This window comes from Arthrobacter sp. 10T416 (assembly GCF_056394165.1).
The window spans coordinates 681386-739056 of the sequence record NZ_JBFTHI010000001.1 but is presented as its reverse complement, the minus strand read 5'-3'; the positions used below and the strand labels follow the sequence as shown (position 1 = coordinate 739056).

The window sequence follows — 57671 nt, the reverse complement described above, 5'->3', positions numbered from 1 at the left end:
GAAGCCTGCCACCCCGCTCGCCATGGTCTACGGAACCTTTGACCCGGCCAAGGTCCAGGAAGCAGCCGGCGACGTCAACCGCCTGCCCCTCGGCGGCTACGATCCGACGCCGATGACCCTGACCAAGGACGCCGACGGCAAGGACGTCGCGCACACCGCGCTCAAGCCCTCGCTGAGCGCCACCGGACTGGTCAGCCAGTCGGCCGGCGCCATCACCGACTACTACGGCCTGGCCGCCGCCCGCGGCTACGAGAAGAACGCCTCCGTCATCGACGCCGTGCGTGTCCGCGCCAATGTGGACGGCAGCTGGAAGCAGGCCCAGCCCGAGGTCGAAAAACTTGCCCAGCAGATCCGTGACATGGGCCTGGAAGCGACCGTCGTGGCCGGCTCCGCCCGTGAGGATGCCAGCATTTTTGTTCCCGGCTACTCCAAGGACGACGCCGGCAAGGAATCACCGCTGGGCACCGTCCAGCAGTCGTGGGTGCGGCAGAACGCCGCCGACGCAGTCTCCGGCTCGCTGACCGGCACCAACCTCACCCTGCTGTTCCTGACCCTGTGCGGTGCCGCTCTCCTGACCGGCGCGTCCACCGTCAGCTATGTCCGCAAGCGCCGGCGCGAAGCCGGAACCCTCCGGGCGATGGGCTGGACGCAGCGGAAGATCCGGTCCTGGGTCCTGGCCGAGTTCGGCGTCGGCGCGGCCCTGCTGGCTGTGGCCGGAATTGCCTTGAGCCTGATCAGCTGGAACCCCGCCACCGCGGTGGTGTCGGCCTCGGTCCTGGTCCTGTACTGCGGCGCAGCCTTCTTCGCCGCACAGCAGCTCCGCCACCGTGAGGTCATCGACCAGGAACCGCAGCACGACGAACGGCTCATCCCGGTGGACTCGCCGCTGACCTTCGCCAGCCGGCAGTTGAGCACCAACAAGTTCAACACCGGCTCGCTGGCGGTCGCCGTCGGCGTCTTCGGTGCCGCCGTGGGCGGCCTGGCCGCACTCCTGATCGACATCCCGCGCGCCGCCGGCGCCAGCGCACTGAGCGGACTGGCCGCGGCCAGCATCGCTATGCCGAGCATCATCCTGGGCGTCTCCGGGGTGGCCGTCGGGCTCCTGCTGACCATGGTCACCGGCCGGTTCGAGCTCGGTGCCAAGCGGGAGTACCTCGGCATCCTGCAGGCCATGGGCTGGAACCCGGACATGCTGGGCCAGGTCCGCTTCTTCGAAAACGCCATGGTGGGAGCCATCGCCGTGCCCCTGGGTGTCCTCGGCGCCCTCGCTATCGGCTTGCTCCTCGCCCCCTATGCCGCACTCTGGGCCGGAATCGCCGGACTCGTGGCTGTACTTTGCTGGATTCCGATTGCAACGAAAGTGGTCCAATGACTAACGAGCTGAACCTGACCAGGGCGGCCCGGAACCGGATGCCGGAGAGCACCGGGAACGGCAGCCACCAGACCCGCGCCAACACGATCGTGAAAGCCACAGACCACGCCACTCCGCTGGAACTGAGCAACATCACCATCCACTACGGCGGCGGCAAGGGCGGCGCTGAAGCCGTCAACGTCGTTGACGACTTCAACATGACCCTGCACGCCGGCGAAATGCACTGCGTCGCCGGCCGCTCCGGTTCGGGCAAGACCAGCATCCTGACCGTCGGCGCGGGCCTGACCCTGCCGACGTCGGGCCGGGTGTTCTGGGAGGGCGACTCGCTCGAAACCATGGGCGACGACGAGATCGCCGACCGCCGTCGCGCGCTGATCGGCTACGTCGACCAGGGCGGCGCCCTGATTGACGGCATGAGCGCGCTGGAGAACGTCCTGCTGCCCGCCGTGCCCGACGGCGAGGTCGAACAGCGGCGCGACCAGGCCAAGGACCTTCTTGACCTGGTTGGCCTGGGCCGGCGCATGCGCCACCGTCCCGCCCAGCTCTCCGGCGGTGAACGCCAGCGCGTCGCGATCGCCCGCGCCCTGATCCTCGGCACCCGCGTGCTGGTGGTCGACGAGCCCACGGCGAGCCTGGACCGCACCTCGGCCAACCGCATTATCAGCATCCTCAAGGACACGACGTCGGACGGTATCGCTGTGCTCGTGGCGTCACACGACCACGAACTCGTCCGCCAGAGCGATACCCTGACCGAACTGATCTAGGTTTATAACGTGACGCCTTCCGAAAAAACCCCGTTCTACATCACCACGGCCATCAGCTACCCCAACGGGGTGCCTCACATCGGCCACGCCTATGAGGTCATCGCCACGGACGCGATGGCCCGGTTCAAGCGGCTGGACGGCTACGACGTCTTCTTTATGACCGGCACTGACGAGCACGGCCTGAAGATGCAGCAGACCGCGGAAAAGGAAGGCATCCCGGTCAAGGAACTGGCCGACCGTAACTCCACGGCATTCCGCCGGATGAGCGACGACCTTGGAATTTCGCTGAACCGCTTTATCCGCACCACTGACCCGGACCACTACGAGGCGGCCAAGGCCCTGTGGCAGCGGATGGAGGCCAACGGCGACATCTACCTGTCCAAGTACGCCGGCTGGTACTCCGTCCGTGACGAGCGGTACTTCGTGGAGGACGAGACCGAGGTCCGCGAGGATGGCCTCCGCTACGCCTCCGAAACAGGCACCGAGGTGACCTGGACCGAAGAGGAGAGCTACTTCTTCAAGCTCTCCGCCTACCAGGACCGGCTGCTGGCCCTCTACGGGGACCAGCCGGACTTCGGTGCACCCCACGGCCGCTTTAACGAGGTCATTAGCTTCGTCAAGGGCGGCCTGGAGGACCTGTCCATTAGCCGTACCTCCTTCAACTGGGGTGTGCCGGTACCGGGCAACCCGGACCACGTGATGTACGTCTGGGTTGACGCGCTGACCAACTACCTGACCGGCGTCGGATTCCCGGATACCGAATCGGACAGCTTCCGGAAGTACTGGCCCGCCGATGTCCACGTGATCGGCAAGGACATTTCGCGGTTCCACGCGGTGTACTGGCCAGCGTTCCTGATGTCCGCCGGGCTGGAGCTGCCCAAGCGGGTCATGATCCACGGGCACCTGCACAACCAGGGCGTCAAGATGTCCAAGTCGCTGGGGAATGTCGTGGCTCCTGCCGACTGGGTGGCTCAGTACGGGCTGGACCAGGTCCGCTTCTTCCTGCTCCGCGAGGTGCCTTTCGGTGCCGATGGCAACTACAGCCACGACGCCATCGTCGGCCGGATGAATTCGGACCTGGCGAACAACTTTGGCAACCTCGCCCAGCGGTCCTTGTCCATGGTGGCCAAGAACTGCGAGGGCCGCGTTCCGGTTCCGGCCGGCTTCAGCGCGGAGGACGCCGCATTGCTGGGTCAGGCCAAGGGCCTCCTGGGCGTCGCCCGCGCCGCCTTCGAAAAGCAGGAATTCAGCCGCGCGCTGGAGGCAATCTGGAACGTCTTGGGTGACACGAACGCCTACTTCGCCGAGCAGGCCCCGTGGGTGCTGCGGAAGACCGACGTCGAACGGATGAACACGGTCCTGTACGTCACCCTTGAGGTGTTGCGGATCGTGGCGATCCTCGCCCAGCCGGTCATGCCGACGTCGGCCGGGGCCATCCTGGTTAGCCTGGGCCAGCCCGAGGGCGGCGCCCGGGACTTCTCGGCGCTCGACACACCGATCGCGGCGGGCGCAGAGTTGCCCGCACCGGCGCCGGTGTTCCCCAAGTACGAGGAGCCCGCAGAGGCCTGACTCGTCCCGCGCTTCACCGCTGCGCCGAGGCGGTACAGGGTGGCAATGCTCCGCAAGGACTGCGTTGCCACCCTGTACCGCCTCGCGGCTTTTAAGGTCCAAGTAGTTCCTGCGGAAGAACGGGTAATTTCGCACCCAAAAGGGGCAGTCGTTACTCGGGACTCCGCTTTCTACCCCGTCCTAGCCTGACAGCGTTAGCGGGCTGACAACGCTGCTGGGGAGTATCGGTCATCACTTCATTCTCGCTCTAGAAGGCCTCGAACCTTCGGTTCATTGGTCTCAGGTGGTTACTCCACGTAGTGCCGTCAGGTCGGAAATCGACTCTGAATGGAGCGACGAACGGTGAAACGACTAATCGCAACTATGGGGATCTTTGGCCTCGCCCTGCTGGGCAGCGCAGCCACTGCAAACGCGGCACCTCCGAGCAATCCCGCCGGGGTGCACACAGGCGGCTCGTCCGCCGATTCACACCCGGACAAGCCGACCGCGCCCGACAACTCGAACAAGCCGGACACTTCGAACAACTCGAACAAGCCGGACAATTCGAACAAGCCGGAAGCTCCGCCGGCGCCGGACAAGTCGAACAAGCCGGATAAGGGCGACAAGCCTGGCAACGGTAATGGCAGCGGCAATGGTGGCCAGTCGGGTGATCACAACGGTAATGGCAACGGCAATGGTGGCCAGTCGGGTGATCACAACGGCAACGGCAACGGAAACGGGAACGGTGGCGATCACAACGGTGACGGCAACGGCAACGGAAACGGAAGCGGGAACGGGAACGGAAACGGAAACGGGAACGGTGGCGATCACAACGGTGACGGGAACGGAAACGGAAACGGGAACGGTGGCGATCACAACGGTGACGGCAACGGAAACGGCAACGGAAACGGAAACGGAAACGGGAACGGTGGCGATCACAACGGTGACGGAAACGGCAACGGAAACGGAAACGGGAACGGCGATGGACATGGCCACGGCGGAGACCACAACGGTGACGGCGATGGACATGGCCACGGCGGAGACCACAACGGTGACGGCGACGGACATGGCCACGGCGGGGACCACAACGGTGACGGCGATCATTGCGGTTGCGATGAGCCGGCCAAGCCCGCGACTCCGCCGGCAGTGAAGCCGGTCAAGCCCGCGACGCCGCCAACCGGCGCAGCCACGGGAGCACCGGCTCCGGTGGTGGCCAACGTTGGGTTCAACGTCCAGACGGCGGTCGCCAGCACTCCTGCTGCGGGCATTCCGCTGTGGCTCTCGCTTCTCACTGGAGTACTCACCGCGGGGGCTGCCACGGCCCTCCTGCGGGGCATGCTCCGAAGCGGCAAAGCCACCAGTTAGGTAAGGTGCGGGCCGGCTGCCAGTGTGCAACCGGCCCGCACAGCCATTGCAACCCCGCACAGCCATTGCAACAAGGTACAGCTCACCAGGAGCACTCATGGCCCTCAGCAGCAAAGCCGACAGTTCCGCCACTGCGGCACCCCGCGTCCTGCTGATGCGCGGCCGCGACAAAGTGCTTCTGGCGGCCTGCCTCATTGGACTCCTGGCAGCGTGGATCCTCTACGCAGCTTTCGGCGTCACCGGCGGAGGGAACGGCTCGTCCGAACCCGTAGCGGCATCCCTGCCAACGGCCGCAGCCGCGGCAACCACTCCGGCAGCAGTCGCCCTACGGCCGAGCCCAGGTCCGTCCGCCGCGCGGCCTCCCGCCTCCCCGAAAGCGGCGCCCCAGCACACGGCACCGCCCTGGGCGCAGGGGCCCGTGGCCTCCGTTCCGCAGCGTATTTCCTACCCGGCAGCGCAGATGGACGTCGCCATTCATCCACTGCAGCCGACACCGGGTGAGGCTGCAAGCCAGAGCATCGTGCCCCCGGAGACAATGGACGGCTACTGGCTGGCGCCGTTCGGTACGCCGGGGGCCGGATCGACGAATACCACGTACGTCGTCGGACACAGCTGGCAGGGCGTCGAGGCGCCGTTCAATCGGCTAAGCACCTTGGCCAGGCCAGGGGACACGCTGACGGTGCAGACGGCGACCGGAGCCATTGCGTACAAAGTGGACTCCGTCACGACCTACGTGAAAGCGGGTTTGAAAGACAGCCCGATCTGGGCCGTGGTTCCGAACAGGCTGGTCCTGATCTCCTGTTACACCGGTGATCTGTGGGGCCAGAACGTCGCCGTTGTGGCGTCGCCGGTCACAGGGAGCTAGGCCCCTTTCCGCATAATGAGACGATTTGCCCAGCATGTGGATTGCGCAGCTACGCTGAATCCATGAGCGCATCCACGATTGACCTGGCAGTTATCCCCGGCGACGGCGTTGGCCCGGAAGTAACCGCCGAGGCGCTGAAAGTCCTCGAGAAGGCCGCCGCCGCAGAAGGCATCGTCCTGCAGCAAACCCATTATGAGCTGGGCGCCCAGCACTGGCTCGAGACGGGGGAGACCCTGCCGGCGGAAACCCTGGCGGACCTCCGCACCCGGGATGCGATCCTCTTCGGTGCCGTGGGCGCCGCTCCCGGCGACACCCGCATTCCCTCCGGGATCATTGAACGTGAACTGCTGCTTAAACTCCGGTTCAGCCTCGACCACTTTGTGAACCTGCGCCCCTCCCGGCTGTACGCCGGTGTCGGCAGCCCGCTGGCCAACCCCGGAGAGATCGACTTCATCGTGGTCCGGGAGGGAACCGAAGGGCCCTACGTCGGCAACGGCGGCACCCTGCGCGAGGGGACACCCCACGAGGTAGCCACGGAAGTCTCGCTCAACACCGCTCACGGCGTCGAACGGGTGGTCCGTGATGCGTTCCGCCGGGCCAACGCGCGCCCGCGCAAGAGGCTGACGCTGGTTCACAAACACAACGTGCTGGTCTTCGCCGGGCACCTGTGGAAGCGGACCGTCGAGGCCGTCGCGCAGGAGTTCCCGGAGGTTACCCATGACTACCTCCACGTTGATGCCGCAACGATCTTTATGGTCACCGATCCGGCGCGCTTTGATGTGATCGTCACGGACAACCTCTTTGGTGACATCCTCACCGACCTCGCCGCCGCCGTGACCGGCGGCATCGGCCTGGCCGCGTCCGGAAACATCAATATGGACCGCACAGCACCGTCGATGTTTGAGCCGGTGCACGGCTCGGCTCCGGACATCGCCGGCCAGCAGAAGGCCGACCCGAGCGCCGCCATCCTGTCCGCGGCCCTGTTGCTGGACCACCTGGGCTACACCGCAGCGGCCCGGAAGATCGAGGCGGCAGTGGCAGCCGACGTCGAAAGCCGCGACGGGAGCTTCCGCAGCACCGCCGCGATCGGCGACGCGATTGCCGCCTCTCTCTGACACCCGGCCCGCTCGCCGTCCGGGACGGGGACGACGACGCCCCGGAGGGCCGCTGCAACGGGCGTAAGCTTGTTTCGAATCACCAATATGCTGCCGTGGTCCGAGGATGAACCGCGTTCACACACCAGGCAGCCGACCGTGGAGGAACCATGACCCAGACTGCCCATGGCGTCGAATTCACCCAGCGGCTCTCGGCGACCCCGAAGTCCGCACAAGAACGCGCAGCTATCCTGGCCAACCCGGGGTTCGGCGACTACTTCACTGACCACACCGCAGTGGTCGACTACAGCGTTGATGCCGAGGGCAAGGGCGGCTGGCACGATGCCCGGATCGAACCCTATGGCCCCATCTCGCTTGACCCTTCGGCCGCGGTGCTGCACTACGGCCAGGAGATCTTCGAGGGGCTCAAGGCCTACCGCCACGCCGACGGTTCGGTCTGGACGTTCCGGCCCGAGGCCAACGCAGCGCGCCTGAACAAGTCCGCGCGCCGGCTGGCTCTGCCGGAGCTGCCCGAGGAATACTTCCTTGCCGCCATCCGTGAACTTGTCTCAGCGGACCGCGAATGGGTCCCGTCCGGCGACGGCGAAGCCCTGTACCTGCGTCCCTTTATGATCGCCACCGAAGCGTTCCTGGGGGTCCGCGCCGCCCGTGAGGTCTCCTTCCGCGTCATCGCCTCGCCCGCGGGCAACTACTTCGGCGGGGAGCTGAAGCCGGTGTCCATCTGGATCTCCCGCGAATACGCCCGCGCCGGCCGCGGCGGCACCGGGGCCGCCAAGTGCGGCGGCAACTACGCCGCCTCACTGATCGCCCAGCAGGAGGCCGAGGCCCACGGCTGCAAGCAGGTCCTGTTCCTCGACCAGTTCAACGACAACGCCGTTGAGGAACTCGGCGGCATGAACGTCTTCTTCGTGATGAAAGACGGTTCGCTGGTCACCCCCGCCCTCTCCGGCACCATCCTCGAAGGTGTCACCCGCTCCTCCGTTATCCAAGTGGCCCGTGACATGGGCCGCGACGTCACGGAGCGCAAGATCACCCTTGATGAGTGGCGCGAGGGCGTTGCGTCCGGCAAAATCGCCGAGGTCTTCGCCTGCGGTACCGCCGCCGTCATCACCCCGATCGGCGTCCTGAAGGACGACACCGAATTCATCGGCTCCGAGGACGCGACCGCGGGGGAGACCACCATGGCCATCCGCGCCCAGCTGCTCGGCATCCAGACCGGCACGGTCGAGGACACCCACGGCTGGCTGACCCGCCTGGCATAGCCTGTCCGGATAAGTACGACGGCGGCCCGCACCATTTGGTGCGGGCCGCCGTCGTGATTCTCCTGCTGCTGCTCGTTTGAACGCCGCGGTGGGAAGATGGAATGGTGATCCCCGATGATGACCGCGCCCTGGTCCGCAGCACCGAACTGACGAGGTTCCGGCTGGCCCCCAACCCCGGCCCCATGAGCCTGCACGGCACCAACTCCTACGTCGTGGCGGCGCCCGGTTCGAGCCGCGTGGTGGTGGTTGACCCGGGGCCGCTTGATGAGGACCACCTGCGGGAACTGATGCGCTACGGCGCCGTCGAACTCGTCCTCATCACGCACCGCCACGCCGACCACACCGCCGCCTCCGTGCGCTTTGCCGAACTCACCGGGGCGCCGGTCCGCGCCGCCGACCCCGCGCACTGCCACGGCGGAGAGCCGCTCCGGGCAGGAGAAGTCCTGCACGCCGCCGGGGTCGAAATCCGGGTCCTCGCGACGCCGGGCCACACCTCCGATTCAGTGTGCTTCCACCTGCCGGCCGACGGGCCCCACGGTGCGGTCCTTACGGGCGACACCATCCTCGGCGTCGGCACCACGGTCCTGGACTACCCGGACGGGAAGCTGGGAGACTACCTCGACTCTCTGGACCGGCTTGAAGATCTGGGCCCTGCCACCGTCCTCCCGGCTCACGGACCCCTGCTTCCGGCGCTCGACAGCATCGTCCGGGCCTACCGCGACCACCGGCAGGACCGGCTCGGCCAGATCCGGGCCGCGCTGGAGGAACTGGGTGCCGAGGCCGGGGTGCAGGAAGTGGCTGACGCGGTGTACGCCGCCGTCGACCCGGCCGTCCGTCCGGCGGCGGAACTCTCCGTCGCCGCACAGTTGGACTATCTGCGCTCCGTTCCGCCGAGACGGTAGGGTTGGAACCATGCGTATCGCCCGGTTTGTAGTCGATTCTGATCCCATGTACGGCATTGTTGAAGGCCAGCCCGGCAGTGAGGAAATCACTGTCATCAACGGTGACCCCTTCTTCCACGGTGTGGAGCGGACTGCCGTCAAGCACAAGTTGGAGGACGTCCGCCTCCTGGCCCCGATCATCCCGCGCAGTAAGGTGATCGGCGTCGGACGCAACTTCGTGGAACACGCCCACGAGCTGGGCAACGAGGTGCCGGCGCAGCCGCTGCTGTTCCTCAAGCCCAACACCTCAGTGATCGGGCCCAACGATCCGATTATCCTTCCCGAGTTTTCCGAGGAGATTTCCTTCGAAGCAGAGCTGTGCGTCGTGATCGGCCGCATCTGCAAGGACGTACCGGAGGAACGGGTCGACGACGTCGTCTTCGGCTACACGTGCGGCAACGACCTCACGGCGCGCGACGTCCAGAAAACGGATCTGCAGTGGGCCCGTGCGAAGGGCTTTGACACCTCGGCGCCGCTCGGCCCGTGGATCGAGACGGAACTGGACACTGAGGACCTGAAGATCCAGGGCCGGCTCAACGGCGACCTCCGGCAGGACGGCAGCACCAGCCAGATGATCCGCGGCGTCCGCGAACTGGTTTCCGTCGTCTCGCAGGCGTTCACCCTGCTCCCCGGCGACGTAATTATGACCGGCACCCCTGCCGGCGTCGGCCTGGTCGAAGCCGGCGACCGCTTCGAGGTCGAGATCGAAGGTATCGGCCGCCTCTCCAACCCAGTGGTCCGCCGCTAGCCGGTACCGCAACAAGGAAAGCCGCCAGGACGGCCGCACCGTGGATCCCGCACTGTGGATCCACGGTGCGGCCGTCCTTTTTCGAGCCGAAAGCGGCTCGGCGCACGCGGTAAAGTTGGTATCACTATGACTACTCCCACCGCACCCGACGCCGTCTCCAGCACTGCCAGCACGGAACTGACCCGTGAAGCCACCCGCGAAGTCACTGCCGAAACCCCTGTCCGGGTCCGGTTCTGCCCCTCGCCGACCGGCACCCCCCACGTCGGCTTGATCCGCACGGCCCTCTTCAACTGGGCCCACGCCAAGCACACCAAGGGCACCTTCGTGTTCCGCATCGAGGACACTGACGCCGCACGTGACTCGGAGGAGAGCTACCAGCAGCTGCTGGAGGCCCTCAAGTGGCTGGGCATCAGCTGGGAGGAAGGCGTCGAGGTGGGCGGCCCGCACGAGCCGTACCGCCAGTCGCAGCGCCTGGACCTCTACAAGGATGTCGTCGCGAAGCTGATGGAGGCCGGCTACGCCTACGAGTGCTACTCCTCGCCGGAGGAAGTTGAAGCCCGCCACCGGGCTGCCGGCCGCGACCCCAAGCTGGGTTACGACAACTTCGACCGCGACCTTTCCGAGGATCAGCTGGCCGCCTTCAAGGCCGAAGGCCGCAAGCCGGTGCTGCGCGTCCGGATGCCCGACGAGGACGTCACGTTCACCGACATGGTGCGCGGCGACATCACCTTCAAAGCCGGCAGCATCCCCGACTACGTGATCGTCCGGGCCGACGGCTCGCCGCTCTACACACTGGTCAACCCGGTCGATGACGCCCTTATGGGCATCACCCACGTGCTGCGCGGCGAGGACCTGCTGTCCTCTACGCCCCGCCAGGTGGTGCTCTTCCGTGCCCTGATGGAGATCGGCGTGGCCAGCTACCTGCCCGTGTTCGGCCACCTGCCGTACGTGATGGGCGAGGGCAACAAGAAGCTGTCCAAGCGCGACCCGCAGTCCAACCTCTTCCTGCTCCGCGACCGCGGCTTCATCCCCGAGGGCCTGCTGAACTACCTGTCGCTGCTGGGCTGGAGCCTGTCCGCCGACGAGGACATCTTCACCGTCGAGCAGCTGATCGAGCACTTCGACGTCAACGACGTGCTGGCCAACCCGGCCCGCTTCGACATCAAGAAGGCCGAAGCGATCAACGGCACCCACATCCGGATGCTCGCTCCCGAGGATTTCCGCGGCCGCCTGGTGCCGTACCTGCAGGCCGCAGGGCTGGTGGGCGAGACCCTGACCCCCCGCGAGGACGCCATCCTGGCCGAAGCCGCACCGCTCATCCAAGAACGCATCTCCCTGCTCGGCGAAGCCCCGGAGATGCTGGCCTTCCTCTTCAAGGCCGATGACGCGATCGACGTCGCCGACGACGCCCGCAAGGGCCTGCCTGCGAACCTCACCGAGGTCCTTGACGCCGCCCTCGCCGCCCTGGAACCGGTGACGGACTGGACGGCGGAGAACATCCAGGCAGCGCTGAAGGAGGCCCTCGTGGAGGGGCTCGGCGTCAAACCGCGTCTCGCGTTCGGCCCCGTCCGCACGGCAGTCTCCGGCCGGCGGATTTCCCCGCCGCTGTTCGAGTCCATGGTGATCCTCGGCAAGGACTCGTCCCTGGCGCGCCTGCGCGCCTTCCGCGGCTGATGAACGGCGGGGCCGGGACCGGCGTGCTTGCGGCCGGACTCGAGGGCATCCGCGGGGTGCTGTTCGACATCGACGACACCCTGGTGGACCTCGAGTTCGCCATGACAACGGCCCTGCGCGATGTCAGCGGCCACCTCCTGCCGGGCCTGGACGAGGCCGGCTGGGAGCGGTTCGGGCGGATCTTCACCCGGGAGACAACCCACTTCTACGACCGCTACCTGGCCGGGGAGCTGACGTTCAATGAACAACGCCTGCTCCGCGGCCGGGCGGCCCTGGGGCACTTCGGCGTCGAACTCGAAGACGGCGAACAGGCCCACCACTGGGTGAGCTCCTACGCCAGCCTCCAGCACAGCTACATCCGCGCGTTCGAGGACGTGGGACCGCTGCTGGACGCGCTCGACGCCGCCGAGGTTCCCTACGGCGCCGTGAGCAACAACGTGCATGATTACCAGCGGGTGAAGCTGGACGCCGCCGGGCTCGAGCGCATTGGGGTCCTTGTGGGGACGGACACTGTGGGTGTGCCGAAGCCCGATCCCGCGATCTACCTCGAGGGAGTCCGCAGGCTCGGCACGGGCGCCGGGGACACTTTGTACGTCGGCGACAACCGCCTCCTTGACGCGGAGGGCTCGACGGCGGCCGGCCTGGTGGGCGTATGGCTGAACCGCACCGGGGAGCCTGCACCGGGCTTCGCCGGGCGCGAGGTCGCATCCCTGACGGATCTGCTGGCCTGACCGGCAACAAAAACGGCCCGCCCGGAGGATCCATTCCTCCGGGCGGGCCGTTCTGCGTGCGGTCTAGGCCGTTTCCTGCGTAAGCCTCCGGTTGCGCAGTGCAAGGAAGACTCCGACGGCGGCCAGGCCCAGGAGAACCACCAGGCCCAGGGCCACGGCGACGTCAGCCTTGATCATGTTCGACGGCGACACTGCGGCCGCACTCGAGTAGAGCGTGCCCGTGCCCTCGGCGATCCGGGAGTTACCGTCGGCCAGCTTGCCGGCCCCGGTGGAGAGCAGGTTGGAGCCCGACGCCAGCTTCGTGTTGCCGTCCGAGAGCTGCGAAGCGCCGTTGGCGAGGGCCGTGGAGCCCTTGAGCAGGCCCGGGTTGGCCGGATCGGCGGGGTCTCCGGTGATGCCGGTGTTCAGCGACTGCGTACCGTCGGCCAGCCGTGATGTGCCGTCGGTCATCCGGGCAGTGGCCTTGAGCAGGCCGGGGTGTTCGGGGTCGCCGGGGACGCCGTCCATCCCAACGCGGATCTTTGCCGTTCCGGCTGCGAGGAGCTGGGTGCCGAGGACAACGCCGGGGGCGTTGGGGTCCTGGCTGTTGAGCTTCTGCGCGAGGGTGGCGAAACCTGCGGTCAGCTTTCCGGTCCCGGCGTGGAGCTGGCCCGCGCCGGCGTTGAGCTGGGACGCGCCGCCATTGAGCTGGGCTGCGCCGGCCTGGAGCTGGGAGGCCCCCGCATCCAGCCGCTGGGCTCCCGCGAGGATCTTGGCAATCTTGTCTTTGACCACGGCCAGCGGAGCAAGGCCCTGGATGGGGTCGTCTGCGGCGGCCTTGAGCAGTTCCAGCGCCTGGGCCAGTGCGGCGGTGCCGGTGCCGGCTTCGGGATTGTTGTTGGCGCCCCGGTAGCCCTTGAGCTGGTCGGTGCCGGCCTTCAGCTGGGTGGTGCCCGCGGCAAGGCGTCCGGTTCCGTCGGCCAGTTTGGCAGCCCCGGCGTCGAGCTGGGTGGCGCCGTCACCAAGGTTGTTCGGCGCGGTCCCGGAGGCCGTAGGGGTCAGGGCGGCGCAGAGCTGCACGGCGCCGGCGGCAAGTTTCTGCGCGCCGTCGTCCACCTTGTAGACGCCCGGGGCCAGCTTGTTGTTGACGTCCGCCTGGATTTTGACGGCTCCCGTCGCGAGGCTTTGCGCCCCGGCGTCGAGCTTTTGCGCGCCAGGGGCCAGCTTGCCCGCAATCCCTTCCTGGATCTTCGAGGCGCCGTCGGAGAGTTTCCCGGCACCGACGTCTGCCTGCCCTGCGCCGGTAGCCAGTTTCCCGGCTCCGTCCTTCAACTGCTGCGCCCCTGCGGCGGCCTGGCCCGCGCCGTCGTTGAGCCTGGCCGATCCATCCGTGATGCGGCCGGTGACCAGAGTGTAGAAGGCCAGCAGGGCGATCAGCAGCAGGGCCAGAATGGCGATGGCGATCTGTTGCGCCCGGGTGCGGGGCGGGGCGGTGGCGACACGGCTTTGTGGCACGGGTTGTTCCTCTCGACGATCTCGCCGGCAGCGGCTCTGCTGCCGACCCCCCGGAACTGTGATGCAGCTAACATCCAAAAATGGTCGTTGTTCTGCCCGCAGCCAGGTGGGGGAGGGGTTGTTACTCATTGGTAACTTACCGAGCGTAAACTTGCTGGCGTCGAATTGGCAAGGGTTTCGGCGGATGGATCCCAAAAAGGCGCCGCTGGGGGCGTCCCCAGGCCCTGCGGTGAGGAGTCGGTGCGCCGATTTGTGCAGGGCAAAACTCTCGGGTAAAGTAATTACTCGTGCTGAGGCGCTGGGAGCGCGGGTTTGGACCCGCAGGACCGGCCCGAAAGTTCCATTGGGATATGGTGTAATTGGCAACACTACGGTTTCTGGTACCGTCATTCTAGGTTCGAGTCCTGGTATCCCAGCTCTGAAAATTCCGCGGAATCACGCGGAAATCAGGGGTTCCACACCGGCCTCGCCGATTTGGAACGAAAGCCGAGTTTATGAAATACTAGCTTGGCTCGAACAGCAGAGATGCTGTTTGGAGAGTGCTTGGCCCCATCGTATAGCGGCCTAGTACGCTGCCCTCTCACGGCGGTAACGCGGGTTCGAATCCCGCTGGGGTCACCATCAGAACGGTCCCGGGCTTAGCGCCCGGGGCCGTTTTTGTTTGTCGGCACCATTGTTCCGACGCCCGAAACGCCCGGGCCGCCTCCAGCCAACTGGCATGATGTTGCTGTGAGCGCCAACGAAAGTACCGGGACGTCCGGGCAACCGACCGCCGCAGCACGCCAGGCGGCCGCCGTCGAGCTGCTTGAAGCGGTGCGCCAGGAGCTGTCCGCGGCGTCCCTGCCGCTGGCCCTGGCCGGCGCCGAGGCTGCCCGTCTGGACATCCGCCAGACCTTGTCGCAGCTGGACGACTACATCCTGCCCCGTTACCGCAGCCTGGATGCGCCCCTGCTCGCCGTCGTCGGCGGTTCCACCGGCGCCGGCAAGTCCACCCTGGTCAACGGACTCCTAGGCCACGCGGTCACCCGGGCCGGCGCGATCCGTCCCACCACCCGGCAGCCCATCCTGCTCCACCACCCCGACGACGCCGCCTGGTTCGAGGATCAGCGCGTGCTCCCGAGCCTGAGCCGGATCCGCGGCACCGTCGTCGCCACGCCGCTGCCCGCCAACCAGGCCGGGCCCACGCCAGACCCTGCCGCCATCACCTCGCTGGTCCTCGCTGCCGATCCGGCCGTACCGGAGGGCATTGCCCTGCTGGACGCCCCCGACGTCGATTCCATCTCGGATGAGAACCGCAGGCTCGCCGGACAACTGCTCGCCGCTGCCGACCTGTGGGTTTTTGTCACCACTGCCAATCGGTACGCCGACGCCGTCCCGTGGCGCCTCCTGCTGGACGCCGCCTCACGCGACATCATGGTGGCCGTGGTGCTGGACCGGGTACCGCAAGCCGCCGAGGAGGAAGTCGCCTCGGATCTCCGGTCCATGCTCAACCGCGAAGGACTCGGCTCTGCACGGCTCTTCGTTGTGCCCGAAGTGGCCCTTGACGGCATGGGAATGTTGCCGGCCGACGCCGTAGCGCCGCTGCGGTCCTGGCTCCAGGAGCTCGCCGCCGATGCCGCCGGCCGCTCAGCAATTGCCCGCCGGACCCTCAACGGCACCGTCAGGGCACTGGCCGGGCGGGTTGAGGCCGTAGCCGGCGCGGTGGCGGCCCAGCGCTGTGCGGCCGGTGTACTGGCCAGCGATGCCACGAGCGCCTACACGGACGCCGTCCGCAGGATCATGGAAGCCACCCGCGACGGTGCCCTGCTGCGCGGCGAGGTCCTGGCCCGCTGGCAGGACTTTGTCGGTACGGGAGAGTTCTTCCGGGTGATGGAGCAGAACATCGGACGGCTGCGGGACCGTATGGGGGCATTTTTTCGGGGTGAACCCACCCCGGCCGTGCGGGTGGAGACAGCGATCGAAACCGGCCTTCAGGCCGTAATCCTCGACGAGGCCGCCAACGCCGCCGAAGAGGCCGACCAGCGCTGGCGCTCGGATCCCGCCGGACGGCAACTGCTGGGCACCGATGACCTGTCCGGCACCAGTGCGGGGTTCGCCGACGCCGTGGCTGCCGAGATCCGGGGGTGGCAGGGGAGCCTGATGGAACTCATCCGGACCGAGGGCCAAGGCAAACGCAGCCAGGCCCGCTGGCTGTCGTTCGGCATCAACGGCCTGGGTGCGGCGCTGATGATCGTCGTCTTTTCCATGACGGCGGGCCTGACGGGACTGGAGATCGGCGTAGCCGGCGGCACCGCCGTCGTTGGCCAGCGAGTCCTCGAAGCCATCTTCGGCGAGGACGCCGTGCGCCGGCTCGCCAAAACGGCCCGCGAGGATCTGCAGGCCAGGTGCGAGCGTCTGCTGGAGGCCGAGCAGGAACGCTTCCTGGTCCGGCTCGAGCTGCCCGACGCGGCGCCACCTGCTGTACTCTCTGACCACGCCGCGGCGCTCGGCCGGCTGGCGGCGGCATGATCCGCCACGCCGCCGCTAAAGAGGCGTCAACATTGGACCGGCGGCTCGATGCCCTCAACGAAGCTCGGGAACTCGCCGACGGCGCCCTCCCGGACGAAACCCTGGATGAGGTGCTCGACATCCTGGAGCGGGCGAGCTCCCGCCGGTCGCTATCGGCGGACCACACCGTCGTCGGGTTCTTCGGCGCGACCGGCAGCGGAAAGTCCTCCTTGTTCAACGCCGTGAGCGGCGCGGAGATTGCGACGGCGGCCGCGCGGCGTCCCACCACGTCCGAGCCGCTCGCCGGTATCTGGGGCGCCGAAGGCAGCGACGGGCTCCTTGACTGGCTGGAGGTCAGCAACCGGCACCACGCCGCCCCGGTGATCGGTTTTGCCGACGACTCCACCGGACTCATCCTGCTGGACCTGCCGGACTTTGACTCGACCCGGGCGGCGAACCGCGAGATTGTGCAGCGCATGGTGGGGCTGGTGGACGTCCTGGTGTGGGTGCTGGACCCGCAGAAATACGCCGACGCCGCCGTCCACAATGATTTCCTTGCGCCCCTCGCCTCGCATGCCGCCGTCACCCTGGTGGTCCTCAACCAGATCGACAGGCTACCCGAGCACGAAATCCGCCCCGTACTGGAGTCCCTGAAGGGCATCCTGGCGCGCGACGGACTGGGCAAAGTCCAGGTCCTCGGCGCCTCTGCCGTGGTCGGGACCGGTGTCGACAAAGTCCGGGCCGCCATCCGGCACGTCGTGATGCAACGGCTGGCCCTCTCACAGCGCCTGGCCGCAGATGTTGACCGGGCTGCAGTCCGGCTGGCCGAGGCTTCCGGGACGGGCGACGCAGCCGGGGTCCGGTCCGGTAGCCGCGACCGGCTGGCCGGCGAACTGGCGGTGGCCGCGAATGTCCCGTTGGTGGTGGATGCAGTGGCCCGCTCCTACCGGCAGGAGGCCACCCGCCGGACCGGCTGGCCGGTAACCCGCTGGCTGGTCCGGTTCCGGCCGGACCCGCTGCGCCGGCTGAACCTGCGCCGGACCGGGGAGCGGCCCGAGTTGAACCGGACCTCGTTGCCCCCTGCCGGGGCACCGGAGCGGGCGCGCACCGACGCGGCCGTGCGGGAATTTGCCGACGCGGCGTCCGACGGCGCGCCCGGCCCCTGGCGCGCCGTTATCCGTGGTGCCGCCAGGGAGGGCCGTGAGCGGCTCCCGGACGCGCTGGACCAGGCAGTCGCGGGAACGGACCTCAAGGCGGGGCGTAGCTCGTGGTGGTGGACGGCTTTCAACGTGGTCCAGTGGCTGGGCTTGCTCGTGGCGCTCGGCGGCCTGGGCTGGCTTGGAGTGCTGGCGGCCTTGGGGTACTTCCAACTTCCCGTGCCGGAGGTGCCCCGGGTGGAGGGCTGGCCGGTTCCTACGGTGATGGTGGCCGGGGGAGTGCTGCTGGGATTGGTCCTGGCCCTGGCCGCGAAGTTCATTGCAGGTGCGGCAGCCCGTGGACGCGCCAGGCTGGCCAGGAAACGGCTGCAGGCGGCGGTCGCCGTCGTCGCGGAAGAGTACGTGGTGGAGCCGGTGGAGCTCGAGGTCAGCCGCCTCAAGTCCTTCAACGCCGCGCTGAAAGCCGCGGCCGGGCCGTCGGGGCTGCCTGGCCGCTGACCGGTTTGACTGCTGCGGGAGCTGCCCGGCGGCTAACCCGAGGCCTGTTCTGCGGCGTCTCGAACCTTAATCATGGTGCGCAGGTTCCGGGTGGTGGTGCTGGCCTTGTATTTTGCCTTGGCGGAGAGCTTACTGAACGGGCTCTCCAGGGTGCCGCCCGTTGGGGCCAGCCACGCGACGGCTTCGGGGCCCAGCCGCGTCAGCTCGACGCCCTCGAGCGCACATCCCGCATCGAAGAGTTCCGTCAGGATTCCGGTATCGGAGGAGAGGGTCACGTAGCTGTGGGTTGCGGCGTCGTCGGCGGGGTAGGGGCAGGCGTCCACCAGGGCGGCGACCCGGTCGGCGGTCAACACCACCACCCAGGCGTCGTAGCCGAAGGTCTCCCGCAGGCATGCCTCAAACTCGGCCTTCACCCGGCTGGCCGAGAGCTTGCTGGCAAGGACAACGTTTCCGCTGGCCAGGAGGGTCTTTACCGCCTCGAAGGGCCGTGATTTGAGGGCCTCTTTGAGCTCGGCCATCTTGATGTTGATGCCGCCCACGTTGACCCCGCGCAGGAAGACCGCATAGCTGTTCATGGCCACAGCCTAGCGGTGCCCGCCGGTTGGGGTCCTAGTCGTTGGTCTTGCGCAGGGCTTCGGTCAGGACGCGGGCCGCGTTGCAGACCACCTCGGCGTGCAGGCGGCCGGGCTGGCGGGTCAGGCGTTCGATGGGTCCGGAGATGGACACAGCGGCAATCACGCGTCCGGAAGGCCCGCGGACCGGCGCCGAAACGGAGGCGACGCCCGGCTCACGTTCCCCGAGGCTCTGCGCCCAGCCCCGGCGTCGTACTCCCGCCAGAACAGTAGGCGTGAAGCGGGCGGCCTGGAGGCCCTCCAGGAGCCGGTCGTGATCTTCCCAGGCCAGCAGCACCTGGGCGGCGGAGCCGGCCTTCATGGACAGCTGGGTGCCCACCGGGATGGTGTCGCGGAGACCGATGGGCCGTTCCGCCGAGGCCACACAAACGCGCCAGTCGCCCTGGCGCCGGAAGATCTGGGCACTTTCACCGGTGGCGTCACGAAGCTGCATTAAGACCGGACCGGCGGAGGCGATCAGCCGGTCTTCACCGGCGGCCGATGCAAGTTCAACCAGACGGCTGCCGAGTACAAACCGGCCCTGGATGTCCCGGCTCACCAGGCGGTGATGGACCAGCGCGAGGGCCAGGCGGTGCACCGTGGGGCGCGCGAGTCCGGTAGCCGCAACGAGCTGCGCCAGGGTGGTGGGGCCGGCCTCAAGTGCATCGAGCACATGGGCCGCTTTATCGATGACGCCGACGCCACTAGAATTGTCCATGTAATGATATTGCCGTCTCAATATCTGAGATGCAAATCATTGCGCTGGCGTATTTGGTAACAGTCCTGCTTCAGTGGAACTCATCAACCCGCCGAAAAGGGATCTGTCGCGGAGCAGCGCAGGCAATCCAGTGGTGAAAACAGCAGTGAAGGGAGCAGGCCGTGGCAAAGACATTGGCCGAGAAAGTCTGGGACGCGCACGTGGTGCGCAAGGGGGACGGCGAAGGCGCCAGTGCCCAGCCGGACCTCCTCTTCATCGACCTTCACCTCGTGCACGAAGTGACCTCCCCGCAGGCCTTCGAAGGGCTGCGGCTCGCCGGCCGCAAGCTGCGCCGGCCGGACCTCACCATCGCCACCGAGGACCACAACACTCCCACGCTGGCCATCGACAAGCCAATCGCGGACCTCACCAGCCGGACCCAGATCGAAACGCTGCGCAATAACTGCAAGGAGTTCGGGGTCCGCCTGCATTCCCTCGGCGACGCCGAGCAGGGGATCGTGCACGTGGTGGGACCCCAGTTGGGTCTCACGCAGCCGGGCATGACGGTGGTCTGCGGCGACTCGCACACGTCCACCCACGGCGCTTTTGGGGCGCTCGCGATGGGCATCGGGACCTCCGAGGTGGAGCACGTGATGGCCACGCAGACGCTCTCCCTGAAGCCGTTCAAAACCATGGCTATCAACGTCGAGGGCACCCTCCGTCCCGGGGTCAGCGCCAAGGACATCATCCTGGCCGTGATTGCCAAGATCGGTACCGGCGGCGGCCAGGGGTACGTCCTGGAGTACCGCGGATCTGCCATCCGGGCGCTGTCCATGGAAGCCCGCATGACCATCTGCAACATGTCCATCGAGGCCGGTGCCCGCGCCGGGCTGGTCGCCCCTGACCAGACGACCTATGACTACATGCACGGCCGCCCGCATGCACCCGAGGGTGCGGACTGGGACGCCGCCGTCGAATACTGGAACACGCTGCGCACCGACGATGACGCTGCGTTCGACGTCGAGGTGGACCTCGACGCCGACACGCTGGAACCGTTCGTGACGTGGGGCACCAACCCCGGCCAGGGTGTTTCCCTGTCCGCCAAGGTCCCGGCCCCCGCGGACTTCGGCGATGAAAACGCCAAGGCGGCCGCCGAGCGGGCGCTGCAATACATGGGCCTCGAGGCGGGCACGCCCATGAAGGACATCCGCGTTGACACTGTCTTCCTGGGCTCCTGCACCAACTCCCGGATGGAGGACCTCCGGGCTGCGGCGGACATCATCCGCGGCCGCACCAAGGACCCGGCTGTCCGCATGCTGGTGGTCCCGGGGTCTGCCCGCGTCCGGCTCGAGGCCGAGGCCGAGGGGCTGGACAAGGTCTTCACCGACTTCGGCGCGGAGTGGCGCTTTGCCGGGTGCTCGATGTGCCTGGGAATGAACCCGGACCAGCTGGAGGTGGGGGAGCGCTGCGCCTCCACGTCCAACCGCAACTTTGAAGGACGCCAGGGCAAGGGCGGCCGCACCCACCTGGTCTCGCCGGTCGTGGCGGCCGCGACGGCGGTGCGCGGCACCCTGAGCTCACCCTCGGACCTCGACCCGGCGCCCGAAGCCTCCGCCCGCCACGCCGCAGCGGTCTAGCCTCCCGTCAGGCCTGCCCCGGTCCCCACAGCCCCGAAGGATCCGCCATGGAAAAGTTCACCACCCACACCGGCATCGGTGTCCCGCTGCGCCAGAGCAACGTCGACACCGACCAGATCATCCCTGCCGTCTACCTCAAGCGCATCACGCGGACGGGCTTCGAAGATGCCCTGTTCTCGGCCTGGCGCAAGGACCCGGCCTTCATTTTGAATCAGGAACCCTTCAGCGCCGGCTCAGTTCTGGTGGCCGGTCCGGACTTCGGCACGGGCTCATCACGCGAGCATGCTGTCTGGGCGCTGAAGGATTACGGATTCAAAGCCGTCCTGTCCTCACGGTTCGCCGACATCTTCCGCGGTAATTCCGGCAAACAGGGACTGCTGGCTGCCGAGGTGGCCCAGGATGACATCGAGCTGATCTGGAAGGTACTGGAGAACGCGCCAGGCACCGAGGTTCGGGTGGACCTCGTGTCCAAGACGGTGGAGTGCGGCAACGTCGTGGCACCGTTTGAGATTGACGATTACACCCGCTGGCGCCTCCTCGAGGGCCTGGACGACATTGGCCTGACTCTGCAGCATGAAGAGGACATCACCGCTTACGAGGCCACGAGGCCCGCGTTCAAGCCCACCACGCTGCCGGCCAGGCTTTCCTAGGGCTTTCCTGCTGCCTTCTTTGGCGAGGCGTGCCGAAGTGCCGCCGTTGGGTCAGGGACCCGACGGCGGCACTTTCGTTGAAGCGGTCACTACTCGGCTAATTGACGGCTACTCGGCGAGATCCTGGACTGTCCGGGACAGCAGGCAGAACTCGTTGCCCTCCGGGTCGGCCAGGACCACCCAACTCACATCGGGTCCCTGGCCCACGTCTGTCCGCCGGGCACCTAGGGCTAGGAGTCGCTCCAGTTCGGCGCTCGTGGATACCCCGTCGGCCCGCAAGTCCAAGTGCAGCCGGTTCTTGGCTGCTTTCGCCGCGGGGACGGCGATCACGTCGATGGACGGCCAGGAGTTGTCCTTCGGGGCGATGCTGACGATCCCGGTGTCCTCGTCGACTACTTGCCAGTCAAGGACCGCGCACCAGAAGTCGGCTACAACGCGTGGCTGGACGGCATCGATGGTAATGGTCGCAATTTTGCTTGGCATGGCCCCACGATAGCCCACGATCCGAAGCCCAGGTTCGTTCCTACGTGTCGCGTCCCGATCCCAGCTTGGACGGGCACGCCGTCAGGGCTGAACCGCTTTTTAGGGTCGGAAGTGGCGGTTGCGTCGGGGTTGTTGGGTGGGGTCGAGGTGTGGTGGTGGGGTGTACCAGGGTGTGCCGTTGTGGTTGTGGATGGTCCATTGTTCTTTGTGGATGAGGTGGTGGTGGTGGGAGCAGAGGAGGGTTCCGTTGTCGGTGCTGGTGGTGCCGCCGTGGGACCAGTAGGTGATGTGGTGGGCTTCGCACCAGGGGGCGGGGATGGTGCAGCCGGGGAAGGTGCAGCCGTGGTCGCGGGCGGTGATGGCTTTGCGGATGTGGGGTGGGAAGATGCGGCTGGTGCGGCCGATGTCGAGGATCCGGCCGGTGGTGCCGAGGAGGACGGGGATGATGTCGGCGTCGCAGGCGATTTTGCGGATGGTGGAGGCGGTGACGGGTCCGGTGAACACCATCGCCCCCGTACCGGACGCGCCAATACCCGCGCCGTTGGTGGTGAGGTGGTTGTAGAGGTCCTGATAGTTGATGGTGACCATGATTTGGGGTCGGTGGCCGCCGGTGGCGGGCAGTCCGCCGTTGGCGAGGGCTAGTTTGCAGCCGGTGATGAGGCCGTCGAGGAGTTTCTGCGGGCGGGAGCGCCGGTCCAGCCCAGCACCCGCCACACCGTCCGCGATGTCGTCACTGTTAGGTCGACCGAGGTCGTGGGCCGCCGCGCTGTCCGCGGTGCCCGCACTGTTCGTGGCGTCGGCACTGTCCTGGGGCTCCGCGCCCTGGGCGGTTCCGTCGGGTGTGCCGGTGTGTGGGGTGCGGGGGTTGGTGGCGGTGTTCATGAGGGTGAGGAGGTGTTCGAACTGGTCGGTGGTGGCGAAGATTTCKAKGTGGTGGAGGCCGTGGCGGGGGCGGCGGATGAAGGCGCCCTGGAGTTGGCGGAGGACTTCTTCGGAGGGTTCGGTGCCGTCCTGGTCGAGGGCGTCGRTCCAGCGGCGGGCGATGCGGGTGAGGAAGTCCGGGTCGTACTCGGTGGCGGTGGCGGTCAGGGCGTGTTCCATCCGGGTGCTGGTCCCGGGGTCGGTGAAGGGCCGGACCCGGTCCAGGGCCTGGCTGATGATCGTGGCGGACCGGGAGTTCAGGGTTCCGGTGGCGAGGGCGGCGCCGAGTTCCTCGTGCCGGGGTGCCAGGGGCTGGCCGGTGGTCCCGGTGCGGGGCAGCACGGTCCCGGCCAGGGCGAGCCGGCGGTGGGCTTCGGCGGCACTGATGTGCAGGCGGGCGCGGAGGAAATCCCCGGCCCGCCGGTACCCGTCATCAAGGACCGGGTCGTTGGTGGTGGCGGCTTGGGTGCGGGTGCGTTCAACCGCGGCCGCACCGATGAGCTGCAGATACTCCACGGTCCGGGAGATTTCCTCGACCCTGGCCGCGAACTCCGCGGCCTCACCGACCCCGAACAACGCCGCGTCCGCGGCCGCCGTCGCACTCACCCCCCGCAACCCGGCCAGCACCCGACCCAACGAAGCACCATCCAACACAGCGCCGTCCGGCTGCGCGCCGCGCTGATCACCGCCCGGCCCACCAGCCGGACGAAACGCGAGAGCTGCACCGCTTCCCATAAACCAAGTCTCCCAAGGGGGTACGACAAAATAGCGACCACCAGCAACGCGCCATCGATCCAACCTCACCGCCCCGCCGTGTGACGTCGCACCAGCCCAGCCGCAGCAATCGCGCACCCGCCCGCCGCCTCCATCGCCGTCGGCGTCGCGACGGAAGCCGACAAACCCCGCCCCGAAGACACGCGCCGTGCCCGGCGCCGTCAGGGATTTCCACCGCGGCCCACCAGTGGAATCGGTCGCCTAGGACCGTGCCGTATTTCAGATCGGTAACGCTAGCTCCTATGCTTAGCTGGAGCCTTTGTAAGGATTTGGGGGCGAGTAGTCGTGAGGAAACTGGTAAATGAGTAGTGTTCTGACAATCCGCGGAGGCGTCCCGCTGACCGGCCGCGTCACCGTTCGTGGGGCCAAGAATCTTGTCCCCAAGGCGATGGTCGCTGCCCTGCTGGGCAACGAGCCCTCCGTGCTGCGCAACGTGCCGGAGATCAAGGACGTTGAAGTTGTCACCAGCCTGCTCCAGCTCCACGGCGTCACGGTGGACAAGGACCCCGTCACGGGCGACCTGACCCTGGAYCCGACCAACGCCAAGACGGCCTCGCACACGGCCATCGACGCGCATGCCGGCGACTCCCGCATCCCGATCCTGCTGTGTGGTCCGCTGATCCACGCCATTGGTGAGGCTTTTATCCCGGACCTTGGCGGCTGCAAGATCGGCGACCGCCCCATCGATTACCACCTCAACGTCCTGCGCCAGTTCGGTGCCGTCGTTGAGAAGCGCCCGGGCGGCATCCACATCTCCGCTCCGCATGGCCTCAAGGGCGCCAAAATCGCCCTGCCGTACCCGTCCGTCGGAGCCACCGAGCAGGTCCTGCTCAGCGCCACCCGCGCCGAGGGAATCACCGAGCTTTCCGGTGCCGCCACGGAACCGGAAATCGTCGACCTCATCGCCGTGCTGCAGAAGATGGGCGCCATCATCAGCGTCCAGACTGACCGCACCATCCGGATCGAAGGCGTGCAGGCCCTGGGCGGCTACAACCACCGCGCCCTGTCCGACCGCAACGAATCGGCGTCGTGGGCCTCGGCAGCGCTGGTGACCCGCGGCGACATCTTCGTCGAAGGCGCCACGCAGCGCGACATGATGACCTTCCTGAACACCTACCGCAAAGTGGGCGGCGGCATGGACATCGGCGAGGACGGCATCCGCTTCTACCACCCGGGCGGCAAGCTGAACCCGCTGGTGCTCGAAACCGATGTACACCCCGGGTTCATGACTGACTGGCAGCAGCCGCTGGTGGTCGCCCTGACACAGGCCGAAGGCGTGTCGATCGTGCACGAGACCGTGTACGAAAACCGGTTCGGTTTCACTGACGCCCTCATCCGGATGGGCGCCAACATCCAGGTGCACCGCGAATGCCTAGGCAGCGTTCCTTGCCGGTTCGGCCAGCGCAACTTCCTGCACTCCGCCGTCATCTCAGGGCCCACGCAGCTCAAGGGCGCCGACATTGATGTGCCTGACCTGCGCGGCGGCTTCAGCCACCTCATCGCAGCCCTCGCCGCCACCGGCACCTCAAAGGTCACCGGAATCGACATCATAAACCGCGGCTACGAGCGCTTCACCGAAAAGCTCGCCGGCCTCGGCGCCGACTTCGACATCACGTCGGCCCGGTAGCGGGGACCACCGTGAAGGAAACCGCCAAGAGCCACATCACCTTTGTCATCACGGCCGGAATTGTCCGGCCGGTGATGAACCTGCTGATGAACAAGAAGTGGGAGGGCCTTGAAAAGCTCCCCGCGGGCGGCTTCATCGCCGTGCCCAACCACTGCACGGAGATCGACCCCCTGGTGATCGGGCACATGCTCTACAACCAGAACCGGATGCCGCACTTCCTCGCCAAGGGCAGCCTGTTCAAGGTCCCGGTGCTGGCTTCGGTGCTGCGCAACACCAAGCAGGTCCCGGTGGAACGTTCGACGGCGGGTGCCAACCGTTCGCTTCAGGTCGCCAGGGAAGTCGTGGACGAGGGCGGAGCCATCATCATTTATCCGGAGGGTACGCTGACGCGTGACCCGGACCTGTGGCCGATGAAAGGCCACACCGGGGCGGCCCGGATGGCGCTGGAAAGCGGTATCCCCGTGGTCCCGATGGCCCACTGGGGGGCGCACGAGGTCTTCCCCCGCTACGCCAAGCGTTTCCACATCTTCCCCCGGAAGACGTCCCGTGTGCTGGTCGGCGACCCCGTGGACCTGAGCGCCTTTGCCGGCCGCCCGCTGGACAAAGCGACCCTCACCGAGGCCACCAACGTGATCATGGACGCCATCACTGAACTGCTGGCCACCCTGCGTGGCGGACAGCCCCCGCTGGTCCGCTGGGATCCGTCGGCCCACAACCAGTCAGCCCACGGGCGCTTCGTGGAACGTGGCGGCAGCACCTCGAATAGCGCGGGCGCCAGCGCCCCAGCCACTGCCCCTGAGTCTGGTACCGCGCCCGAGACCGGCGCCGCGCCTGTCACCAACACTGCAACGGACGCCGACGCCGGTAGCGCCGCGGACGGTACCAAGTGACGGCCGGACACCACACAGACGCCACCGGTTCTGCCCTGAACGTCGCGGTCCTCGGCGCTGGTTCTTGGGGGACCACGTTCGCGAAAGTCCTCGCCGACGCCGCTGCGGCCTCCGGCGTCGATCGCCGGATCCGCCTCTGGGGCCGGCGCGCCGCCGTCGTCGACCAAATCAACACCGCGCACCGCAACGAGCAGTACCTCAAGGACATTGCGCTACCCTCCAGCATCACGGCCTCCACCGACGTCGCCGAAGTCCTGGACGGAGCCGACCTCGTCGTTCTGGCCGTTCCCGCCCAGACGCTCCGGCTTCAGCTGCGCGAATGGTCGTCCCTCATCGGACCGGACGCCATGGTGGTGTCCTTGATGAAGGGCCTGGAACTGCACACCGACGCCCGCATGAGCGAGGTCATCAGCGAAGAGTTGTCCATCCCCGCCGAGCGCGTCGCCGTCGTGTCCGGACCCAATCTCGCCATGGAGATCGCTCGGGAAGAACCGACAGCCTCAGTAGTGGCCTGCACCGATGACGCGGCCGCCGGCTGGATCGCCCGTACCTGCACGGCACCCTACTTCCGGCCGTATACGACGTCGGACGTGGTCGGCGTCGAAATCGGCGGGATCGTCAAGAACATCATTGCCCTGGCGGTCGGCATCTGCGAAGGCAAACGCATGGGGGACAACACCAAAGCCTCCGTCATTACCCGCGGCCTCGCCGAGACGTCCAGGCTGACGCTGGCGCTGGGCGGCGAAGCGCGGACCATGGCGGGGCTGGCAGGACTTGGCGACCTCGTCGCGACCTGCTCCTCGCCGCTGTCGAGGAACCACACAGCCGGGCGCCTGCTCGGTACCGGCCTGACCCTCGACCAGGTCACCGCCGAGATGACGCAGACCGCAGAAGGCATCAAATCGGCCCAGGCCGTGCACGAACTGGCCGGCAAGTCCGGCGTCGAAATGCCCATCACGGCCGCCGTCGTCGCCGTGCTGGCCGGAAAACTGTCCGTTGACGAACTGGGACCGCTCCTGTTGTCCCGGGACCTGAAATCCGAAGGCGATTACTAAGAGTGTCTGAGATCAACGCATCAACAGAAGCTTCCGCGAGCCGGCCGCGTCCCCGGGTGGCTGTGCTCTTTGGCGGCCGTTCCAGCGAACACGCGGTCAGCTGCGTCACGGCGGCCGGCGTCCTCGGCGCCATTGACCAGGCCAAGTATGAGGTGATTCCGATTGGAATCGCCAAGACCGGCCAGTGGGTCCTCGCCTCCGGCGACACCGCCCAATGGTCGCTGTCCGCGACCTCCCTGCCGGAAGTGGCCCCGTCGGACCAGACCGTGACCCTCGCAGAGATCGGCGGGGAGCACCAGCTGATTGTGGCCGCCCCGAACCAGGTGCCGCAAGAACTGGGCTCCGTGGACGTCGTTTTCCCGCTACTACACGGACCCTTTGGCGAAGACGGCACGGTCCAGGGTCTCCTGGAACTGTCCGACACGCGCTACGTCGGCGCTGGCGTCCTGGCCTCGGCCGTCGGCATGGACAAGCACTTTATGAAGGTTGTTTTCGAGTCCGCCGGGCTGCGGGTGGGGCCCTACATTGCGGTCACGGACCGGCAGTGGCTCACCGATCCCGAGCTGGTCCGCAAGCGCGTGGACGCCCTCGGCTTCCCGGTCTTCGTCAAACCGGCGCGGGCCGGTTCCTCGATGGGCATCTCCAAGGTGGATTCACTCGAGGGCCTGGACGCCGCGATCGAAGCGGCACGGGAGCACGATCCCAAACTGGTGATCGAAGCCGGCATCGTCGGCCGCGAGATCGAGTGCGCCGTGCTGGAAGGCCGCGGGACCGACGCCCCGCGGACCTCCATGCCGGGCGAAATCTCGGTGGCCGGCGGCGGCCACGACTTCTACGACTTCAACGCCAAGTACGTGGAGGACGACGCCGCCGCGCTCAGCTGCCCGGCCGACCTCCCCGACGAGGCCATCGCCCGGGTCCGCGAACTAGCTGTGGTCGCTTTCGACGCCGTCGGCGCCGAGGGCCTCAGCCGGGTGGACTTCTTCTACACGCCCGAGGGCGAACTGATCATCAATGAGATCAACACCATGCCCGGCTTCACGCCGAAGAGCATGTACCCGCAGATGTGGAAGGCCTCGGGCCTGGGTTATGCGGAACTGATCGACGAACTGATCCATCTGGCCCTGCACCGCCGGACCGGACTGCGGTAGGCCCCACCGGCACCCTAACCTCGCTCCGCTTCGGCCAGGGAACCCTGCTTTACTTGCCGGTCGGCAGGTTCGGCAGGTCTTCCTGGCCAACGCACTTGCGCGCGGCCTTGATCTTCGACGCCGGCGAGGCGAGCTCCGCCAGGACCGTCGCCGAGCTGATCTTGTTCGGGTCCATGAGGATTTCGGTGGCGGGTTCGCGCCCGAACGTGGTCAGTGTCCACACCGGGTTTCCCTCTTTGATGACCCAATCGACGCCGTTGACGCTTACACAGCGGTCAGTGGTGGGGCCGGGGACATTGACGCCGCAACGCAGGACGACGACGGACGGGTCACCCCACGCCGCGGTGGCCTGGCTGTTGGTCTTGCGCAGCTTCGCGTCGCCGAGGCTGTCCGGCAGCGCCAGCATCATGGGCGCGCACGCGGCGTTCGCCGCGTCCTTGGCCGGAGTGACGTCGACGACGGGGGAGCAGGCACTCAGGACGAGCCCGGCAGCGGCCGCCGTGGCCAGGAAACGAAGCGGACGAAGGAAGCCGGACGGGCGGAACTGCTGCATCCATCCAGCCTATCCCGGCCGGGGGAGCCGTTTGGCCGCCGCGGAGCTGCAGCCCGCCGTCGTTGTCGCCCCCTCGCGGTAGCGTAGGGCTGTGCCCGAACCACTGACGCAAAAGTCCCCAAAGCCCGAAGAGTCCGGGTCCCTCACCGTGGCCCAGCTCTCCGAGTCGGACCTCCTCGCCCGGATCTTCCCGCGGCTGCACGGCGGAGACACCAGCGCCCTGTTGCTGGGTCCCGGCGACGACGCCGCCATAGTCGCGGCGCCGGACGGCCGGACTGTGGTCAGCATCGACACTCAGGTGGCCGACCAGGACTTCCGGCTCAAATGGAACAACGGCTACCGCACGTCCGGCTACGACGTCGGCTGGAAGGCCGCTGCCCAGAACCTCAGCGACATCAACGCCATGGGCGCCCGCGCCACCTCCATGGTGGTCAGCCTCACCATGCCCCCCGAAACACTCGTGTCCTGGGTCGAGGACTTCGCGGACGGCCTCAGCGCGGGCATCCGCGAACTCGGCGCGCCCGGCTGTGCCGTGGCCGGCGGAGACCTGGGCCGTGGCCGCGAACTGGCCGTCAGTGTCGCCATCCTGGGCACCCTCGACGGGGCCGCCCCTGTGCTGCGCTCCGGTGCCGCCGCAGGGGACACCTTGGCACTCGCAGGTACCGTGGGGCGCGCCGCCGCCGGCCTGGCCCTGCTGGAATCCGCCACCCCGGTGGCCGAGCTGACCGCAGAACAGCGCGGCCTGATGGACAGCCAGTGCCGCCCGGCGCCTCCGCTCGCGGCCGGTCCGCTGGCCCGCGAGGCCGGCGCCACTGCCCTGATGGACATCTCCGACGGACTGGTCCGCGACGGCCAGCGGATGGCAGCAGCCAGCCACGCCGTCCTGGACCTGGATCCGGCCGCACTAAAAGAACTCGGCGACGACCTGCTGCCCGCGGCCGCACTGCTGGGCGCGGACCCGATGGCATGGGTGCTCGGCGGAGGAGAGGACCATGGCCTGCTTGCAGCCTTTCCAGCCGGCATTCAGCTGCCTCAAGGTTTCACTGCGATAGGCTCGGTAGTGGCCTCTGCACCGACGGACAGCACGGGCGTCACGATAGCGGGCCGGCCCGCGGACACCGTGGGATGGGATCACTTTGCAGACTAAAATTGCCGCCAACGCGCAAGCGATGAAGCGGTGGTTGGGCAAGGCGGAGACAACGCTTGGAAACCACAGCGACCGCCTGAACGCCATCAATATCTTTCCCGTCGCCGACGGTGACACCGGCACCAACCTCTACCTGACGGTGCGCGCCGCTGCCCGGGCCCTGCAGGACGTCCCTACTGAGACTGCCACGCTGCCGCAACTGAACCCGGGCACCCCGGTCCACGTGGCCGGTCCGCCGGACGCGGTCCAGAACGACGTCGGCGCCGTCCTGGCCAAGGCGGGCCAGGCAGCCATTGAGCAGGCACGCGGTAACTCCGGCACCCTCTTCGCCGTTTTCCTGTGTGCCGCGGCGGAGCCCCTGGCCGGGCACCCGCGGCTCAGCTCGCCCCTGCTGGCAGCCGCTCTCAACCGCGCCCAAATCAGGGCCTGGTCGGCGCTAAGTGACCCGGTACCGGGCACCATGCTTTCCGTGATGGAGGCAGCGGCCCGGGCGGCCGCCGCTGTGGACGCGGAGCACGACGGCGACGACAGTAACCACACGCTGGGGCTGGCGCTCGACGCCGCGGTCGAGGCCGCCCTGGCCGCCGTCGTCCGCACCGAGGATCAGCTCGAGGCCCTGCACTCCGCCCGCGTGGTGGACGCCGGCGGCGTCGGGATGCTGCTGGTGCTGGACTGCCTGCGCTCCGCCGTGCTGGGCGAGGAACTGCAGGACCAGCTGCTGGACGGACTGCACGGGTACGACGTCCAGGACCCCCACATCCACACGGACATGCCCCGGGACGACGGCGTGGAAGTCATGTGCACCATCACCCTCTCACCCCTGGACGCCGCCACCATGCGGCAGCGGCTCGATGAAATGGGGGAGTCCGTCATCATGAGCCAGGTGGGTGGCGAGGCCGACGCCAACGGCGCCTACCGGTGGCGGGTCCACGTCCACGTGCCCGACCCGGCGCCCGCCGTCGCCCTCATCCGCTCGCTGGGTGAACCCTCGGACTTCAACGTCAGCGACCTCGCGTTGCCCCGGGACCCCTCGGAGAGTTCCTCGGCGGGAATCCCGGACCAGGGTCCTGATACCGGGCCCGGCACCACGGACCTCGACGGACATGAACGCTGAACTTGAGCTGGGCCTGGAGCGCCGGATCGGCAAGCGCTCCGCAGCCGTCATCGAAAAGCACCTTGGCATCAGCACCGTCGGCGGCCTGCTGAACTACTTCCCCCGGCGCTACCTGAGCCGCGGCGAACTGACCCCCATCAGCGAGGTCCCGCTGGACGAGGAAGTGACGCTCATTGCGCGGGTGGTCTCCAACAGCACCCGCGCCATGCGCGCCCGCCGCGGTTCGCTAACCGACGTCGTGATTTCCGACGACGCCGGCACCGGCGTTCCCGGAACCCTCAAGGTCAGCTTCTTCAACGGCTTCCGGGCCAAAGCGGAACTCCAGCCGGGCCGGCGCGCGATGTTCTCCGGCAAGGTCACCCGCTATGCAGGATCGCTGGGCCTGACCAACCCGGACTTCCTGCTGCTCGACGAGGACCCCGACACTCCCGGGATGGACCCGGAAAAGCTCGCCGCCATGCCCATTCCTGTGTATCCCGCGACGGCGAAACTAACCAGCTGGTCCATCCAAAAGGTGATCACCACGCTGCTGGACACCGTGGAGCTCGGGGATCTGGATGACCCCCTCCCTGCGGACATCGCGGCCCGCGAGAAGTTCCTGCCGGTGGCCGACGCCTACCGACTCATCCACGCCCCGCAGTCGCCCGCCGACTGGCAGCGCGCCCGCGACCGCTTCCGGTACCAGGAAGCCCTCGTCCTGCAGTCCGCCCTGGCCCGGCGCCGGGCCCAGCTGGCGGCCGAGGAGGCGACGGCCCGCCGGCCGGCCACCGACGGCCTGCTCACGGCTTTCGACCGGCAGCTGCCCTTCACCCTGACCGCCGGCCAGGCCGCCGTCGGCAAGACCCTGGCCGGGGAACTGGCACAGGACTCGCCGATGAACCGGCTGCTCCAAGGCGAGGTGGGTTCGGGAAAGACGATTGTTGCCCTGCGCGCCATGCTGCAGGTGGTCGACGCCGGGGGACAGGCCGCACTGCTGGCGCCCACCGAAGTGCTCGCGGCCCAGCATTATGAATCCATCCGCCGCACTTTGGGCCCGCTCTCCCGGGACGGGCTGCTGGGCGGATTCGGCCCCGACGCCGTCCAGGTCACGCTGCTGACCGGCTCGATGCCCACGGCCGCCCGGAAACAGGCCATGCTCGACGCCGCCGCCGGGACCGCCGGGATCGTGATCGGCACGCACGCCCTGCTGAGCGACAACGTCTCTTTCTACGACCTCGGGCTCATCGTGGTGGACGAACAGCACCGCTTCGGAGTCGAACAGCGCGACGCGCTCCGCGCCAAGGCCAGCAAACCGCCGCACCTGCTGGTCATGACGGCCACGCCCATCCCGCGCACCGTGGCCATGACCGTGTTCGGTGACCTCGAAACCTCAATCCTCGACGAACTGCCGGCAGGCCGTGCGCCCATCTCCACCCACGTGGTGGGCCTGGCCGAGCATCCGGCCTGGGCCACCCGGATCTGGTCACGTTCGCGCGAGGAGATCGACGCCGGACACCAGGTCTACGTGGTCTGCCCCAAGATCGGAGCGGACGACGACGGTGACTTCAGCCCGGGGGAGGCCGAACCCACCGATGCCGACCTCGCGGAGACCGGAGGCCGGGAGCTCGCGTCGGTTACCGGCGTCGTCGAACTGCTTGGCGACGAACCGGCCCTCGCCGGGGTGCCCGTCGCGCCGCTGCACGGCCGCCAGGACCCGGTCCTCAAATCCGAAACCATGGCCTCATTCACGGCAAACCAGACCAAACTGCTGGTCTCCACCACCGTGATCGAGGTAGGTGTGGACGTGCACAACGCCACACTGATGGTGATCCTCGACGCGGACCGCTTCGGTATTTCCCAGCTGCACCAGCTCCGAGGCCGTGTGGGCCGCGGCGGCTTGCCGGGAACGTGCCTGCTGGTCACCACCCTGGAACCGGAGCATCCCAGCCGGCGCCGCCTGGACGCGGTGGCGGCGACCACGGACGGCTTCGAGCTCTCGCAGGAGGACCTCAAGCTCCGCCGCGAAGGTGACATCCTCGGCGCTTCGCAGTCCGGCGGCAGGTCGACGCTGAAGCTGCTGCGGGTCCTGGAGCACGAGGACGTCATCGCCCGGGCGCGGCAGGACGCCCAGGCCATTGTGTCCGCCGACCCGAACCTGGCCCGGCACAGTGTGCTCGCCGCGGCAATCGACGACTACCTCAATCCGGAGAAGGAGGCGTTCCTTGAACGCGGCTAGAACACAAACCATGGGCGGCGCTGCCCCGGCCCGGCGGGACGTACTGGCATGAGCCGTATCATCGCGGGGGCCGCCGGCGGCACACCGTTGGTCAGCGTCCCGGGTTCCCTAACGCGCCCCACCACGGACCGGGTCAAGGAAGCACTCTTCTCCCGGCTGGACGCCTTCGAGGTCATCGCCGACGCTCGGGTGCTGGATCTGTATGCAGGTTCCGGCTCCCTCGGCGTGGAGAGTGCCAGCCGTGGCGCGGCCGCCGTGGACCTGGTGGAGTTCGACGGGAAAGCTAGCGAGGTCTGCCAGCGCAACGCCGACCTCGTCAACACCGTCGCGCGGCGCAAGGTGGTGTCCGTGCACCGCTCCAAGGTCGAATCCTTCCTGGACCGGGCCGCCGACGCGACGCTCTGGGACCTGGCGTTCCTGGACCCGCCGTACCCGCTTGATGACGTGGCGCTGGCGGCCGTGCTCACCAAGCTGCTCCCGCACCTGGCCCCGGGCGGCGTCGTCGTGGTGGAACGGTCCGCCCGGACGCCGGAGCCTTCATGGCCGGAGGGTATGGAGCGTTTCGCGGAGAAGAAATACGGCGAGACCCGGCTGTGGTTCGCCGAACCCGGCGTTGATGAACCCCAGGCCGTGTCGGCACCGGACCCGGCGGGGGACAAGGACTAGTCCGACAGCACGTCCAGTTCGACACCGGCCAGCACTCTGGCAGGGTGCGGACCCCGAGCCGTGAGGGCCGCAGTCCACGCGGCGGGCCAGGGGACCTGCGTGCCGGTCAGGATGATGTTGCCGGGATGCCGGCCGGCGAACATACCGGTCTCGGCGAAGGCAGCCACATCCGCCATCGCTCGGCGCAGCGCGGCCACCTGGCTGCGCACCAGCGTCAGCCCCGGTTCGTCGCCGACGTTGACGATCAGCACCCCGCACGGGGTCAACCGGGCGGCCGCCTCCCGGTAGAAGTCAGTGCAGGCGATGTGCTCCGGCGCTTCCGGTCCGGAAAAGATATCCAGGATCACGACGTCGAAGCGCAGCCCCGCAGGCAGCTCGGCCAGGGACTCCCGGGCGTCGCCGATCAGGGTGTGCAGCTCGGTGCCCTCCGGCATCGGCAGCTGCTGCAGGACAAAGTCCAGCAGCTCCCGTTCAAGCTCCACCGCGTACTGGACGGAGCCCGGCCGGGTCGCCTGGATGTACCGGGCAAGCGTGAGGGCACCGGCACCGAGGTGCAGGGCCGTAATGGGTTCACCCCACGGCGCAGCAAGATCCACCACGTGGCCGATCCGCCGCAGGTACTCGTAGAAGATGTCATCCGGCTCGGCCAGATTCACGTGGGATTGCTCGGCCCCGCCGATGCTGAGGACGAATCCGCCGTCGGTGAATTCATCCCGCTCGATCACGGCGTGCTGACCGGTGGTGCGCAGGAACCGGGTGGCCGCGGGGCCGCCCGCCGGAGCTCCAGCGTTCCCGGCCGGACTGGCCGCCGCGTCCCCGGCGCTCACAGCCTGTCCCGGAGGGTGGAGAGCCGTTCGGCGGCTTCTTCGAGCACGTGGGTCTTTTTGCAGAAAGCGAAGCGGAGCAGGCTGCGGGTGCGCTCGGCGCCCTCCGCGTGGCAAAAGACCGGTACCGGAATGGCGGCAACGCCCACCAGTTCGGGCAGCCGGCGGGCCAGGTCCACCGAGTCGGAGATGCCTAGAGGCGCGGTATCAACGTTGACGAAGTAGGTCCCTTGCGGCGTGTAGACCTCCAGCCCCGCCGCGCGGAGCCCCTCGCTGAGGATGTCCCGCTTGAGGCGCAGCGTGTCGGCAATCCCGGTGTAGAACTCCTCCGGCAGGCCCAGGCCCACCGCGATGGCGCTCTGGAACGGGGTACCGGAACTGTAGCTAAGGAACTGCTTGACCGTCCGGGCTGCCGACACGAGGTGCTCGGGGCCGCTGAGCCAGCCGATCTTCCAGCCGGTGAAGGAGAAGGTCTTTCCGGCCGAGGAGATCGTCAGGGTCCGTTCCGCCGCGCCCGGCAGGGTGGCGATGGGCACGTGCTCGGCGCCAAAAGTGAGGTGCTCGTACACCTCGTCGGTGATGATGACGGCGTCGTGCCGGGCGGCGAGCTCCACCACGCGTTCCAACACCTCACGGGGGAAGACCGCGCCGGTGGGGTTGTGCGGATTGTTTACCAGCACCACCTTGGTGCGGTCGCTGAACGCCGCAGCCAGCGCGTCGAGGTCCGGCATAAAGTCAGGGGCCAGCAGCGGCGCTGTCACGTGCCGGGCGCCGGACAGCCCAATGATGGCGCCGTACGAGTCGTAGAACGGCTCGAAGGTCAGCACCTCATCCCCGGGCCCCACCAGCGCCAGGAGGGCGGCCGCGATCGCCTCCGTCGCGCCCGTGGTGACGACGATTTCCGTCTGCGGATCGGGAGTGAGGCCGTAGAACCGCTGCTGGTGCAGGGCGATGGCTTCCCGGAGCTCAAGAATCCCCTTGCCCGGGGCGTACTGGTTGGCGCCGGCGGCGATCGCAGCCTGGGCGGCATCCTTGATCTCCGCCGGGCCGTCCTCATCCGGGAAGCCCTGGCCAAGGTTGATGGCACCGGTCGTGTGCGCCAGGGTGGTCATTTCCTCGAAAATGGTCACACCGAGATCGCCCGAGGGCGAGAGCAGGTTCGCGCCGGTGGCTGCGCGCTGCCAGGGCGACAGCGGCTGCCCGCTCACAGGGTTTCCGCCTTACCGGTCCGTCCGGTGAATTTGTCCATGGTGGTGTAGATGCCGAAGACCTTTCCGCCGACGAAGTCCCAGGCCCGGACCGGCAACAGCCCGCGCAGTACCTTCCCGAGTTGAGCCATCGCCGGTGCGATCAGCTGCGGCCGGCCGGCCACCATGGCACCCCAGGCGCGCTCGACGGCGTCGTCGGGGTTCATCAGCGGAGTCAGCAGCGGACCCCGAGCCCCGGCGAACATGCCGGTGGAGATGTAGCTGGGGCAGAACGTGGTGACCTTCAGATGGTCATGGCCCTGCTGTTCCAGTTCCAGCCGCAGGGAGTCGCTCCAGCCGATCACCGCCCACTTGGAGGCGGCATAAACGCTCATCCGCGGATTGGAGACCGTACCGGCGGCAGAGGCGATGTTCAGGATCCGGCGCGGCCGGCCGCCGTCGGCCATCATGGCCGGAAGGAAGGCGTGGGTGACGTACATCGGGGCGAGCGCGTTGATGTCCATGGTCAGGGCGATGTCACGCTCTGGGTCGTGCTCCCAGAAGAGGGCGCCCCGCACAATCCCGGCGTTGTTGACCAGCAGCGTCAGCGGACCCTCGGACGCTGCCTCGGCGGCGGCCTCCATAATGGACTCCCGGCTGGCCAGATCCACACGACGGACGACGGCGCGCGCCCCCAACGCGGTGACCTCGCCGGCCGTGCTGGCCAAGCCGTCGGCGTCGACGTCCCAGAGAACCACGACGGCGGCCCCCTCCCGGGCGGCGCGCAGGGCGTACAGGCGGCCCATGCCCATGGCGGCGCCGGTCACGAGGACCACGCCTCCAGAGACGGTGAAGGGCGCGGAAGGAGAATTCCCGGAAGCTGACATTCCGCCATGCTATCCCGGCCCGCAAGGCCCATGCGGTAGGTTCGGAGCATGAGACGCGCTGTATGCCCTGGCTCCTTTGACCCTATTCACAACGGCCACCTGGAAGTCATCGCCCGGGCGGCCAGCCTCTTTGACGAGGTCATTGTGGCCGTGTCCACGAACTACGCCAAGAAGTACCGGTTCGGGCTTGAAGAGCGCCTCGACATGGCGCGGGAGACCCTGGCGTCCCTGCGCGGAATCGTGGTCGAACCCGTGGGGGAGGGCCTCCTTGCGGAGTACTGCCGGCAGCGCGGGGCATCGGCGATCGTCAAGGGCCTTCGCTCGTCCTCGGACTTCGACTACGAACTGCCGATGGCCACCATGAACCGGCAGCTCACCGGCGTTGAGACCGTGTTCATCCCGGCCGAGGGCCACTACCTGCACCTGTCCTCCACGCTGATCAAGGAAGTCTTCACCCTTGGCGGTGATGTCTCGGAGTTCGTGCCGAAGTCAGTACTGAAACGCCTCCGGACCGGCGAGCCGGGCCAGGATCCGTCCCGCAGAGGGTAAGCTTGATCGGTACTCGGCGGCCTGCTGCCGGGAACGCGGCCCCCGCCGGGCCGGATCGTGGCGCCGAAACGCGCCCTGCCGCCCGGTTTGAGTCCGTCCGGAAGTTCAGGCTAAGATGGTACGTCGGTCATATGTTCAACAGGAGTTCTCATTAAACGAGATGCTAGTTCGCCCCTGGCGTTCGACGTCAAGGACCTCGGACGCAGTCCGGGAAGCATGCGGACACTGACGGAACATGTACCCGCACCAAGTGACCTTGGTGTGGCGCTCATTGGTGTGCAGGAAGGCTCGGATGTCGAGCTGGATCTGCGCCTGGAGGCCGTACACGAAGGAATTCTGGTATCAGGTACCGCGAACGTCGAAGTAACCGGCGAATGCGGTCGATGCCTGGATCCCCTTGCGTATGACCTTGAGGTCAATGTGCAAGAACTTTTCTTCTACGGGGATGCTGAATTCCCGGATGAGGAAGACGAACAAGAGCAACGTCGAGTCGAGCACGATCTGATCGATCTTGAGCCGGTGTTGCGGGACGCAGTTGTTACCATGCTGCCGTTCCAGCCGGTGTGCCGGGAAGACTGCCAGGGCCTTTGCTCCGAATGCGGAGTACGCCTGGAAGACGAGCCGGGGCACCACCACGAGGTCGTAGATCCTCGCTGGGCTGCCCTAGCTGATCTGGCTAAGCCTGACCGGCAAAACTGATTTGTAAGTGTTGGACTAGAGAGAAATGAGTTAGCCGTGGCTGTTCCCAAGCGGAAAATGTCTCGCTCGAATACCCGCGCCCGCCGCTCCCAGTGGAAGGCAACCGCCCCCCACCTGGTGAAGACCGTGGAAAACGGACAGGTTGTTTACAGCCTGCCGCACCAGGCAAAGGTCGTTACCGACTCGGCTGGCACCGCGCTGTTCCTTGAGTACAAGGGCCGCAAGGTCGCAGACGTCTAATCCGCCAACAGGCTGACTAAGATGTCTTCAACTGAAGAGCTTCTGAAGCGTCTCGGTGTCACTATTGACGCCGGGACGCTTCGTCTTGCTCTGACACACCGTTCCTACGCCTACGAAAACGGCGGCATCCCCACCAACGAACGGCTTGAGTTCCTGGGTGACTCCATCCTGGGCTTCTCCGTCACCGACGCCCTGTACCGCGACAACCCTGATCTGCCGGAGGGGGAACTGGCCAAGCGCCGGTCCGCCGTCGTCAGCACCAAGGCGCTTGCCGGCGTCGGCCGCAGCATCGGCCTGGGGGAGTACATCTACCTGGGCCAGGGCGAGAAGCTGACCGAGGGCAAGAACAAGGCCTCCATCCTCGCGGACACCATGGAAGCGCTCATCGGCGCGACCTACCTGTCCAACGGACTGGAGACCGCACGCCAGCTCGTCATGCGGCTTGTTGGGCCGCTGCTCAAGGACGCCGCTGCCCTCGGTGCCGGCACCGACTGGAAGACCAGCATCCAGGAGCTCGCGGCCAGCCGTCAGCTCGGCACGATCAACTACGCGGTGGAGGGCTCCGGCCCGGACCACGCGCGGTCGTTCGAAGCCATCCTGCGGATCGGCGGCAACGACTACGGCACCGGCTCGGGTAACTCCAAAAAGGAAGCCGAGCAGGAAGCCGCGGCCGACGCCTGGCGCCGTCTCTCGGCACCCGAGCCCGCCGCGCAGTCCCAGACCGGCACCTAGGTCCTTCAGTGCCTGAACTGCCTGAGGTGGAGGTGGTCCGGCGCGGCCTGGTCAACTGGGTGCGCGGCCGGACCATCACTTCCGTCGAGGTGCTGGATCCCCGCTCCATCCGCCGGCACGCCCTCGGCACCGAGGACTTCGCCGGCAACCTCGAAGGGGCACGGGTGCTGGACGTCGTCCGGCGCGGCAAATTCCTGTGGCTCCCGCTCTCCGACAAGCCCGACGCTGCCGGCAGCACTGAGCCCGCGCCGTCGGTGGCCCTGATGGCCCACCTCGGTATGTCCGGGCAGCTCCTGATGCAGGACGCGGCCGTCGCGGACGAGAAGCACCTGAAGGTACGGCTGCGGCTGAGCCCGACGACGGGCATGCCCGAACAACTCCGGTTCGTCGACCAGCGGATCTTCGGCGGCCTGTTCCTCACCACCCTCATCCCCACCGCGGACGGCGGCCCGGGTGGCCTCGCGGAGACGCCCCTGCCGCTGATCGCCGAAGAGGCCTCACATATCGCCCGGGACCCGCTGGACCCGCACTTCTCCTTCGACGAGTTCTTCCTGCGCCTCCGGGGCCGCCGCACCGGCCTCAAGCGGGCCCTGCTGGACCAGGGGCTCGTCTCCGGCATCGGCAACATCTACGCGGACGAGGCCCTCTGGCTCGCAAAACTCCACTATGCGCGGCCCACCGACACCCTCCGGCGTTCCGAAGCGCACCGGGTGCTCGACGCCGCCCGCCAGGTCATGACTGATGCCCTCGCCGCCGGGGGCACCAGCTTCGACTCCCTGTATGTCAACGTCAATGGCGCCTCCGGCTACTTTGAACGCTCACTCAACGCCTACGGGCGCGAAGGACAGGAATGCCAGCGCTGCGCCGGGAACGGAATCGTCAGCGTGATGAAGCGGGAACAATTTATGAACCGTTCCTCCTACACCTGCCCCGTCTGCCAGCCGCGGCCACGGAACGGCCGCTGGTAGCGCGCACGTCCGCGAACCAGGGCACCGCACTCCTCCCACCCCGTCGATTGCTCCTTAAGTCCCGTGTGAGGCCTCAAATGGGCAGTTACGGAGCAGCGGATGCCGGAACGGGGCACCGGGAGCCCAAATCCGCGGGATTCCGCCAAGCCACAGTAGATTTAGGGTAGGAAACCCCGCCATGCCGCCATCCAGGAGACCCGGAACACTTTGCACCTCAAAAGCCTGACCGTCCGCGGATTCAAGTCGTTCGCCTCCGCGACGACGTTTGAATTCGAACCCGGCGTCACCGCCGTGGTGGGTCCCAACGGCTCGGGCAAGTCCAACGTGGTGGACGCACTGTCCTGGGTGATGGGCGAACAGGGCGCCAAGACACTGCGCGGCGGCAAGATGGAGGACGTCATCTTCGCCGGCACCTCGGGGCGGCCCCCGCTGGGCAGGGCGCACGTCTCGCTGACCATCGACAACAGCGACGGCGCCCTGCCGATCGACTACAGCGAAGTCACCATTTCCCGCACCCTTTTCCGCACCGGCGGCTCGGAATACGCCATCAACGGGGCCGGTTGCCGGCTGCTGGACATCCAGGAGCTGCTCTCTGATTCCGGGCTGGGCCGGGAAATGCACGTGATCGTCGGGCAGGGACAGCTGGACAAGGTCCTGCACGCCACTCCCGAGGACCGCCGCGGCTTCATCGAGGAAGCCGCCGGCATCCTCAAGCACCGGCGCCGCAAGGAAAAGACGGTCCGCAAGCTCGAAGCCATGCAGGCCAACCTCGCCCGGCTTAGCGACCTCACCGGGGAAATCCGCCGCCAGCTCACGCCGCTGGGCAAGCAGGCCGAGGTGGCCCGCCGGGCCCAGACCGTCCAGTTTGAGGTCCGGGACGCCCGGTCCCGGCTTCTCGCCGACGAACTCGTCCAGCTTCAGGAGGTCCTTGACCAGGACGTCGCGGACGAGACTGCGCTCAAAGCCCGACGCGGCGTTGCCGAAAAGGAACTCGACAGCGGACGCCAGCGGCAGGCGGCCCTCGAACAGCTCGCGGCCGAGGCTACCCCTAAGCTCAATGCCGCCCGCGACAACTGGTACCGGCTCTCCTCCGGCCGCGAACGGCTGCGATCCCTCGGATCTCTCGCAGAGGAACGCCGCAGGCTCCTCGGGGCCTCCGACGAGGCGCCGGACACGGGCCGCGATCCCGAGCAACTCGACAAGCAAGCCGCAAGGGTCAGGGCGGAACAGGCCGTGCTGGAGCAACAGATCGAGCAGAAGGGCCACGCCCTGGAGGCCGCCACTGCCGCCAAGCAGGAGGCTGAAAGCGCCTCCGCGGCGGAAGACAAGCGCCTCGCCACACTGCTCCGGGCCGCAGCGGACCGGCGCGAGGGCCTGGCCCGGCTGGCCGGGCAGGTGGGAGCCGCGCGGTCCAGGGTGGAGTCGGCGCAGGCGGAACTCGGCCGGCTCCGGGAGTCCCAAAGCGCCGGCGAGGAACGGCGCAGGGTTGCCCAGAGCGAATTCATCGCCCTCGAATCGCAGGTTGCCGGGGTCGAGGACGGCGAGGAAACGCTTGACGCCGAATACGAAGCAGCCAGCGAGGCCCTCGACGCCGTCATCGCCGACATCGACGCCCTCAAAGCGGCCGAACGCGACGGCGAACGGGAACGCGACGCGCTGGTTGCCCGGCGGGACGCCCTCCAACTTGGCTTGAACCGAAAAGACGGCTCCGGACACGTGCTGGCCGCCGGGCTGCCGGGGGTGCTGGGCGCTCTCGCCGGCATGCTGACGGTGGAGCCGGGCTACGAGGCCGCCGTCGCGGCGGCGCTGGGCGGCTGCTCGGACGCTGTGGTGGTCGACGACCCCTCCGCGGCCTCAGCGGCCGTGCAGCTGCTGAAGGACGACGACGCGGGGCGCGCCTCGCTGCTGCTCGCCGTCACGGACCTCCAGCCGGCCGTGGAGCCCGACGGCGATCTTCCCGCCGGTGCCCGCTGGGCGGCCTCACTCGTCACCCCGGTCGGTGACGCGCAGCCGGGTGCCGCCGGTCTTCCGCTGGGGCTCCTGCTGAAAGGCGCCGTCGTCGTCGAGGACCTCGACGCGGCCGCCCGCCTGGTCGCCGCCCGGCCGGAACTGACCGCGGTGACCCGGAGGACCGGAGATGTCTTTACGTCCCTGAGCGTCACCGGCGGCTCGGCCACGGCGCCGTCGCTGCTGGAAGTCCAGGCCGCAGTCGACGAGGCCTCGGCACGGCTCGCCGACGTCACGGCAGGGCTGGAACGGAACCGCTTCGCCCTGTCCGCCGCCGAGTCGCGACGCGCCGCAGCGCAGGAGCGGGCCGACACCGCGCTGGACAAGCTGCATGACTCGGACGCCCGGCTTGCCGCCGTGGCCGAACGGCTTGGCCACCTGAACTCGGTGTTGCGCAGTGCCGTCGGCGAAAGTGACCGCCTCGCCGCGTCCCTCGCGCGCGCCGAGGCGAACATCCTCAGCGAGCAGGAGACGCTGGCCGCTGTTGCCGCGAGGCTGGCTGCCGCCCAGGAAGCACCCACGGAGGACGAACCGTCGTCGGAACACCGCGACGCCTTGGCCCTGGCCGCCTCGGCAGCGCGCTCGGCCGAGATGGAGGCCCGGCTCACCCTGCGCAGCGCCGAGGAACAGCTGACCGCAACCCGGAACCGCGCGATGTCGCTGGAACGCGCGGCCGCCACCGAACGTCGTGCCCGCGAGGAGGCCGCCGAACGCGCCCGCCGCCGCCGGCTCCAGGCCGCCCGCGCCGCCGCCGTAGCCGCCGCCGTCGGGCAGGTGACCGGCTTCGTGGACGTATCGGTGGAACTGGCCCGCCGCGAACGGGACAGCGCCGAGGAGCGCCGCGAGCAGATGGAACGCGAACTCGCCGAGGTCCGTACCGGCAACGACGCCCTGGCCCGTGAACTGGCCGAGCTGACCGACTCGGTGCACCGGGACGAACTGGCCCGCGCGCAGCAGCGCCTCCGCATCGAGGCCCTCGAACTGCGCAGCGTCGAGGAATTGGGCCTGACCGCGGACCAGCTCGTGGCCGACTTCGGCCCGGACAAGCCGGTCCCCGTGCAGGCAGGGGAGACCGGTGACAAGTGGGCCGCGCTCCGGGCCCCCGTGGACGAGGACGGACAGGAGATCGTCGAGGGCAAGCCCTTTGTCCGCGAGGAGCAGGAGAAACGGCTCCGCAAGGCCGAGCGCGACCTCTCCGCCCTGGGCCGGGTGAATCCGCTCGCGCTCGAGGAATTCGCGGCCCTGGAAGAACGGCACCAGTTCCTCAGCACGCAACTGGAGGACCTCAAGTCCAGCCGCAAGGACCTGCTGGACATCATCAAGGAAGTCGACGACCGGGTGCAGAAGGTGTTCGCCGAGGCGTTCGAAGACACCGCGGCGCAGTTCGTCCGGGTCTTCGCCCGGCTCTTCCCAGGCGGCGAAGGGCGGCTGGTCCTGACCGACCCGACGGACATGCTGACCAGCGGCATTGAAGTGGAGGCCCGTCCCGCGGGCAAGAAGATCAAGCGACTTTCGCTGCTCTCCGGCGGTGAACGCTCCCTGACGGCGGTTGCGCTGCTGGTGGCGATTTTCAAGGCCCGGCCCTCGCCGTTCTACGTGATGGACGAGGTGGAAGCAGCCCTGGACGACACCAACCTCGGCCGGCTGATCACCATCTTCGAGGAACTGCGCGAGTCCAGCCAGCTAATTGTCATCACGCACCAAAAGCGCACCATGGAGGTCGCGGACGCCCTGTATGGGGTCACCATGCGCGGCGATGGTGTGTCCACGGTCATCAGCCAGCGCCTCGGGGCCGACGTCTGAGCTCCTCCCGCGGCCGCGTTACTGGTGCGGCAGCGCTGCCCGCGGGGCATTTGGGGATTGTGAGAAGCTAGGGGAGTGAACGACATTCTCCCCATTGTCCTGCCCATCCTCGTTGCCCTGGTGGTCCTCGGCGCGCTGATTCCGGTGCTCATGAAGACCCGGAAGAACACCACGAACTACCCGTCGCAGCGCGACGCGAACGACCCCGTGCAGGGTGGCGGCGGCACGCTGCTGGAGGACCGCCCGGCGCCGTCCAGCGGAACAACAGTCCAGGATGACGTCGACGGCCTCGGGACCGTCGAGGTGCCTGACGACGTCGCGGGCCTTGAAACGGTCCCGGTCGAGACCCCGCTGCCGGTGGCGGGCCGCCTGACCCGGCTGCGTGAGCGGCTGGTCAAGTCCAACAACATCCTGGGCAAGGGACTGCTGGCCCTGCTGTCGGCAGACAAGATCGATGAGAACGTCTGGGATGAGGTCGAGGAAACCCTCCTGCTGGCCGATCTCGGCACCGAACCGACCATGCAGCTCGTGGATGCGCTGCGGGAACGCGTCAAGGTCCTCGGCACCCGCTCACCCGAGCACGTCAAGGAGCTCCTGCGGGAGGAACTGGTCAAGCTCGTGGACCCGACCATGGACCGCAGCCTGAACGTCGAACGCCACGCTGACAAGCCGGCCGTGATGATGGTGGTGGGCGTCAACGGCGTCGGCAAGACCACCACGGTGGGCAAGCTGGCCCGCGTGCTCGTCGCCGAGGACAAGGACGTTATGCTCGGTGCCGCCGACACCTTCCGCGCCGCCGCGGCCGAACAGCTCGCCACCTGGGGCCAGCGCGTCGGCGTCCCCACGGTCAAGTCCGACGTCGACGGCGCGGACCCGGCCTCCGTCGCCTACGAGGCCGTCAAGGCGGGCATCGACCAGGAAGTCGACGTCGTAATGATCGACACCGCCGGCCGGCTGCAGAACAAGGTCGGCCTGATGGACGAGCTCGGCAAGGTCAAGCGCGTCATCGAAAAGCTCGCCGAGGTGGACGAGGTGCTCCTGGTCCTGGACGCCACCACCGGGCAGAACGGGCTGAACCAGGCCCGCGTCTTCGCCGAGGTGGTCAACATCACCGGCATCGTCCTGACCAAGCTGGACGGCACCGCCAAGGGCGGCATCGTCGTCGCGATCCAGAAGTCCCTCGGGGTGCCGGTCAAGCTGATCGGTCTGGGCGAGGGCGCGGACGACCTCGCGCCGTTCGAAGCCGAGAGCTTCGTCGACGCGCTGCTGAACTAGGCAGGCGCCTCCGCCGGGGTGCTCCTGAACGTTTCGCGGGCGAACATCCAGCCCACGGCCGCAGCCAGGAGCACCCCGCCGGTCACGCCAAACGCCCAGCCGTAGCCCAGCCGGTCGGCCAGGAGCCCGGCGATGACCGGGCCCAGGATGGCTCCGCTGTCCGAGGTCATCTGGAACACCGCCAGGACCCGGCCGCCGGAACGTTCATTACCCACGACGTCGGCGATGGCCGCCTGCTGTGCCGGCCCCAGCAGCCCGGAGCCGACGCCGGCGATGGTGGACGCCAGCAGGAACCAGGGCAGCTCGTGGGTCAGGCCGATGCTGGCTGTGGCGAGGCCCGTGACCACCAGGCCGGCGAGCATCAGCGGCTTCCGTCCCAGGTTGTCCGCGAGCCGGCCGGAGAAGGTGAGGGCCGCCGCGTTGCCGGCGGCGAACACGGCCAGCGCCCAGCCCGCAGACGAGGACCCCGCGCCCAGGGCCACGACGGCGAAGAGCGGGACCGTCGCCATCCGGACGCCGAACGTGGCCCAGCCGTTGGCGAAGCTGGACGCCAGCCCGGCCCGGTAGGCGCTGTCTCGCAGGGCGTCGCGCAGTTGCATGGCCGGGGCGGTGGCGCCGGCCTCGCGGGAGCCCGTGGGGACGTGGGTGAGCTGGGTTTGCACCACTGCGGCGGCGAGGACCAGGGCGGCGGCGTAGGCCAGGAAGGGCACCCGCAGGCCGAAGCTGGCCAGCAGGCCGCCGACGATCGGGCCGCACACGTTGCCGATGAGGAAGGCCGACGCGTAGGCGCCGGAGACGCGCCCGCGGCTTTCCGGCGGCGCCAGCCTGACCACCAGCGCCATCGACGCCACCGTGAACATCACCGAGCCGGCTCCGCCGAGGCCGCGGAAGACCAGCAGCTGCCAGTAGTTCTGGGCGAACGCGCACGCCGCCGTCGAGGCCGCGACAATCAGGAGCCCGGCCACGTAGACCGGGCGTTCGCCTAGCCGCACAATCAGTGCGCCGCCCGCCGGGGCGAACACGAGCCGCATAAACGCGAAAATGCTGACGATCACCGCGGCCGCCGTCGCGCCGACGTCGAACGTCGTGGCGAACTGGGGGAGCACCGGCGCCACGAGGCCAAAACCCAGCGCAATCAGGAACGCCGCGACCAGCATCACCTTGATGTCCCGGGGCAGGCGCGGCCTGCCGTGCGGCCGGAGGACGGCCATCGGCCCGGTGGGGGCGCCGGAACGGGTTGTTTTGCTCATGCTGCTGCCTTCGGTGTTGCGTGGGGTGCCTGGTGGGAGTCCGGGGCGGGATGGAACGCGTGAAACATAACCGTAACAAGCGTGAGATGCACCATTTACTTCCGGGAGGTTCTTGTAACAACCCGGCAATGTAAATCCTCAGCCGGTGAAACACGCCGCCAGCAAACTCTTCTTAGAACGCAAACCGCGTTGGGCAGGCGGACTATTCCGCACCTACGAGCAAGACACCTAAGAGCAAGAGAGGACGCAGACCATGGAACTCACCGCAGGTCTCGTTTGGCTCCTGGTCGCATCAGCCCTCGTGCTGTTTATGACCCCGGGCCTGGCATTCTTCTACGGCGGCATGACGCGCGCCAAGTCGGCTTTGAACATGATGATGATGAGCTTCGTCGCCATCGGAACCATCGGCATCATGTGGGTCCTGTGGGGCGCCTCGATGGCTACCAGCAACAAAGACAACTTCTTCCAGATCTTCGCCAACCCGTTCAGCCACTTCGGTCTGCACAACTTCACCGACCCGGCGGACCTGCTGAAGGTCGGCTACGCAGCCACCTTCGCGATCATCACCGTTGCGCTGATCTCCGGCGCCGTCGCAGACCGCGCGAAGTTCTCCGCGTGGGTTATCTTCACCCCGATCTGGGCCACGCTGGTCTACGCGCCGCTGGCGTTTATGGTCTGGGGCGGCGGCCTGTTCTCCAAGGACGGCTGGTTCGGCCAGACCTTCGCCCCGGTCATTGACTTCGCCGGCGGCACCGTGGTGCACATCAACGCCGGTGTCGCGGGCCTGATCCTCGTCCTGGTCATCGGCAACCGCAAGGGCTTCGGCAAGGACCCGAACCACCGCCCGCACAACGTCCCGTTCGTCATGCTCGGTGCCGCGATCCTCTGGTTCGGCTGGTTCGGCTTCAACGCGGGCGCCGCCGCCACGGTGGAGCAGGCCGGCCTGATCTGGGTCAACACCCTTGCCGCCCCGGCCGCCGCGATGCTCGGCTGGCTGGCCGTGGAACGCTTCCGTGACGGGCACCCCACCTCCCTCGGTGCCGCCTCCGGTGTGGTTGCCGGCCTGGTCGCCATCACCCCGGCCTGCGCCAACGTGTCCCCGCTCGGTGCGATCGCCCTGGGCGTCGTCGCCGGTGTCGCCTCGGCCCTCGCCGTCGGCCTCAAGTTCAAGTTCGGCTACGACGACTCGCTGGACGTCGTCGGTGTTCACCTCGTCTCGGGTGTCGTCGGCACCGTCGCGATCGGCTTCCTGGCCACCCCGGCCCAGGGCACCGCGGGTCTGTTCTACGGCGGCGGCAGCACGCAGCTTGTCGCCCAGGTCCTCGCGGCCGTCTTCTCGATCATCTTCACCGCCGTGATGACGTTCATCATCGCCTTCCCGATCCACAAGCTGATGGGCTTCCGGGTGTCCCAGGAGCAGGAAGTGGTGGGTGTGGACCTGAGCCTCCACGCCGAAACCGCCTACGAGTTCGGCGTCGGCGGCCGCGGCGGAAGCTTCCAGCCCCTGCATGAACTCATCACCGGCAAGCCGCTGGGCGAGGGCATCGAGGTACCGGCGGCCGAGACCGTGGATGTCACCTCAAACGGCAAGAAGTCCTCAGCTGGCAAGGAAAGCGTGGAAGCATGAAACTGATTACCGCAATCGTCCGACCGGAAAAACTCGACGCCATCAGGGAAGGCCTGGAAGCCTACGGGGTACAGGGCCTGACGGTCAGCGCGGCCAGCGGCTACGGCCGGCAGCGCGGCTACACCGAGGTGTACCGCGGCGCGGAGTACAACGTGGATCTGCTGCCCAAGATCCGGGTAGAGGTCCTGGCCACCGACGAACAGGCGGACGACATCCTCGATGTCATCATCGCCAGCTCCAACACCGGCCGGGCCGGCGACGGCAAGGTCTGGACCATGGATGTGTTCGAGGCAGTCCGGGTCCGCACCGGAGAGCGCGGCGCAGCAGCCATCTAGGCTGCAGCCCTCCAGCCGCAGCCGCGCCACCGCGGACCGCGATCGGGGGTTGCGACAGCAGGCCGGGCACCTGAAAAGGTGTCCGGCCCGCTTTTCGCTGTTCCGGGGCCAGCCGCTAGGCCGGCCAGCCCTCGGGTCCGGGCGTCCCGGCGGCGTATTCCTCCAGCGGCACGCTGTCCCGGGCCCACGCTTTGATGACGGGTTCGAGGATGCGCCAGCAGTCCTCGGCCGTGTCCCCGCGCACGGAGAGCAGCGGATCGCCGCTGAGCACGCCCTCGAGGACTTCGCCGTAGGGGAGCAGGTCGGAGGCGCTGAGTTCGGCCTTGAGCGTGGCCCGGTCCAGGCTGAGGACGTTGCCGGGGCCGTTGACGTCGACGTCGAACTGCAGCGTGTCCGGGCCGAAGCCGATCCGCAGCTGGTTGGGGGAGTCGACGCCGGTGAAGCCCTTGGGCAGGTGCGGCACCGGCCGGAAAGTCACCACGGCTTCCTTGCGCATGGAACCCAGCGCCTTGCCGGACCGGAGGATGAAGGGCACCCCCTGCCAGCGCCAGTTGTCGATGGACACCTGGACCTCAGCCAGGGTCTCCGTGTTCCGGGAGGCGTCCACGCCTGCTTCCTTCGTGTAGTCAGGCACCTTCCGCCCGTCGATGGAACCGGCCGTGTACCGGGCGCGGCGGGTGCTCTTGGCGTAGGGGGCCTTGATGCTGCTGGCCCTCAGCAGGGTGGCTACGGCGTCCCGGAGGTCCCGCTCGTTCACCGACGCCGGCGGTTCGATGGCCATCAGGGCCATGATCTGCAACAGGTGGCTCTGGATCATGTCGCGGAGCGCTCCGGCGCCGTCGTAATAGCGCGCCCGGCCTTCCAAGGCGAGGTCCTCGTCGAAAATGATCTCGATTTTCTCGATGTGCTCCCGGTTCCAGACAGGCTCCAGGAAGGTGTTTGCAAAGCGCAGTCCCAGGATGTTCAGGACTGTCGCTTTGCCCAGGAAGTGGTCCACCCGGTGGATGTGGTCTTCCGGGACCAGGGCCGCCAGGGTCTTGTTGAGCTCGTGGGCGGAGACTTCGCTGGAGCCGAAGGGTTTCTCCATCACCAACCGGGTTCCGGCCGGCAGCTGTCCCGGGGTCAGCACCTCGCAGGCCTGCTGGCTGATCTTGGGCGGCAGGGCGAAGTACACGGCGACGGGGCCTTCGAGGGTGGCCAGCAGCCCGGCCAGTTGTCCCTCCGCTGTGACATCCAGCTGGTGGTAGCTGGTGTTCTCGCGGATCCGCTTCAGCTCGCGTTTGCCGCTGGTGTCGGCCTGGGAGTTGGCGTCCGCGAACGATGTTTCGAGGCGCTCGTGCCACTGGTCCGCCGTCCAGTCGTCGGACCCGGCCCCCACCAGGGTGAGGCCCGGCGCGTGGCCCCTGGCCACCAGCCGGGCCAGGCCCGGCAGCAGCAGGCGTCCCGTCAGGTCGCCGGACGCGCCGAGGATGAGCAGGGTCTTTACGGTGGGTTCACTGGTCACGCTAGCCAGCATGCCATCTTGAAGGCGCGTATTGGTACCCTAGATAGTCGAGTCCCGTTGTCGAGGCAATTCGTTCCGGCGAACAGTCACGACTCTGGCGCGCCGCACCGGCCGCCAGCTGTAGATCCACTGAAAGAAGTGCACGGCGCGTGTTCAATTCACTCTCTGACCGGTTGACAGCAACCTTCAAGAACCTCCGTGGCAAGGGCCGCCTCACCGAGGCGGACGTTGACGCCACGGTCCGCGAGATCCGGCGTGCCCTGCTGGACGCCGACGTCGCCGTTCCGGTGGTCCGTGAGTTCACCGGCCGGGTGCGCGAGCGTGCCCTCGGCGCTGAAGTCTCCGGCGCGCTGAACCCGAGCCAGCAGATCGTCAAGATCGTCAATGAGGAACTCGTCGAGATCCTGGGCGGCGAGACCCGCCGGATCCGCCTGGCCAAGACCGGGCCCACCATCATCATGCTCGCGGGCCTCCAGGGCGCCGGTAAGACCACCCTCGCCGGGAAGCTTTCGAAGTACCTCAAGGCCCAGGGACACAGCCCCATGCTGGTCGCCTGCGATCTGCAGCGCCCGAACGCCGTGACCCAGCTGCAGGTGGTCGGCCAGCGCGCCGGCGTTCCCGTTTTCGCCCCGCACCCCGGTGCCACGTCCACCGAACTGGACCACCCCGCCGGTGACCCGGTCGCCGTCGCCCGCGCCGGCGTCGAGGAAGCCAAGCGCACCCTGCACGACGTCGTTATTGTCGACACCGCCGGCCGCCTCGGCGTCGACGCCGAAATGATGGAACAGGCCCGCCAGATTCGACGGGCGATCGTCCCCAACGAAGTCCTCTTCGTGATCGACTCGATGATCGGCCAGGACGCCGTCAACACGGCCATGGCCTTCGATGAAGGCGTCAACTTCACCGGCATTGTGCTGTCCAAGCTCGACGGCGACGCCCGCGGCGGTGCGGCACTGTCCGTCGCGTCTGTCACCGGAAAGCCGGTGATGTTCGCGTCCACCGGCGAAGGTGTGGACGACTTCGAGCTCTTCCACCCGGACCGCATGGCCTCCCGCATCCTCGATATGGGTGACGTGCTCACCCTGATCGAGCAGGCCGAGAAGTCCTGGGACAAGGACGAAGCGGCCCGGATGGCGAAGAAGTTCGCCGACCAGGAAGACTTCACCCTCGAGGACTTCCTCGCCCAGATGCAGCAGATCCGCAACATGGGCTCGATGAAGAAGATGCTGATGATGATGCCGGGTGCGCAGAACATCCGGCAGCAGCTCGAACAGTTCGACGAACGCGAGATCGACCGTGTCGAGGCGATCGTCCGCTCCATGACCCCGCACGAGCGGGTGGCCCCGAAGATCATCAACGGTTCCCGCCGCGCCCGCATCGCCCGCGGTTCCGGCGTCCACGTCTCCGAGGTCAACGGGCTCCTGGAACGCTTCGCCCAGGCGCAGAAGATGATGAAGAAGATGGCCGCCGGCGGCGGAATGCCCGGTATGCCGGGGATGCCCGGAATGGGTGGCGGCGGAGCCCGGAAGGGCGGAAAGAGCGCGCCGAAGAAGAAGGCCCGTTCGGGTAACCCGGCCAAGGCCGCGCAGGAGCTGAAGGACGCCGAGGCACGCCGTGCCGCGGGCAACAAGGCGGTCCCGACCGGAGCCTCCTTCGGGCAGCAGGGCGGCGAGTTCGATCCGTCCCAGCTGAACCTGCCCAAGGGCTTTGACAAGTTCCTCGGCGGCAGCAAGTAGCCGGAGCCGGCCGCCTAAAGTAGGCCGCCGGCCACAATGTCGTCGGTCTTAGTGACGGACCTGTGCCATAGGGTTAGACCATGTTCAAGCAGCGCGTAGTTTTCGTTCACGGGGCCGGCAGTTTTGGTGCCGCGGCGTGGCCGAAACAGCACGGCATGGCGCTGGCCTATGACGCGTTGTTCCTGCGCAGGCACGGTTTTGACGCCGTCGCCGAACCGCTGGAAACCGATTTCGCAGCCGACGCCGGCATTGTGCTCCGTGCCCTTGCTGACGACGGCCGGGGCGCGGCCGGCGGCCATGTCGTGGCGCATTCGCAGGGCGCCATCGCGGCAATGATGGCCGCCGTCGAACGTCCCGACCTTGTGCACTCGCTCACCCTGGTCGAACCGGCGTGCCTCTCGCTCACGGCCGAACTGCCGGCGACCGCCGCGCACAGGGCGCTGATGCAGCCCCTGTTCGATGTCCGGCACAACCTGAGTGACGAGGACTTTCACCGCGAGTTCGTCCGCCGGGTGTTCGCTGCCCATGCACCCGTCCGCGGCAGTGTGGGAGCGCCTACGCCCGACGACGGCCGGGACATCCGCCGGCTGAGGTTGCAGGCCCCGCCGTGGGACGCGCCGCTGCAGATCGTCCCGGGCGTCCCGACGCTGGTCCTCACCGGAGGCTGGGAACCGCTATATGAGGAGATTGCCGGCTACCTGCGCGAAACGGGCGCCCTGCACCGCACGGCCCCGGGCGGGCACCGTCCGCAGGATTCCAGGGAAGGCGACCGCACCATCCGCACCTTCATCGCCGGCGTCAGCCGCAGCCGGCAGCCGTACGCGTCCTGACACGGACGTACCGCGAATCCGGACGGCGACGCAGGGCGCCCGCCCTGGGCGGGAGGGCGACCTGCGGCGGCCGGGTCCGAGTTACTCGGGCGAACCCACGGCCGGCTCGGGCAGGTAGACCTTGCCGCCAGCCGCGAGGAACTCCGCGCTCTTCTCCCGCATCCCGTCAGCCTGCCGGGCGATGGCAGCCTGGGTTTCCGCTGACCCGAACTCGTCCCGGATGTCCTGGCTGATCCGCATGGAGCAGAACTTAGGCCCGCACATGGAACAGAAGTGGGCTGTCTTGGCCGGTTCCGCCGGCAGCGTCTCGTCGTGGAAGGCCTCTGCGGTGACCGGGTCGAGGGACAGCGCGAACTGGTCCCGCCAGCGGAACTCGAAACGCGCCTTGGAGAGCGCGTCGTCGCGCTCGTGGGCGCCGGGATGCCCCTTGGCCAGGTCCGCGGCGTGGGCGGCGATCTTGTAGGTGATGACGCCGGTCTTCACATCGTCCTTGTTGGGTAGCCCGAGGTGTTCCTTCGGCGTGACGTAACACAGCATGGCGGTGCCGTATCGGGCGATCTCGGTGGCGCCGATTGCTGAGGTGATGTGGTCGTAGCCGGGTGCGATGTCCGTCACCAGCGGTCCCAGCGTGTAGAACGGAGCGCCCTGGCATAGTTCTTGCTGGCGCTCCACGTTTTCCCGGACCAGATGGAGGGGCACATGTCCGGGGCCTTCAACCATGACCTGCACGTCGAACTCCCACGCCCGCTGGGTCAGCTCAGCCAGGGTATCCAGCTCGGCGAACTGGGCAGCGTCGTTGGCGTCCGCCGTCGAGCCCGGCCGCAGTCCGTCGCCCAGCGAAAACGAAACGTCGTACTTCGCGAAAATCTCGCACAGCTCATCGAAATGTGTGTAGAGGAAGTTCTCCCGGTGGTGCGCCAGGCACCACCCGGCCATGATCGAGCCGCCGCGCGACACGATACCCGTAACCCGGTTGGCTGTCAGGGGGACGTAACGCAGTAGCACGCCTGCGTGGATGGTCATGTAGTCCACCCCCTGTTCGCACTGTTCGATCACGGTGTCCCGGAAGATCTCCCAGGTCAGGGCATTCGCCTCGCCGTTGACCTTCTCCAGCGCCTGGTAGATCGGTACAGTGCCGATGGGGACGGGGGAGTTGCGGATGATCCACTCGCGCGTGGTGTGGATGTCGTCACCGGTGGAGAGGTCCATGACGGTGTCCGCGCCCCACTGCGTGGCCCACTGAAGCTTGTCGACTTCCTCGGCAATAGAGCTGGTAACGGCGGAGTTGCCGATGTTGGCGTTGATCTTCACAAGGAACGCCTTGCCGATGACCATCGGCTCTGACTCCGGGTGGTTAATGTTGCTGGGAATGATTGCCCGGCCGGCGGCCAGCTCGCTGCGAACGAGTTCGACGTCGCAGTTCTCGCGCAGGGCGACGTAGCGCATCTCGGGTGTTACCGTTCCGTTCCTCGCGTAATGCATCTGCGTGACCGTCCGGCCCGCAACCGCGCGGCGAGGCTGCGGGGGCGCGCCGCGCCACTCGGCAGAGGCGGCGCCCCGCCGGACCGCGGACTTGCCGTCGTCGAGCAAGTTGCGTTCCCTGCCGCTGTAGGGCTCGGTGTCCAGGCGTTCGGTTATCCAGTCGCTACGGAACGGGGCCAGACCCACGACGGGATCGCTGCCCGGTCCTGCCGTCCGATACACCCGAAACGACGCATTTGCCGAGCCTCCGGGCGACGGCTCCAAGGCGATCTCCGTCACCGGTACGCGGATCCCGCCGGCTTCGACATACGCCAGGCCATGCGACTTCAGTGACTGGGTTACCGGCGGGGCAGCAACGGCGGCGGGGCCGTTCTGAACCGTGCTGTTCCCGTATCGGGCAGGGCTGTGCTGGGGATTTGTGGTGCTCAAAGGGTTACTCACTTCCTTCGCCGGCATTACCCGGACAGGTTCAACGGTCGCAGGCTGCGTCAGCCCGATCTCAGCCCCTGCAAGGGCACCCGTGTGGTCGTAGACGAAGCTACCACAGGCTGCTTGTAGTTGACGGTTGTCCCGGGGCGCCGGGTCGTTATGCGGATTAAGCTGTAGGCCATGAGCATTATCGAGTTCAGCGGCACGGTTCTCACTTCCCCGGATCAGGAGCGGCGCGGGTTGTGGGCGGTCGACGGCAAGCTGACTTTCGACCGTCCGCGGGCGCCGTCGGACCTCGTGCTGGACGGCTGGGTCATTCCCGGACTGGTCGACGCCCATTGCCACATCGGCCTCGGCCCGGAGGGCGAGCTTCCGGAGGACGTAGTGGAACGGCAGGCGCAGACGGACCGCGACGCCGGGACCCTCCTGGTCCGCGACGCAGGAGCGATGCATGACACCCGCTGGGTCCAGCAACGGGCCGACCTTCCTCGAATCATCCGCGCCGGCCGGCACATTGCCCGGACCCGCCGGTACCTGCGGGGCTTCGCCGTTGAAGTGGAGCCGGAGGAACTGGTCGAGACGGTCCGAAAGCAGGCCCGTGCCGGCGACGGATGGGTGAAGCTGGTGGGGGACTGGATCGACCGCGACGCCGGCGATCTCGCCGCCAGCTTCCCGGCGGCGGCCGTCAGGGACGCAGTCCGTGCAGCCCACGACGAGGGGGCCCGCGTCACGGCGCATTGCTTCGCCGAGCAGACCCTGGACGACATGCTCGACGCCGGGATCGACTGCATTGAGCATGGAACGGGCCTGCTGCCCCGGCACCTGCCCCGCTTCATCGAACAGGGCGTGCCGATTGTGCCGACCCTGATCAATATTGCGACCTTCCCGGACATCGCGGCCCAGGCGCGGGACAAATTTCCCCGTTATGCAGCCCATATGCTCGGGCTCTGGGAACGGCGGGCCGAGCGGGTCCTCGAGGCGCACGAGGCCGGCGTCGTCCTGTACGCCGGGACCGACGCGGGCAGTGTCATCAAGCACGGGCGGATTGCCGACGAGATCCAGGCCCTGCACGCCGCGGGACTGCCCGCCCCGGCCGCCCTCGACGCCGCCGCCTGGGCCGCGCGGGCATGGCTCGGCGCAGAGGGCATCGCCGAGGGGGCCAGCGCCGATGTGCTGGTTTGCAGCGAGGATCCGCGCCGGGATCTCGCCACCCTGCAGGCACCCCGGAACATCGTGTTGCGCGGACAACTGGTTCGGGCCGAAGTGCATTAGGAATAAATTGAAGCTTCAAGTAATTTAGCACTATGAAGGGTCACCGAAAGGCGGTGGCCACAAACCACCGGAGCGTTGCGATGACCGCAGAAACCAGCACCCAGGATCTCCTTCCGGCCGAACTCACCATGGGCACCGTGATGCTCAAGGTCGGCGACATGAAGGTGATGACCGACTACTACCAGCGCGCCCTTGGCCTCGACATCGTGGCCGAGCAGGACGGCGGCCTCTACCTCGGCCGCAAGGCCAAGCCGCTGGTCCACCTCGCGCCTGCGCCCGGACTCAACCTGCCCTCGCGCGGTGAAGCGGGCCTGTTCCACACCGCCCTGCTCTTCGATGACCAGGCTTCGTTGGCCGCCACTATCGCCTCCGCCGCCCAATACGAACCGCAGTCCTTCACCGGCAGCGCCGACCACCTGGTCAGTGAGGCGTTCTACTTCAACGATCCCGAGGGCAACGGCATCGAGCTCTACTGGGACCGGCCGCGCGACGCTTGGTCCTGGGAAGGAACGAACGTGGTGATGGATAGCCTCGCCCTGCCGCCCCAGCGCTACCTTGAGCAGCACCTGACCGAGGCCTCACTGGCCGGACAGCGCGAGGCCGAGGCCGGCGTCGGGCACGTCCACCTGCAGGTCGGCGACGTGCAATCCGCACACGACTTCTACGTCGGCACACTCGGCTTTGAGAAGACCGCCGGCTGGCACGGCCAGGCGCTCTTTGTCTCGGCCGGCGGCTACCACCACCACATGGCTATGAATGTCTGGAACAGCCGCGGGGCCGGACCGCGCCGCGACACTCTGGGCCTCGGCGAGGTCCTGATCGAAGTACCGTCGGGCGACGACGTCGGTGCCCTTGCCGACCGCCTCAAGGCGGCCGGGGTCGAATCGCACCACACCGGCGCCGAGCTCCGATTCGACGACCCCTGGCGCAACCGCATCCGGGTCGCGGTCCGCTAACTGCCCTCGACGGACATGCCCGTTCCGTGGCCCAGGGATGGACATGCCCATCCTTTGGCGTCAGGGGCGGGCATGCCCGTTGGTTGCCGCGTTGGCGCACGGACATGTCCGCTCCTCGGGTCGGCGCATGGACATAACGTGAATATGTCCATTCGTCGGCGCCAGGGATGGGCATGTCCGTCCCGGGGGTGGCGTGCGAACAGTTAGGCTGAACTGACGCCACCACCGCGGCCTCGCCGCACTCCACCGAAGGATGAGTTCATTGGGATTTGCTGAAATCTTCGTGGCCACCCATGATGCCGCCCTCAAGCGCGCGACGGCCCTCGACGGCGGCGCCGCAGCCGCCCCGGGCGCGGTCCGGATCCAGGACATCAGCGACTTCGAGGTCGAGCGGCTCGGCGACCTGGCCGGTACCGCGGTGCACGCTGCGGGCGCCGATTACGAACTCGCCATGGTGGACGTGGCCAGCGACTCGCTACTGGGGGTCCCCGCCGCCATGGTCCGCGCACTGGCCGACCTGCTCAGCTACGAGACGGAAGGCGACGGCGACGTACTCGCCGACGTCGCCGAAAGCTGGGCGGCGGAAGAGGATATGCCCTTCGGCGCGGACCAGGCGGCCCGCTATGTCCGCCAGCTCGCCGAGCTCGCGGCCGGCGTCGACCCGGCCACCCGGGCCGGACTCTACGTCTGGACTTCCTGACGCCGCGAACATGGGCCGCCGCCCCGTCACCCTGGTAAAAACCGGCGCCGTCACGCCGGACTGGGGTGTCAAGTCGAAATCCTCGCGGTGATCTGGCACAATGAACAGGTACTCGATCTGCGTGGCCCCTCTCTCCGCGTCCGGATCCTGTCCTTTAGAACCCCCAA

Annotated in this window: 49 protein-coding genes, 2 tRNA genes and 1 riboswitch (1 of these 52 cut by a window edge); of the genes, 38 read left to right on the top strand and 13 right to left on the bottom strand. The window is 67.7% G+C overall.

Annotation, left to right across the window (positions count from 1 at the left end):
* The 3 genes in view from AC1DBE_RS03410 to metG are tightly spaced (at most 9 nt apart) and all read left to right on the top strand, a layout consistent with a single transcriptional unit that may run on beyond the window.
* Positions 1-1372: the 3' portion of an ABC transporter permease gene (locus AC1DBE_RS03410; protein WP_476902988.1), read on the top strand. It extends 1418 nt beyond the left edge of the window; only the last 1372 of its 2790 coding nucleotides appear in the window; its start codon lies off the left edge, out of view; its stop codon occupies positions 1370-1372.
* A complete protein-coding gene (locus AC1DBE_RS03405; protein WP_476877968.1) occupies positions 1369-2136 on the top strand; it encodes an ABC transporter ATP-binding protein in 768 nt (255 codons plus the stop codon). The genes AC1DBE_RS03410 and AC1DBE_RS03405 overlap by 4 nt, the downstream gene beginning before the upstream one ends.
* Before the next feature lie 9 nt (positions 2137-2145).
* The gene (metG, locus tag AC1DBE_RS03400; protein ID WP_476969598.1) at positions 2146-3705 is read left to right on the top strand and encodes a methionine--tRNA ligase; all 1560 of its coding nucleotides are present in this window, start codon (positions 2146-2148) and stop codon (positions 3703-3705) included.
* A 465-nt stretch (positions 3706-4170) separates the two neighbouring features.
* Here metG and AC1DBE_RS03395 read toward each other — a convergent pair whose 3' ends face one another.
* The gene (locus tag AC1DBE_RS03395; protein WP_476969597.1) at positions 4171-4788 is read right to left on the bottom strand and encodes a hypothetical protein; all 618 of its coding nucleotides are present in this window, start codon (positions 4786-4788) and stop codon (positions 4171-4173) included.
* A gap of 358 nt (positions 4789-5146) precedes the next feature.
* On the opposite strand from AC1DBE_RS03395, the gene AC1DBE_RS03390 reads away from it, so the two are divergent.
* The 7 genes from AC1DBE_RS03390 to AC1DBE_RS03360 all read left to right on the top strand — a co-directional run bounded on the left by AC1DBE_RS03390 (position 5147) and on the right by AC1DBE_RS03360 (position 12385).
* Entirely contained in the window at positions 5147-5914 is a 768-nt protein-coding gene (locus tag AC1DBE_RS03390; protein ID WP_476969596.1) for a class F sortase, read from the top strand.
* Between the two features lie 62 nt (positions 5915-5976).
* Positions 5977-7029: a 3-isopropylmalate dehydrogenase gene (locus AC1DBE_RS03385; protein WP_476969595.1), complete on the top strand. Its 1053-nt coding sequence runs from the start codon at positions 5977-5979 to the stop codon at positions 7027-7029.
* Positions 7030-7178: 149 nt separating this feature from the next.
* Positions 7179-8291, top strand: a complete 1113-nt coding sequence (locus AC1DBE_RS03380) for a branched-chain amino acid aminotransferase (RefSeq protein WP_476969594.1) — start codon at positions 7179-7181, stop codon at positions 8289-8291.
* A 101-nt stretch (positions 8292-8392) separates the two neighbouring features.
* Positions 8393-9193 (top strand): MBL fold metallo-hydrolase, encoded by an 801-nt coding sequence (locus tag AC1DBE_RS03375; protein WP_476969593.1) that lies wholly within the window; start codon positions 8393-8395, stop codon positions 9191-9193.
* A gap of 10 nt (positions 9194-9203) precedes the next feature.
* Entirely contained in the window at positions 9204-9980 is a 777-nt protein-coding gene (locus AC1DBE_RS03370) for a fumarylacetoacetate hydrolase family protein (RefSeq protein ID WP_476880440.1), read from the top strand.
* Between the two features lie 126 nt (positions 9981-10106).
* Positions 10107-11654 carry a glutamate--tRNA ligase gene (gene gltX / locus AC1DBE_RS03365; RefSeq protein ID WP_476969592.1) on the top strand — a complete coding sequence of 516 codons (1548 nt, stop codon included), beginning with the start codon at positions 10107-10109 and terminating at the stop codon, positions 11652-11654.
* On the top strand, positions 11654-12385 hold the full coding sequence (locus tag AC1DBE_RS03360) for an HAD family hydrolase (RefSeq protein ID WP_476902984.1): 732 nt from the start codon (positions 11654-11656) through the stop codon (positions 12383-12385). Before gltX ends, AC1DBE_RS03360 begins: the two co-directional genes overlap by 1 nt.
* Before the next feature lie 63 nt (positions 12386-12448).
* On the opposite strand, the gene AC1DBE_RS03355 is transcribed toward AC1DBE_RS03360, so the two are convergent.
* The gene (locus AC1DBE_RS03355) at positions 12449-13879 is read right to left on the bottom strand and encodes a hypothetical protein (protein WP_476969591.1); all 1431 of its coding nucleotides are present in this window, start codon (positions 13877-13879) and stop codon (positions 12449-12451) included.
* A 344-nt stretch (positions 13880-14223) separates the two neighbouring features.
* Here AC1DBE_RS03355 and AC1DBE_RS03350 point away from each other — a divergent pair.
* The 4 genes from AC1DBE_RS03350 (at position 14224) to AC1DBE_RS03335 (ending at position 18021) form a co-directional block, all read left to right on the top strand.
* Positions 14224-14295: transfer RNA gene (locus AC1DBE_RS03350), tRNA-Gln, on the top strand.
* A 129-nt stretch (positions 14296-14424) separates the two neighbouring features.
* Positions 14425-14500, top strand: a tRNA-Glu gene (locus tag AC1DBE_RS03345).
* A 108-nt stretch (positions 14501-14608) separates the two neighbouring features.
* Positions 14609-16387, top strand: a complete 1779-nt coding sequence (locus tag AC1DBE_RS03340) for a dynamin family protein (RefSeq protein ID WP_476969590.1) — start codon at positions 14609-14611, stop codon at positions 16385-16387.
* Positions 16384-18021: a GTPase gene (locus tag AC1DBE_RS03335; protein ID WP_476879615.1), complete on the top strand. Its 1638-nt coding sequence runs from the start codon at positions 16384-16386 to the stop codon at positions 18019-18021. Before AC1DBE_RS03340 ends, AC1DBE_RS03335 begins: the two co-directional genes overlap by 4 nt.
* Positions 18022-18053: 32 nt before the next feature.
* Here AC1DBE_RS03335 and AC1DBE_RS03330 read toward each other — a convergent pair whose 3' ends face one another.
* Both AC1DBE_RS03330 and AC1DBE_RS03325 read right to left on the bottom strand, forming a co-directional pair.
* Positions 18054-18596, bottom strand: a complete 543-nt coding sequence (locus tag AC1DBE_RS03330) for a DUF1697 domain-containing protein (RefSeq protein WP_476879616.1) — start codon at positions 18594-18596, stop codon at positions 18054-18056.
* 34 nt (positions 18597-18630) lie between these two features.
* Positions 18631-19350, bottom strand: a complete 720-nt coding sequence (locus tag AC1DBE_RS03325) for an IclR family transcriptional regulator (RefSeq protein ID WP_175322958.1) — start codon at positions 19348-19350, stop codon at positions 18631-18633.
* Between the two features lie 161 nt (positions 19351-19511).
* Between AC1DBE_RS03325 and leuC the strand changes: the two genes are divergently transcribed.
* Together leuC and leuD are read left to right on the top strand one after the other, a co-directional pair.
* Positions 19512-20966, top strand: coding sequence for a 3-isopropylmalate dehydratase large subunit (gene leuC, locus AC1DBE_RS03320; protein ID WP_476969589.1), 1455 nt, complete (start codon positions 19512-19514; stop codon positions 20964-20966).
* A 47-nt stretch (positions 20967-21013) separates the two neighbouring features.
* The gene (leuD, locus tag AC1DBE_RS03315; protein WP_476969588.1) at positions 21014-21616 is read left to right on the top strand and encodes a 3-isopropylmalate dehydratase small subunit; all 603 of its coding nucleotides are present in this window, start codon (positions 21014-21016) and stop codon (positions 21614-21616) included.
* 108 nt (positions 21617-21724) lie between these two features.
* Here the strand turns inward: leuD and AC1DBE_RS03310 are convergent, their stop codons facing one another.
* Positions 21725-22099 carry a VOC family protein gene (locus AC1DBE_RS03310; protein WP_476969587.1) on the bottom strand — a complete coding sequence of 125 codons (375 nt, stop codon included), beginning with the start codon at positions 22097-22099 and terminating at the stop codon, positions 21725-21727.
* A 99-nt stretch (positions 22100-22198) separates the two neighbouring features.
* A complete protein-coding gene (locus AC1DBE_RS03305) occupies positions 22199-23755 on the bottom strand; it encodes an HNH endonuclease signature motif containing protein (RefSeq protein ID WP_476969586.1) in 1557 nt (518 codons plus the stop codon).
* A gap of 340 nt (positions 23756-24095) precedes the next feature.
* Here AC1DBE_RS03305 and murA point away from each other — a divergent pair, with 340 nt between their 5' ends.
* Genes murA through AC1DBE_RS03285 form a run of 4 tightly spaced genes read left to right on the top strand, consistent with a single transcriptional unit; the run spans position 24096 to position 28517 of the window.
* A complete protein-coding gene (murA, locus tag AC1DBE_RS03300) occupies positions 24096-25421 on the top strand; it encodes a UDP-N-acetylglucosamine 1-carboxyvinyltransferase (protein WP_476969585.1) in 1326 nt (441 codons plus the stop codon).
* An 11-nt stretch (positions 25422-25432) separates the two neighbouring features.
* Positions 25433-26311 (top strand): lysophospholipid acyltransferase family protein, encoded by an 879-nt coding sequence (locus tag AC1DBE_RS03295; protein WP_476969584.1) that lies wholly within the window; start codon positions 25433-25435, stop codon positions 26309-26311.
* A complete protein-coding gene (locus tag AC1DBE_RS03290) occupies positions 26308-27366 on the top strand; it encodes an NAD(P)H-dependent glycerol-3-phosphate dehydrogenase (RefSeq protein WP_476969583.1) in 1059 nt (352 codons plus the stop codon). The genes AC1DBE_RS03295 and AC1DBE_RS03290 overlap by 4 nt, the downstream gene beginning before the upstream one ends.
* 2 nt (positions 27367-27368) lie before the next feature.
* Positions 27369-28517 carry a D-alanine--D-alanine ligase family protein gene (locus AC1DBE_RS03285; protein WP_476969582.1) on the top strand — a complete coding sequence of 383 codons (1149 nt, stop codon included), beginning with the start codon at positions 27369-27371 and terminating at the stop codon, positions 28515-28517.
* Positions 28518-28566: 49 nt separating this feature from the next.
* On the opposite strand, the gene AC1DBE_RS03280 is transcribed toward AC1DBE_RS03285, so the two are convergent.
* On the bottom strand, positions 28567-29070 hold the full coding sequence (locus AC1DBE_RS03280) for a DUF3515 family protein (RefSeq protein ID WP_476903272.1): 504 nt from the start codon (positions 29068-29070) through the stop codon (positions 28567-28569).
* Between the two features lie 91 nt (positions 29071-29161).
* On the opposite strand from AC1DBE_RS03280, the gene thiL reads away from it, so the two are divergent.
* The 4 genes from thiL to rsmD are packed head-to-tail and all read left to right on the top strand — an operon-like array spanning position 29162 to position 34212.
* The gene (gene thiL, locus AC1DBE_RS03275) at positions 29162-30217 is read left to right on the top strand and encodes a thiamine-phosphate kinase (protein WP_476879974.1); all 1056 of its coding nucleotides are present in this window, start codon (positions 29162-29164) and stop codon (positions 30215-30217) included.
* 22 nt (positions 30218-30239) lie between these two features.
* Complete coding sequence (locus AC1DBE_RS03270; RefSeq protein WP_476879975.1) at positions 30240-31331, top strand: DAK2 domain-containing protein; 1092 nt, start codon at positions 30240-30242, stop codon at positions 31329-31331.
* On the top strand, positions 31321-33546 hold the full coding sequence (locus tag AC1DBE_RS03265) for an ATP-dependent DNA helicase RecG (protein WP_476903273.1): 2226 nt from the start codon (positions 31321-31323) through the stop codon (positions 33544-33546). Before AC1DBE_RS03270 ends, AC1DBE_RS03265 begins: the two co-directional genes overlap by 11 nt.
* Positions 33547-33594: 48 nt before the next feature.
* Positions 33595-34212, top strand: coding sequence for a 16S rRNA (guanine(966)-N(2))-methyltransferase RsmD (gene rsmD, locus AC1DBE_RS03260; RefSeq protein ID WP_476903274.1), 618 nt, complete (start codon positions 33595-33597; stop codon positions 34210-34212).
* Here the strand turns inward: rsmD and AC1DBE_RS03255 are convergent.
* Genes AC1DBE_RS03255 through AC1DBE_RS03245 form a run of 3 tightly spaced genes read right to left on the bottom strand, consistent with a single transcriptional unit; the run spans position 34209 to position 37110 of the window.
* Positions 34209-35039, bottom strand: coding sequence for a spermidine synthase (locus AC1DBE_RS03255; protein WP_476969581.1), 831 nt, complete (start codon positions 35037-35039; stop codon positions 34209-34211). The two genes, rsmD and AC1DBE_RS03255, sit on opposite strands and share 4 nt — an antisense overlap.
* Complete coding sequence (locus tag AC1DBE_RS03250) at positions 35036-36244, bottom strand: aminotransferase class I/II-fold pyridoxal phosphate-dependent enzyme (protein ID WP_476969580.1); 1209 nt, start codon at positions 36242-36244, stop codon at positions 35036-35038. Before AC1DBE_RS03250 ends, AC1DBE_RS03255 begins: the two co-directional genes overlap by 4 nt.
* A complete protein-coding gene (locus AC1DBE_RS03245; RefSeq protein WP_476969579.1) occupies positions 36241-37110 on the bottom strand; it encodes an SDR family NAD(P)-dependent oxidoreductase in 870 nt (289 codons plus the stop codon). Before AC1DBE_RS03245 ends, AC1DBE_RS03250 begins: the two co-directional genes overlap by 4 nt.
* A gap of 48 nt (positions 37111-37158) precedes the next feature.
* On the opposite strand from AC1DBE_RS03245, the gene coaD reads away from it, so the two are divergent.
* From coaD to ftsY, 7 genes are all read left to right on the top strand, one after another.
* Positions 37159-37659: a pantetheine-phosphate adenylyltransferase gene (gene coaD / locus AC1DBE_RS03240; protein WP_476879835.1), complete on the top strand. Its 501-nt coding sequence runs from the start codon at positions 37159-37161 to the stop codon at positions 37657-37659.
* 174 nt (positions 37660-37833) lie between these two features.
* On the top strand, positions 37834-38358 hold the full coding sequence (locus tag AC1DBE_RS03235; RefSeq protein WP_146337283.1) for a YceD family protein: 525 nt from the start codon (positions 37834-37836) through the stop codon (positions 38356-38358).
* Positions 38359-38394: 36 nt separating this feature from the next.
* Positions 38395-38598, top strand: a complete 204-nt coding sequence (rpmF, locus tag AC1DBE_RS03230; RefSeq protein WP_056738282.1) for a 50S ribosomal protein L32 — start codon at positions 38395-38397, stop codon at positions 38596-38598.
* 21 nt (positions 38599-38619) lie between these two features.
* A complete protein-coding gene (gene rnc, locus AC1DBE_RS03225) occupies positions 38620-39330 on the top strand; it encodes a ribonuclease III (protein WP_476969578.1) in 711 nt (236 codons plus the stop codon).
* An 8-nt stretch (positions 39331-39338) separates the two neighbouring features.
* Positions 39339-40298, top strand: a complete 960-nt coding sequence (gene mutM / locus AC1DBE_RS03220) for a bifunctional DNA-formamidopyrimidine glycosylase/DNA-(apurinic or apyrimidinic site) lyase (RefSeq protein WP_476969577.1) — start codon at positions 39339-39341, stop codon at positions 40296-40298.
* A 207-nt stretch (positions 40299-40505) separates the two neighbouring features.
* Positions 40506-44108, top strand: coding sequence for a chromosome segregation protein SMC (smc, locus tag AC1DBE_RS03215; RefSeq protein WP_476969576.1), 3603 nt, complete (start codon positions 40506-40508; stop codon positions 44106-44108).
* Between the two features lie 75 nt (positions 44109-44183).
* Positions 44184-45383: a signal recognition particle-docking protein FtsY gene (gene ftsY / locus AC1DBE_RS03210; RefSeq protein WP_476969575.1), complete on the top strand. Its 1200-nt coding sequence runs from the start codon at positions 44184-44186 to the stop codon at positions 45381-45383.
* On the opposite strand, the gene AC1DBE_RS03205 is transcribed toward ftsY, so the two are convergent.
* Positions 45380-46633: an MFS transporter gene (locus AC1DBE_RS03205; RefSeq protein ID WP_476969574.1), complete on the bottom strand. Its 1254-nt coding sequence runs from the start codon at positions 46631-46633 to the stop codon at positions 45380-45382. The two genes, ftsY and AC1DBE_RS03205, sit on opposite strands and share 4 nt — an antisense overlap.
* 253 nt (positions 46634-46886) lie before the next feature.
* On the opposite strand from AC1DBE_RS03205, the gene AC1DBE_RS03200 reads away from it, so the two are divergent.
* Positions 46887-48260, top strand: coding sequence for an ammonium transporter (locus tag AC1DBE_RS03200; RefSeq protein WP_476903278.1), 1374 nt, complete (start codon positions 46887-46889; stop codon positions 48258-48260).
* A complete protein-coding gene (locus tag AC1DBE_RS03195) occupies positions 48257-48595 on the top strand; it encodes a P-II family nitrogen regulator (protein ID WP_136322366.1) in 339 nt (112 codons plus the stop codon). Before AC1DBE_RS03200 ends, AC1DBE_RS03195 begins: the two co-directional genes overlap by 4 nt.
* Positions 48596-48710: 115 nt before the next feature.
* Here AC1DBE_RS03195 and AC1DBE_RS03190 read toward each other — a convergent pair whose 3' ends face one another.
* On the bottom strand, positions 48711-50099 hold the full coding sequence (locus AC1DBE_RS03190) for a glucose-6-phosphate dehydrogenase (protein WP_476969573.1): 1389 nt from the start codon (positions 50097-50099) through the stop codon (positions 48711-48713).
* Positions 50100-50248: 149 nt separating this feature from the next.
* Here AC1DBE_RS03190 and ffh point away from each other — a divergent pair, with 149 nt between their 5' ends.
* Positions 50249-51835, top strand: coding sequence for a signal recognition particle protein (gene ffh / locus AC1DBE_RS03185; protein ID WP_476878064.1), 1587 nt, complete (start codon positions 50249-50251; stop codon positions 51833-51835).
* Between the two features lie 80 nt (positions 51836-51915).
* Positions 51916-52665 carry an alpha/beta fold hydrolase gene (locus AC1DBE_RS03180; protein WP_476903279.1) on the top strand — a complete coding sequence of 250 codons (750 nt, stop codon included), beginning with the start codon at positions 51916-51918 and terminating at the stop codon, positions 52663-52665.
* 81 nt (positions 52666-52746) lie between these two features.
* Here the strand turns inward: AC1DBE_RS03180 and thiC are convergent, their stop codons facing one another.
* On the bottom strand, positions 52747-54576 hold the full coding sequence (gene thiC / locus AC1DBE_RS03175; RefSeq protein ID WP_476969572.1) for a phosphomethylpyrimidine synthase ThiC: 1830 nt from the start codon (positions 54574-54576) through the stop codon (positions 52747-52749).
* A riboswitch (TPP riboswitch) is annotated at positions 54572-54679 on the bottom strand. (Overlaps the previous gene by 5 nt.)
* 77 nt (positions 54680-54756) lie before the next feature.
* On the opposite strand from thiC, the gene AC1DBE_RS03170 reads away from it, so the two are divergent.
* From AC1DBE_RS03170 to AC1DBE_RS03160, 3 genes are all read left to right on the top strand, one after another.
* Positions 54757-55848 (top strand): amidohydrolase family protein, encoded by a 1092-nt coding sequence (locus tag AC1DBE_RS03170; RefSeq protein ID WP_476969571.1) that lies wholly within the window; start codon positions 54757-54759, stop codon positions 55846-55848.
* Between the two features lie 80 nt (positions 55849-55928).
* The gene (locus tag AC1DBE_RS03165; RefSeq protein WP_476969570.1) at positions 55929-56804 is read left to right on the top strand and encodes a VOC family protein; all 876 of its coding nucleotides are present in this window, start codon (positions 55929-55931) and stop codon (positions 56802-56804) included.
* A 262-nt stretch (positions 56805-57066) separates the two neighbouring features.
* On the top strand, positions 57067-57504 hold the full coding sequence (locus AC1DBE_RS03160; protein ID WP_476969569.1) for a hypothetical protein: 438 nt from the start codon (positions 57067-57069) through the stop codon (positions 57502-57504).
* The last annotated feature ends 167 nt before the right edge of the window (positions 57505-57671 follow it).

What these genes read in the sequence shown, in the direction of transcription:
- AC1DBE_RS03405 (WP_476877968.1), top strand. Translation starts at nt 1,369, where the DNA reads ATGACTAACGAGCTGAACCTGACCAGGGCGGCCCGGAACCGGATGCCG.
- AC1DBE_RS03395 (WP_476969597.1), bottom strand. Translation starts at nt 4,788, where the DNA reads ATGATCGCCGTCACCGTTGTGGTCCCCGCCGTGGCCATGTCCGTCGCC.
- AC1DBE_RS03390 (WP_476969596.1), top strand. Translation starts at nt 5,147, where the DNA reads ATGGCCCTCAGCAGCAAAGCCGACAGTTCCGCCACTGCGGCACCCCGC.
- AC1DBE_RS03385 (WP_476969595.1), top strand. Translation starts at nt 5,977, where the DNA reads ATGAGCGCATCCACGATTGACCTGGCAGTTATCCCCGGCGACGGCGTT.
- AC1DBE_RS03380 (WP_476969594.1), top strand. Translation starts at nt 7,179, where the DNA reads ATGACCCAGACTGCCCATGGCGTCGAATTCACCCAGCGGCTCTCGGCG.
- AC1DBE_RS03375 (WP_476969593.1), top strand. Translation starts at nt 8,393, where the DNA reads ATGGTGATCCCCGATGATGACCGCGCCCTGGTCCGCAGCACCGAACTG.
- AC1DBE_RS03370 (WP_476880440.1), top strand. Translation starts at nt 9,204, where the DNA reads ATGCGTATCGCCCGGTTTGTAGTCGATTCTGATCCCATGTACGGCATT.
- gltX (WP_476969592.1), top strand. Translation starts at nt 10,107, where the DNA reads ATGACTACTCCCACCGCACCCGACGCCGTCTCCAGCACTGCCAGCACG.
- AC1DBE_RS03360 (WP_476902984.1), top strand. Translation starts at nt 11,654, where the DNA reads ATGAACGGCGGGGCCGGGACCGGCGTGCTTGCGGCCGGACTCGAGGGC.
- AC1DBE_RS03335 (WP_476879615.1), top strand. Translation starts at nt 16,384, where the DNA reads ATGATCCGCCACGCCGCCGCTAAAGAGGCGTCAACATTGGACCGGCGG.
- AC1DBE_RS03330 (WP_476879616.1), bottom strand. Translation starts at nt 18,596, where the DNA reads ATGAACAGCTATGCGGTCTTCCTGCGCGGGGTCAACGTGGGCGGCATC.
- AC1DBE_RS03325 (WP_175322958.1), bottom strand. Translation starts at nt 19,350, where the DNA reads ATGGACAATTCTAGTGGCGTCGGCGTCATCGATAAAGCGGCCCATGTG.
- leuD (WP_476969588.1), top strand. Translation starts at nt 21,014, where the DNA reads ATGGAAAAGTTCACCACCCACACCGGCATCGGTGTCCCGCTGCGCCAG.
- AC1DBE_RS03310 (WP_476969587.1), bottom strand. Translation starts at nt 22,099, where the DNA reads ATGCCAAGCAAAATTGCGACCATTACCATCGATGCCGTCCAGCCACGC.
- AC1DBE_RS03280 (WP_476903272.1), bottom strand. Translation starts at nt 29,070, where the DNA reads ATGCAGCAGTTCCGCCCGTCCGGCTTCCTTCGTCCGCTTCGTTTCCTG.
- AC1DBE_RS03270 (WP_476879975.1), top strand. Translation starts at nt 30,240, where the DNA reads ATGAAGCGGTGGTTGGGCAAGGCGGAGACAACGCTTGGAAACCACAGC.
- AC1DBE_RS03265 (WP_476903273.1), top strand. Translation starts at nt 31,321, where the DNA reads ATGAACGCTGAACTTGAGCTGGGCCTGGAGCGCCGGATCGGCAAGCGC.
- rsmD (WP_476903274.1), top strand. Translation starts at nt 33,595, where the DNA reads ATGAGCCGTATCATCGCGGGGGCCGCCGGCGGCACACCGTTGGTCAGC.
- AC1DBE_RS03245 (WP_476969579.1), bottom strand. Translation starts at nt 37,110, where the DNA reads ATGTCAGCTTCCGGGAATTCTCCTTCCGCGCCCTTCACCGTCTCTGGA.
- coaD (WP_476879835.1), top strand. Translation starts at nt 37,159, where the DNA reads ATGAGACGCGCTGTATGCCCTGGCTCCTTTGACCCTATTCACAACGGC.
- rnc (WP_476969578.1), top strand. Translation starts at nt 38,620, where the DNA reads ATGTCTTCAACTGAAGAGCTTCTGAAGCGTCTCGGTGTCACTATTGAC.
- AC1DBE_RS03205 (WP_476969574.1), bottom strand. Translation starts at nt 46,633, where the DNA reads ATGAGCAAAACAACCCGTTCCGGCGCCCCCACCGGGCCGATGGCCGTC.
- AC1DBE_RS03200 (WP_476903278.1), top strand. Translation starts at nt 46,887, where the DNA reads ATGGAACTCACCGCAGGTCTCGTTTGGCTCCTGGTCGCATCAGCCCTC.
- AC1DBE_RS03195 (WP_136322366.1), top strand. Translation starts at nt 48,257, where the DNA reads ATGAAACTGATTACCGCAATCGTCCGACCGGAAAAACTCGACGCCATC.
- AC1DBE_RS03180 (WP_476903279.1), top strand. Translation starts at nt 51,916, where the DNA reads ATGTTCAAGCAGCGCGTAGTTTTCGTTCACGGGGCCGGCAGTTTTGGT.
- AC1DBE_RS03170 (WP_476969571.1), top strand. Translation starts at nt 54,757, where the DNA reads ATGAGCATTATCGAGTTCAGCGGCACGGTTCTCACTTCCCCGGATCAG.
- AC1DBE_RS03165 (WP_476969570.1), top strand. Translation starts at nt 55,929, where the DNA reads ATGACCGCAGAAACCAGCACCCAGGATCTCCTTCCGGCCGAACTCACC.